The organism is Aquitalea palustris (assembly GCF_003693445.1).
In the GTDB taxonomy this organism is placed as follows: domain Bacteria; phylum Pseudomonadota; class Gammaproteobacteria; order Burkholderiales; family Chromobacteriaceae; genus Aquitalea; species Aquitalea palustris.
This window is the reverse complement of record NZ_RFAR01000028.1, coordinates 1-56,020: the sequence shown is the minus strand read 5'-3', so window position 1 is coordinate 56,020 and position 56,020 is coordinate 1. Positions and strand designations below refer to the sequence as shown.

Below are 56,020 nucleotides of genomic sequence, written 5' to 3'. Positions count from 1 at the left end.
CCGTAAAAGCAACGTACCCCTACCACTTCGTACGTTTCCTGGGTGGTACGCTGTACCTGAGCGGTATGCTGCTGATGGCCTACAACACCTTCCGCACCGTAGCTGGTGGCCGCGCTGTTGACGCCAAGATCCCGGCTGTTAACGCATCGGCTCACGCTTAAGCGGATAAAGGTAGAAGAACATGGAAAAGATCCAGAAACTGATTGAAGAACACGTAGGCTATCTCATCGTGTTCACGCTGATCGTGATCAGCTTTGCCGGCCTGGTGGAAATCCTGCCGCTGGCATTCCAGAAGTCCACGACCCAGCCGGTTGCAGGCGTCAAGCCTTATACCGCACTGCAGCTGGCTGGCCGTGACATCTACATCCGTGAAGGCTGCTACAACTGCCACTCCCAGATGATCCGTCCCTTCCGCGCCGAAACCGAGCGCTATGGTCACTACTCCGTTGCGGGCGAGTCGGTGTACGACCACCCCTTCCAGTGGGGCTCCAAGCGTACCGGTCCGGACCTGGCCCGTGTAGGCGGTCGCTATTCCGACGAATGGCACCGTGTTCACCTGACCAATCCGCGTGACGTGGTACCGGAATCCAACATGCCGGCTTTCCCGTGGCTGTCCAAGAACCTGGCTGACGCCGAAATCATGCCGAAGAAAATGGAAGCGCTGCGCAGCGTAGGCGTTCCGTATACCGACAAGGATATCGCCGAAGCCAAGGCTCAGGTCGAAGGCAAGTCGGAAATGGATGCCCTGATTGCATACCTGCAGGGCTTGGGTCTTGCACTGAAGAACGTTCGCTAAGTCATGGACTGGGTAACGATTGGGCGCTCTGCCTTTACCGTAATGTGCTTCACCTTCTTCATTCTGGTGTTGTTCATTGCCTACAGCAGGCGCTCAAAGAACCGGTACGATGAAGCGGCCAATGTGCCCTTTCTCGACGACGACAAGGTGCAGGAGGCCGATAACCATGAGTCGGCTTCTAACGGAGCAAAACAATGAGTGATTTCGTAAGCGATTTCTGGGGCATCTGGATCACGGCCATCGTGGTTGCAGGTTTTGTTGGCTTGTCCCTGCTGTTGTTCACCCAATCCAAGACCACGGTCAACAAGGGTGAGCAGGTCAAGACCATGGGTCATGTATGGGATGGCGACCTAGAGGAATACAACCATCCTCTGCCGCGCTGGTGGATGCTGATGTTCTACATCACGCTGATCTTCGGTGCCTGCTATCTGGTGCTCTACCCGGGCCTGGGCAAATGGCAAGGCATTCGTGGCTGGACTTCCGTAGGTCAGTACAAGGAAGAACGCGCACAGGCCGAAGCCAAGTATCAGCCGCTGTATGACAACTACCTGAAGCAGGACCTGAAGGTCGTTGCTGCTGATCCCAAGGCACAGGAAATGGGCAAGCGCCTGTTCCAGACCTACTGCGTACAGTGCCACGGCTCTGATGCACGCGGTGCCAAGGGCTTCCCTAACCTGGTAAACCACGACTGGCTGTATGGTGGCGATCCCAAGACCATCGAAACCACCATTCAGGGTGGTCGTCATGGCCAGATGCCGGCGTGGGGTTCGGTACTGGGTGAAGAGAAGGTCAAGGATGTAGCCAACTACGTGCTGTCGCTTTCGGTTCAGAAGAAGAAGTTTGATGCCGAGCGCGCCGCACGTGGCAAGGAAACCTTTGCCACCATCTGCGCGGCCTGCCATGGTCCGGAAGGCAAGGGCAACCAGCAACTGGGTGCACCGAACCTGACCCACCCGAGCGGAAGCTGGCTGTATGGTGGTACTGAAAAGACCATCATCGAGACCATCACCAATGGTCGCAACAACCAGATGCCGGCCTGGAAGGACTTCCTGGGCGATGCCAAGGTTCACCTGCTGGCAGCCTATGTATGGGGTCTGTCCAATAACGCCAAGGCGCAGTAAGCCTTAGCCGACATACTGCCCGCGCAAGCGGGCAGTATGCTTTATGACAATTAGTATATATTTTGATATAATGAAAACATCGGCAAGAGGCTTGCGCAAAGTCCATGTTAAGAGTGAACTTTGCGAAATCCTCTTCAGGAAAACACCATGTCTGATTCGCTTAAAGATATACCGGTCAAAGTAGAACACACTCCCCCCTCCCCCAAGGCCACACAGGAAACCGTGTCCTTGTACGAGGCACAAAAAAAGATCTACCCGCGTAGCGTCAAAGGGATCTTCAACAACTGGCGTATTCTTTTCGTACTCGGCACCCAGCTTGCCTTCCTCGGTCTGCCATGGCTCACCTGGAATGGCCGCCAGGCACTGTTCTTCGACATGGTGAACCGCAAGTTCTACATCTTCGGCCTGACCATCTGGCCGCAGGACTTCGTTTACCTCGCCGCCCTGCTCATGAGCTGTGCCTTTGGCTTGTTTGTGTGGACCACCATTGCCGGCCGCCTATGGTGCGGCTACTCCTGTCCGCAAACCGTCTACACCGAAATCATGCTGTGGATTGAGCAACTGGTAGAGGGGGACCGCAACAAGCGCATCAAGCTGGACAATGCCCCGATGAGCTTGCGCAAGATCAGGCTCAAATTCACCAAGCACGCATTGATGATCCTGTTCTGCCTGTGGACCGGCTTCTCGCTGGTGGGTTATTTCACCCCCATTCGCGATCTGGTCAAGGCCATGCCCACCTTCGACTATGGCCCGTGGGAAAGCTTCTGGATCTTCTTCTATGCCGGATTCACCTACCTGCTGGCCGGTTTCATGCGCGAGCAAGTATGCAAATACATGTGCCCCTACGCCCGCTTCCAGAGCGTGATGTTCGATGCCGACACCCTGATCATTTCCTATGACGAAGCCCGTGGCGAGCCGCGTGGCTCCCGCAAAAAAGGTGTCGACTTCAAGCAGCAGGGCCTGGGTTCCTGTGTCAATTGCGGCATCTGTGTCCAGGTCTGCCCGGTTGGCATCGACATCCGCAACGGTCTGCAATACGAGTGCATCGGCTGTGCCGCCTGTATCGATGCCTGTGATGAAGTGATGGACAAGGTTGGCTATCCGCGCGGCCTGATCCGCTACACCACGGAAAACGCACTGGAAGGCAAATACCCGGAAAAAGACATCGTCAAACACCTGCGCCGCCCGCGCGTGATCATGTACACGGTGGTGCTGCTGATCGTGCTGGGTGCCGCACTGGGTTCGCTGGCCATGCGCAAGCCCTTCAAGGTGGACATCCTGCGTGACCGTGCCTCGCTGGTGAAGGAGACCGATGCCGGCCTGCTGGAAAATGCCTACATTATCAAGATCATCAACACCACAGAACGCGATCAGGAGTTTAAAATCTCGGTAGACGGCATGCCCGACCTGAAGCTGGAAAGCGACAGCAAGCACCTGAAGGTGAAGGCAACTGAAACCGAAAGCTTCGGTGTACGCGTGCAGGCCGACCCCCAGGTTGCCACCAAGGGCAGCCACGAGATCCACTTCAAGGTAGAAACCGTCAGCAGTCCGGTTCTGCATGTGGAAGAAAAATCCAGCTTCATCGGAGAGTAAGTCATGCAACTGAGCAGTCCTGTTTCGCGCCCCTGGTATAAAGAACCCTGGGTGTGGTTTTTGATCAGCTTTCCGCTGGCTGCCGTCATCGTCGGTTCGCTTTACATCACCACCGCCATCAAGACCGATGACGGCCTGGTCACCGACGATTACTACAACAAGGGCAAGGCCATCAATATGGAACTGCGCCGCGATACGGCTGCTGCCGCCATGGGCATTACCGCCCAGGTCATGTTCAGCAGCGATGGCCGCAGCGTTACCGTCAACACCACCAGCAAACAGGTTCTGCCAGATGTGCTGACCCTGAAGCTGATTCACCCGGCCCAGGATGATTACGACGTGGCCGCCGACCTGCACAAGATTGCCGCCAATCAGTACAGCGGCAGCTTTGGCAAGGAACTGGTCAAGGCCAACCACTGGTATGCCCAGCTGGAAGACAAGAGCAATCAATGGCGGGTACAGTCGGAATGGAAGCCGGAGCAAGGCCCGGTAGTGATGCTGGGCAAGCCCAAGCTGGAGGCCGCGGAATGATGGGCCCCAGCACACGGCGTGGCTTGCTGGCAGCCGGCCTGCTGCTACTCTTGGCTGGCTGTGCCAGCAAGAGTTACCAGCCGCAGTATCTGAATGGCAAAGTCGCGCTGAAAGAACCCATGTCGCTACCGCTGGCCACCACGCTGGTACGGGTACGGCTGGTAGATGACAGCACCCCGGCCGATGCGCCAGCCCGCCTGCTGGCGGAGCAGACACTGGAAAAACCCAAGGCTTTCCCGCTGGACTTTTCCCTGTGCTACGACCAGCATGCCATCCAGACCGGCGGCAACTACAGCATACAGGCACAAGTGTTTGTGGATGGGGAGTTACGCTTGCAAACCCGGGGGCATATCAATGCCTTCTCCACTGCCACCCCTCAGCTGCAGGTTGAGCTGATCAAGTAAGCCCGCCATGGGAACAAAAAAATGGCTGCCACTGGCAGCCATTTTTTATTGCGACAGCGATCAGGCCAAAGGCTTCAGCCGTGCCATGAAATGACGCAGGATGGGCGGTTCATATTCAAAGGTCAGGCCACGCATGCTGGCCGCGCGCTGCTTGACCTCGATCAGGCAGTCGGCGATGTAATCCATATGGTCATTGGTATACACCCGGCGCGGAATGGTCAGCCGCAACAGCTCCAGCGGCGATGCCTCCTGCTCGCCGGTTTGCGGATTGCGCCCCAGCAGCAGCGAACCGATTTCCACCCCACGCACCCCACCTTCCAGATACAACTCACAAGCCAGCACATGCGCCGGAAACTGCCCGGCCGGAATATGCGGCAGCAGGCGCTTGGCATCGACAAACACCGCATGGCCACCAGTCGGATACTGGATGGGCACGCCGCCTGCACGCAGCCGTTCGCCCAGATACTCCACCTGGCTGATGCGATAGGTCAGATAAGCCGGATCCAGGCCCTCTTTCAAACCGATGGCCAGCGCCTCCATATCGCGGCCGGCCAGGCCACCATAAGTGACAAAGCCCTCCATCGGCACACAGCGCACCTGCACTGCACGGAAGAGATCGGCATCGTCCTTGAAGCAGCACAGGCCACCAATATTCACCAGCCCGTCCTTCTTGGCCGACATGGTCAGCATGTCGCCATAACTGAACATTTCCAGCACGATGGCTTCAATGGACTGGCAGGCATAGTCGGGATCGCGCTGGCGGATGAACCAGGCATTTTCAGCAAAACGGGCCGCATCAATGATCACCGGGATGCCATGTTGCCGTGCCAGCGCACTGGCAGCCCGCATATTCGGCATGGACACCGGCTGGCCACCAGCGCTATTGCAGGTCACCGTAATGATCAGCCCGGCAATGTTTTCAGCACCTTCGCTGGCAATGACCTCGGCCAGACGCGGCAAGTCGAAATCGCCTTTCCAGTCATAAGCGGTTTCGGTATCCAGCGCTTGAGGCGTCAGCACATTGATGGCACGGGCGCCGGCAATTTCGACATGCGCCTTGGTGGTATCAAAATGGTAATTGGAAATAAACACCGGCTGGCTGCCACGGCAGCGTTTGACCAACTCGGGGAACAGAATCTGCTCCGCACCACGGCCCTGATGGGTAGGAATGGTGTGCTGGTAGCCAAACAACTCCTTGACCGTGTCGGACAGATGGAAATAGTTGCGGCTGCCGGCATAGGCCTCGTCCCCCATCATCAGACCGGCCCATTGCCGGTCGGACATGGCACCGGTGCCGCTGTCGGTCAGCAGGTCGATATAGACATCTTCGCCACGCAACAGGAAAGGGTTCCAGCCGGCTTCAGCCAGCGCACTGCGGCGATATTCAGGGGTGGTTTGCTTGATCGGTTCCACCATCTTGATGCGGAACGGTTCAGGAATGCGTCGTGCCATGCGTGATACTCCCTGCCCTGGCGCAGGCATAGGCCACAGACGACTATCGCCAGGATAGGGAGTCTGGGCGCAACAAGGCCAAAGCTGTCAATTCAGAATGAAAGAATGAATGCAACAGAACGTAGCCGGCGCGGGGCCGCTACGTGGGGAGATCAACGACGGGGGAAGTCGTAGGCCAGCACGATATCGAGAGTAAACCAGTTTTTCGGCAGGCTGCCGTGGTTGGCAGCCGCCCGGTTCAAGCATGCCAACGTGTTCATGAAACAACACCTTAGTAAAAATCAGAGCCGGATGGCCGAGCCAGATTACTACCAGCCACTGTGGCCGGCAAGAAGATTGTCAACCGGCCATACCGGCAGGTTCATCATCGGGTGGTCGCCGGCAAGTGTTCAGCGCACGATTACCGTATCCGGCAGCTCGTTCACATGCGGACCGTGCGCTGGCGCATGCACGATGAGCAGGGCATGAATGCGCCACAAACCCTGCTGCAAGCCATCCATAAAATCACCCACGGCAAACGACTGCTGCATGCTGGCGCAAATGTCCTGCCAGGCTTGCGCTGGCACCCGACGGTCGATCCCCCGGTCAGCAATGATTTCGATGCGCCGCTCCGCCAGCAGCACATACACCAGCACGCCGCTATTGTGCTCGGTATCCCAGATACGCAGCTGGCCAAACCACTGCAAGGCACGCTCGCGCGCGGTCATGCCATGCAGGGCCTGCCGCCAGTCCAGTGCCGATTCCAGCACAAAGCGCAGCTGTCCGGCATGTTCGCGCTCGGACAAGGCAATCTGCTGCTCCAGCTGTTGCACACTGGCTTGCGGAAACAATCGCCGCGCCTGCCAGCCGGTGCTGCGCAGGTTATGCCATGCTTTTTTCCAATGCCTCATCACCAGTTCCCCGAAGCGCCGCCGCCACCAAAATCTCCACCGCCCCCCGACCAGCCGCCGCCACTGCGGCCACCACCACCGCCACCCCAGCCACCTCCACCACCGCCTCCCAGCACAATGCCATGGCTGCCCAGCAACAGCGCAAACACGGCGGCCAGCGCGCCGGCCAGCAAAGCCAGCAACACGCCGCCGCCCAGCCACAAGGTCAGCACAATGGCCACACAACCGGCAATAAAGCTCCCGACCAGCCGGCCAAACAGCCGGGTGAGCACACCTCCGCCAAACAAGGCAAAAAAGCCCAGTAAGGGCAGATTGTCCTCAATGCTGCCTGCAGCAGGGGCCGTGGATTTGGGCGCTGGCAGCGCTTCGCCCTTGATCAGGCCCTCGATCTGCCCGACTGCCTGCATGATGCCGTCCAGCCTTTGGCCTGCCTGCAATTTGGGCTTGAGCGTATCCTGCAGAATGCGCTTTGCCATAGCGTCCGGAATCGGCCCTTCCAGCCCGCGCCCCACCAGCAGCTGGGTCTGGTGTTCATTGGCCACGATCAGCAACAGCACACCATCGTCCACCCCCTTGCGCCCCAGCTTCCAGCTTTCCATCACGCGGGTACCGTAATCAAAGGGGGTTTCCGGCGCGATGCTCGGCACAATCAGCACCGCCAGCTGGCTACCCTGCTGCTGGTGAAAATCGAGCAGTTGCTGATTGAGCTGCTGCTGCTCGCTGGTACTCAGGAAACCCGCGGTGTCGATCAAGGGCGCACTGGGCGCTGGCAAGGGCTGCTGTGCCAAGACGAATGATCCCGGCACAAGCACGCCCAGCACCGCAGTACATAGCCATAGCAGCCGCCAGAACAGGAGGCGCATGTTTACTGCCCGGCCGAAGCAGGCTGACCAAAGCTCACGGTAGGCGCTGCAGCAATGGCTTTCTCGTTCTCCACGGTAAAGTTTGGCCGCGTTTTCAGGCCAAAGGCCATGGCGGTCAGGTTGCCGGGGAAGGTACGCACCGTGCTGTTATACGACTGGATGGCATCGATATAGCGTTTGCGCGCCAGGGCGATACGGTTTTCCGTGCCCTCCAGCTGCGCCTGCAAATCACGGAAAGCACCATCGGCTTTCAGTTGCGGATAGTTTTCCGACACCACCAGCAGGCGTGACAGTGCCGAACCCAGTTGCTGCTGGGCCGCTGCGTAATCATTCAGCTTTTGCGGATCGGTCGCGGTACTGGCATCCAGCTGGATGCTGCCCACCCGCGAACGCGCCGCCGTAACTTGGGTCAGCACGTCTTTTTCATGGCTGGCGTAGCCTTTCACCGTGTTGACCAGATTGGGAATCAGGTCGGCCCGGCGCTGATACTGGTTGACGACTTCCGACCAGGCCGCGTTGGCCGCCTCGTCCTGGGTCTGCATGGTGTTGTAGCCGCAGCCGGTGAGGCCGGACAGCAGCAACAGGATGATCAGCCACTTTTTCAACATGAAATTCCCTTTCAATTGAAATACTTGCCCAATATCAAACATGGAATATTCGAATAACCTTATAATCACCAACAAGCACGGCAATCCGCAAATAAATATTCCACAACTGCAGATTTAGTCGCTACTATCGCCGCCTGCCAGAAAAACTGGCAATAAAACACTACAACATGTCACCGCAGAGTGACTTCCCCAGCTGCACAAGGAAATCTTTATGACCACCAGATCCCACCCCAAAGGGCTATACCTGCTCTTTGTTACGGAGATGTGGGAGCGCTTCAGCTATTACGGCATGCGCGCCATCTTTGTCCTGTTCATGATCAAGGCCCTGATGTTCGACAAGGCACACGCCGCCGACATCTATGGTACCTATACCGGCTTGGTTTATCTTACACCGCTGATCGGCGGTTATATCGCCGACCGCTACTGGGGCAATCGCCGCTCCATACTGGCGGGCGGGGTGCTGATGGCCTGTGGCCAGTTCCTGCTGTTCTTCTCCGGCAACCTGCACGACAGCAATCTGCAGATGGCTTCCTGGCTGCTGTATGGCGGACTGGGCCTGCTGATTGCCGGCAATGGCCTGTTCAAGCCGAATATTTCCTCCATGGTGGGGCAGCTGTATGCCCCGGACGACAAGCGGGTGGATTCGGCCTTCACCATTTTCTACATGGGCATCAATGCCGGCTCGCTGATCGCACCGCTGATTTGCGGCACGCTGGGCGATACCGGCCATCCGGGTGACTTCAAATGGGGCTTCATGGCCGCTGGTTTCGGCATGCTGCTGAGCCTGCTGGTATTCAGCCTGTTCAAGAACAAATACCTGGTCACCCCCGAGGGCAAGCCCATCGGCATGGCTCCGGCCCGCCACCACGCCAGTGGCGAGAAGGTGGTGCATGCACCACTAACCCGCGTTGAAAAGGAAAGACTGGCGGTCATCCTGCTGGTATCTGCCTTCGTCATCTTCTTCTGGTCCGCCTTCGAACAGGCTGGTGCCTCGCTGACCTTCTTTGCCGAAGAACAGACCAATCGCAGCCTGCTGGGCTTTACCGTACCGGCCTCCTACTTCCAGTCGATCAACCCGATCTCGGTCGTCATCTTCGCCCCGCTGTTCGCCATGCTGTGGACCACGCTGGGCAAGCAGGGCCGCGAGCCGACCTCGCCGGTCAAGATGGCCTGCGGTCTGCTGTTCCTGGCGATCGGCTATCTGGTGATCGCCTTTGGCGTGGATGGGCTGGAGCCCGGCGTCAAGGTCAGCATGCTGTGGCTGGTCAGCCTCTATATGCTGCACACCTTTGGTGAGCTGTGCCTGTCGCCCATCGGCCTGTCGCTGGTGGTCAAGCTGTCGCCAGCCCGCTTTACCAGCCTGATGATGGGTATCTGGTTCCTGTCCAATGCCGCTGCCAACAAGCTGGCCGGCACCCTGTCCGAACTCTATCCGGACCCGGCCAAGCCTGCCCCGCACTTGCTGGGCTACAGCATCAACAATCTGCATGACTTTTTCATGGTGTTTGTCGCCATGGCGGGGGTCGGTTCGCTGATTCTGTTCCTGCTGTCGAGCAAGCTGAAGAAAATGATGCACGGCCTGCAGTAAAACCATGCAGGGCCAATCCGGCCTGCCATCTTGAAACGCCGCCGCAAGGCGGCGTTTTTACATGGGCACGCCCTGGCGCTTAAGACTAAAACAAGGCTGGCATGGTAAGCTGTGCGGGTTTTTTCCGACTCCCCCGGCCGCCCTGCGGCGTGCTGACTGGACTACATGAAACCGTCCTCCGATACCCGCTGGCAACGATTTGCCACCTATGCACTATTTGCCCTGTTGTTGATTCGCCTGCTGGCGATGTGGGCCATTCCGCTGACCGACACCACCGAAGCGCGCTACGCCGAAATCGCCCGCAAGATGCTGGAAACCGGCAACTGGGTGACCTTGTGGCACGACTACGGCGTACCGTTCTGGGCCAAGCCACCGCTATCCACCTGGACCTCGGCCGCCAGCATGGGGCTGTTTGGTGTCAACCCGCTAGCCGCCCGCCTGCCCGCATTGCTGCTGTCCCTAGCCGTGCTGTGGCTGGTAGCCGATGCCGCCAGGCAACGCCTCGGGCGTGATGCCGCGCTGGCCAGCACGCTCATTCTGGCCGGCAGCCTGCTGTTCTTCGGTGCAGCGGGCACGGTCATGACCGACCCGGCGCTGATGTTCTGCGTGGCACTGGCGCAACTGGCGTTCTGGCATGCCATGCAAGGGCGCGGCCGGCACTGGAACTACCTGTTTTTCGTCGGCCTGGGCCTGGGCCTGCTGGCCAAGGGACCGCTAGCCATTGTATTGGTCGGCATGCCGATCTTTGTCTGGACCTTGCTGCGCAACGAATGGAAAGCCCTGTGGCAGCGCCTGCCATGGATCAGCGGCAGCCTGCTGATGCTGGCCATTGCCCTGCCCTGGTATTTGCTGGCCGAATACCGCACACCGGGTTTTCTCAATTACTTCATCATGGGCGAGCATGTCAGCCGCTTTCTGGACCCGGGCTGGAAGGGCGACAAGTATGGCTATGCCCACGCCACGCCGCGCGGCATGATCTGGCTGTACTGGCTGGGGGCGATCTTTCCGTGGTCGCTGGCCATGCTGGTCTGGCTGGCAGGCCATGGCAAGCAGGCAGTCGGCCTGAGCAAGGATGGCGACGGCTGGCGGCTGTATATGCTGCTGTGGAGCCTGATGACACTGCTGTTCTTCACCATCTCCGGCAATATCATCTTCCCCTATCCGCTGCCCATGCTGCCGGGTTGTGCCCTGCTGTTTGCCACGCTGTGGCAAGCTGGACGCCAGCCCGGACAGGGCAGCAGCCTGCCCTGGCTGGCCCTGGTTTCCGGGCTGCTGCTGCTGATTGCTGTCGGCCTGCAATGGAGCCAGGGGCAACGTTACTTCCGCACCCAGCAGCAGGTCATCGCCGCCTGGCAACAGCAACCAGCTGTCGCGGGCAGCAAGCTGATCTACTGGGATAGCCGCCGCGAGTTTTCCGCCGAGTTCTACAGCGAGGGCAAGGTGATCACCACCAACAAGCCCGATCAACTGCTGCAGCTGCTGGCCGACCAACACAACCGCTTCATCGTCACCGAGCAGCGCGACCTGCCCAGCCTGCCGGCCGCCGTGGCCGCCCGCTTCCAGCCGCTGGCCAGCTTTGAAGTGATGAAAGACCACATGCTGCTGTTACGCGCCAAGGGCGCCGACAGCGCACCATGACAAGCAAGGAGACGCCGATGACCGCTACGCCACCCAGCGCCTTCGTACCACCCTATCTGCTGCAGCAACGCGCCGCAGACCGCCCGGCTGATCCGCTGGTCAGCTGCATCCTGCCGGCTTACAACGAGAGCGAAAACATCGTTCCCATGCTGCAAACCCTGCATGGCCTGCTGAGCGAGGCCGGTTTCCGCCATGAATTCATCGTGGTGGATGACGGTAGCCGCGACGATACCGTAGAGCAGGTGATGAGCCAGATCGAGCTGCTGCCGGTCACCCTGCTGCAGCTGTCGCGCAATTTCGGCAAGGAACTGGCGCTCACCGCCGGCATCGACCATGCCCATGGCGATGTGGCCGTGCTGATCGACAGCGACTTCCAGCATCCGCCGGAAATGGTGCCGGAATTCCTGCGCCAGTGGCGTGCCGGCTACGACATGGTCTATAGCGTGCGCTCCAGCCGGGACAATGAAACCCTGGGCAAGCGGCTGTTCACCCGCGTGTTCTACACCCTGCTCAACAGCGGGGCGCGCCACAAGATTCCGGAAAACACCCAGGACTTCCGTGTGATGGACCGCTGCGTACTGGAAGCCTTGCGCCAGATGCCGGAGCGCAACCGCTTCATGAAGGGCCTGTATAACTGGGTGGGCTTTACCCAGCTGCCAGTGGAAACGCATACCAAGGAACGGCGGGCGGGCAAGAGCAGCTTCAACTTCTTCAGCCTGCTCAATCTGGGGCTGACCGGGCTGACTGCCTTTTCCAATGTGCCGCTGCGCATGTGGACGCTGATTGGCAGCGCCATCTCGCTGGCCTCCATCCTGTATGCCAGCTGGGAGCTGATCCACACCCTGCTGTTCGGTAACGACCAGCCAGGCTGGCCCACGCTGGCGGTGGCCATTTCCTTTCTTGGCGGGGTACAGCTGCTGTCCATCGGTATTCTGGGCGAGTACATCGGCCGCATCTTCAGTGAAGTGAAACAGCGCCCCATCTATCTGCTCAGCCGCATCAGCCGCGCCGAACAGGACAAACCATGAAGCGTGAGCTGTTCTGGTTTGGCGTGGTGGGCGTCAGCGCCATGCTGGCGCACTTCCTGCTGGTGGCCTGCCTGCTGGTGCCGGCCGGCCTGCCGCCATTGCTGGCCAATATCGTCGCCTTTCTGCTGGCTTTCCAGATCAGCTACTGGGGACATCGCCACAAAACCTTCGAGGCCGGCCATGTGCCGCACCGCCAGGCATTGCCGCGCTTCTTCATGGTGTCCTGCCTCAGCTTTGCCCTGAACGAAGCCATGTATTTCCTGCTCTTGCACTTTACCGCGCTGGATTACCGCATCGCCTTGCTGATCGTGCTGGGCAGCGTGGCCGTGTTCACCTTTGTCCTGAGCAAGCTGTGGGCTTTCTCGGGCAAGGCACAGCCGGTATGAGCAGCCGCCGCCTCACCCTGTGTGCGGATGACTTTGCCCAGTCACCGGCCATCAGCCAGGGCATTCTCGATTTGCTGCAGGCAGGCCGCCTGTCCGCCACCAGCGTGATGACACAGTCGCCGCACTGGCCCGGCATGGCCGCGCCGCTGTCCGAGCTGCAACAGCAAGCCGACATCGGCCTACATTTCAATCTCACCCATGATTTCGCCAACGGGCCGCAGCTGATCAAGCCCTTGTCGCACTGGCTGCTGCTCAGCCAGTTACGCCAGCTGCCCTATCAGGCCTTGCTGGACAGCCTGCTGCGCCAGATCGACCTGTTCAGCCAGCATCTGGGCCGCCTGCCGGACTTTATCGACGGCCACCAGCATGTCCATGCGCTGCCAGTGGTGCGCGACGCCCTGTTCGCCGCCATTGCCCTGCGCTGGCCGGCCGGACAGCGGCCCTATCTGCGCGCGCCAGACCACTTGGGCCACCCGGGCGACAGCCGCCTGAAAGCGGTGGTATTGCAAGCGGTATGTCGCGGCTTTGCCCAGGCGGCCAGCCAGCACGGCCTGGTGTGCAATCGCTGGTTTGCCGGCCTGTATGCGCTACAAGCGGAAGCGGGCTTTGCCACGCTGATGCAGCAATGGCTACAAGCCTGCCCGGATGGTGGCCTGATGATGTGTCACCCCGGCCTGCCGGCAGACGATGCCAGCGATCCGATCGCCGCTGCCCGCGCCGTGGAATACGGTTATCTGGGCAGCACAGTCTTTGCGGATGCCTGCCGTGCGGCCGGCATCGAACTGGGGAAGTTCAGCAATTAAAGGCGGGGCCAGGCCAGCGCCCACGGGGTTGCGGCCTCACGGGCCATGCAGGCCTGCAAGGCCGGGCTGACAAACTGCTCGCCCTGATCCGGGGGACAGACAAAGGCGAAATCCTCGCCATCCAGACTGAAGCGCAAGGCATAGGCATGCAGATAGCCACGATCGGCCGCACTGCCGCCATACAGGGTATCGCCCAGAATCGGAGCTGATTGCGACTTCAGCGCCACGCGCAGCTGATGGGTCTTGCCACTATGTGGCCGCAACAAGAACAAGCGCAGGCCAGGCTGCACCGAAAAGCTGAAAAACTGGGTGATCGCCGGATTGGCCTGGCTACCCAGCAGGCGCCACGCTCCGCCCCGCCCCTTGTCCATATCGCCCTTGATCAGCCCCTGTTTTTTCTGCGGCTTGCGATCAGACAGCGCCAGATAGTATTTCTCCACCTGATGTGCGGCAAAGGCTGCGCCCAGCTGGCTGGCCACCTCGCTGGAACGCGCCAGCAGGATCAGCCCCGAGGTAATGCGATCCAGCCGGTGCACCGGCCACAGCGCCTCGTCCGCTAGCTCCGCCCGCACGCCATCCAGCAAGCCAGCCTCTGCGCCCTCGCGATGGAAACTCACACCGGCATGCTTGTTGATCAGGTAAAACCGTGGGTCGGTATGCAGCAGGGTAAACATGGCCAGAAACACCAGCAGGACAAAGCCGGCATTCTACCCGCTCAGCAGGGATCGCTGGTTTTTTGCTGGGCTTCCATGCGCAGTTTCTTGCGGATCTCGGCGTCGCGGAAACGCTTTTTCTGCTCGTCGGTGTCCAGGCTCAGGGGCGGCACCGCCACCGCCTTGCCATCCTCGAAGGCCACCATGGTGAAGTAGCAGCTATTGGTATGGCGCACACTACGCCGTTGGATATCCTCGGCCACCACCTTGATGCCGATTTCCATCGACGTCCGGCCTACATGGTTGACGCTGGCCATGAAGGTGACCAGTTCGCCCACATGGATGGGCTGCTTGAACAGCACCTGATCCACCGACAGTGTCACCACATAGCGTCCGGCATAGCGGCTGGCACAGGCATACGCCACCTGGTCCAGCAGCTTGAGCAATACCCCGCCGTGCACATTGCCGGAAAAATTGGCCATATCCGGCATCATCAATACTGACATCACCAGTTCACGCTGGTTTTCCTGTGCTGCCTGATCTTGCATATCCCTGCTTTCCTTAGCGTTATTGATTGCGCGGCTTGCTGCTCGGCCAGCCCGTGCCTGCTGTCCCGCCCGGACCTCGATAGCCTGTGCTGGCCGGATCCACCGCAGCAATGGCCGTCATTCTGCCGCAGCAAGCGCGCACTGTCGCGCACGCCATGCGGCTCATGCCCGGCACCGGCCAGAAATCACGGCCGCCCAGCAGCAGCCATGCAGGCATCACGCAGGCAGCATGAATTGATGCAGGCAAGCCACAAGCACCGGCAACATCCAGCTAATAATCTTTGTATTCAATGAATTGAGCCCGGCCATGCACTACACTGAAAATGTTCAGGATGGTGCAAATCATGAGCATTTCTTCCCTCTCCGCCAGTACTGGCTACTCGATTAGCAGTAGCTTGCAACACGGCCCGGCATGCAACTGCCCGGCGTGTACGGCTGCACGCATGGCCTCAATCGCCACCCCGGTCGCCGGCGTGACACCGCCCTCCCCTTCAGCCATTTACAGTGGCAAGCCGCTCAGCCCCGACCAGCAAAAGCAGCTGGACGAACTGCGTTCGCGCGATGCCGATGTGCGCCAGCACGAGCAAGCCCACATGGCGACTGGTGGTGCCCTGGTAAGCGGCGGGGCCAACTACAGCTATCAGGAAGGCCCGGATGGCAAGCAATATGCCATCGGTGGCGAAGTGAGCATCCGGCTGAGCAGCGGTCAGACGCCGCAGGAAACGCTGAGCAATGCCAAACAGGTGGTCGCCGCTGCGCTCGCCCCCACCGACCCTTCCGGCCAGGACCGGGCGGTGGCCGCAGAAGCCGAACAAATGGCGCAGCAGGCCCAGTCCGAAATCGACAAACAGCAGCAACAGCAAGTGCAGCAAGCCCAGCACAACCCCGCCATCGATACCGCCAAGGCGATTTTTGCCGCCATCGCCCACCCGCAGCCCAGCAGCAAGGGCAATGCGGTCGACACCTTTGCCTGATCACCTGCTTACGATCTACCCAGGCAACAATTCATCCCCGGACAGCGACCTCGTATTAGAATGCCTGCTTTGCACCATGCGGGCCTCTGCGGCCAGCATGGTGGTCCAGTTTCCGGAGATGTTTTGATGATGAATCGCCTGTCGCAGCCAGCCATGCTGTGTACGCTGGTGCTGGCTATCGCCACCAGTGCCTGCACCACCAACCCGCAAACCGGCCAGACCGAAATCAACAAGGCGGCACTGTACGGCATTGGCGGTGCGGTGACCTGCGGCCTGATTGGTGCGGCCACCCACGGCAGCGTTGGCGCCCGCAACTCGGCACTGGCCTGCGGCGCCATCGGTGCCGGCGTTGGTGCTTATATGGACAATCAGGAACAGAAACTGCGGGAAAAACTGGCCAATACCAGGATAGGAGTCGAGCGCGTAGGTAATCAGATCAAGCTGTCGCTGCCGGACAACGTCACCTTTGCCACCAACAGCTTCCAGCTGGGTAGCGCCGCGCAGCAGCCGCTGAGCGATATCGCTGCTGTGCTGGTGCAGTACGCCAACACCAGTATTACCGTGGCCGGGCATACCGACAGCACCGGGCCGGCTGCCTATAATCAGACCCTGTCGGAAAAGCGCGCCCAGGCCGTTACCGACCTGCTGGCGACCAAGGGCGTCAATACCGTACGTATCCGCACCATGGGCTTTGGCCCCAGCCAGCCGATCGCCAGCAATGCCACCGTAGAAGGCCGCAGCAAGAACCGCCGCGTGGAAGTGCTGATTGCGCCGGATCAGGCAGCACAGTAAAACGTGGATCGCCCCTCAAAGACCACACCCGGCCCTGCCGGGTGTTTTGCTGTAACGGGCGGACACCGCAAAAAAATGGGCTGACCGGATAGGGTCAGCCCGAACAACGCTCGTGTGGGAGTACAACAAGAGGAGAGACACCACACACCACTCCCGATGGCATGGGCTTACTACAGAGAAATCTTAGGTCTGGTCCGTATCACACAAACCAGGCAATCAGTGGGGCAGCAAATACCGTAGCAATGCCACCCAGCATCATGGTCAAGCTGGCGACCACACCCTCTTCCGCCCCCAGCTCATTGGCCTTGGCAGTGCCGGCACCATGTGCAGCAGCACCCAGCAAGGCCCCTTTGGCCAGACGCGACCGCAGTGGCAGCAGCATCAGCATCACTTCACCCAGCAGCATGCCAGCCACACCGGTGATCACCACGAATACCGCGGTCAGATCGGGCGAGGCACCGATGCTGGATGCCGTCGCCAGGGCAAACGGCGTGCTGATCGACCGTGGCGCCAGGCTTTTCTGCAGCAGCTCGGACAAACCGAAGGCCCGTGCCAGCCACACCGAACTCAATACCGCCACCGGCATGGCCACCAGTACACCGCAACTAAGCGACAAGGCATGTTTGCGGATCACCTGACGCTGCTCATAAATCGGGATGGCAAACGCCACCGTAGCCGGGCCAAGCAACCAGCTCAGCCAGTGCGTATCCTGAAAATAGGTGTGATAGGGAATATGCCCCACCACCACCGCGCCAATCACCAGCAAGGGCACCGCCAGCAAGGGCGCGCTCCACCAGTTGCCAGTACGCCGGTACTGCTTTTTTGCCAGCCAGTACAACAGCAGCGTCAGCACCAGACAGCCAAAAGCCAGCAGGTTTTCCATCTCAGGACACTCCATGCTGTCGCTTGCGCCGCTTCAGCAGGATTTCAAACTTGTAGCCGGCATCCACCACCAGCGAAGTCACCGTCATCACCAGCACAGTAGACAGCAAGATCACCAGCACGATGCGCAAGCCGATACTGCCCAGCAGCTGCGGATACTGCACCACGGCCACGGTGGCCGGAATGAAAAACAGCAGCATCTCGGCCAGCAGCCAGCGCGCCCCGCTCTTGCACCAGGACAGCGGCAACCAGCCCAGGGCCAGTGCAGCCAGCACCAGAAACATGCCCAGCACACCAGCGGGCACCGCTGGCAGCCAGTAATGGCTGAGGCGGCTGGCCAGCAACCACACCAGACTGAGCAGCACAACTTGCGACAGTGTGGACAGGCTTTGCTTGACGGCAATGTTCGGCAGGTTTTTCATGATCCGGTCACTCCGCAACCAGGAAACGTGAATCGAGTATAGTCGCCGCCATTTCATTCAAAAAATGAATTAAAATTATCAAACTCATTCTTGTATGGAATCAATCATGGATGTTCGGGCACTGCGCTACTTTGTCGAAGTGGTAAAACGGCACAGTTTCACCAAGGCAGCAGAAGCCTTGTTTGTCACCCAGCCCACCATCAGCAAGATGGTGAAGCAGCTGGAAGAAGAATTGGGCACCCCGCTCATCATTCGCGAGGGCCGCAGCTTCCGGCTCAGCGATGCCGGCAAGGTGGCGTTCGAGCGCGGGCTGGATGTGCTGTCGGCCATGAGCCAGCTCAAGAACGAGCTGAATGACCTGGCCGGGCTCTCCAGTGGCGAGCTGGTAGTCGGCCTGCCACCCATGGTGGGCGTGGCTTTTTTCGCGCCGGTGGTCAGCACCTTTCGCGAACGCTACCCCGGCATCGAGCTGAAAATGGTGGAAGACGGTGCGCTGGCCATCGAAAACAGCGTACGCAGTGGCGAACTGGAAATCGGCGTGGCGGTACTGCCGGTGGACAACAGCATTTTTCAGCAATTTGCCGTGGTGCGCGACCCGCTATGCCTGGTAGCCCCGGCCGGCTCGCCCTGGCATGGCCGTTCGATAGTCACCCTGCCCGATATCGCCGACCAGGACTTCGTGCTGTATCCGGAAGACTTCACCCTGTCCAGCCGCATCAGCCATGCCTTCCGCGAGATGGGCAAGCCGCTCAATATTGTCGGGCGCAGCGCACACTGGGACTTTATCGTTGAACTGGTCACCGCCCGGCTGGGGATTACCCTGCTGCCACGCTCGGTGGTGGAAAGGCTGGACCGGGAACTCTACGACGTGATTCCGGTATCCAACCCCTGGCTGATCTGGCATCTGGCGCTGATCTGGCAGCAGGGCAGCTATCTGTCGCATGCGGCACGCGCCTGGATCGCCGTTACCCAGGAAGTACTGGGTGGCCTGCAATAACCCTCAAGGAACGCACATGAAACACTGCCTTGCCCTGCTCGTTTGCCTGTGGCTGGCCGGCTGCAGCACGCTGGGCCTGCAAAAGCCGCAGGTCAGCCTGGTTGACATCCATCCAGCCGCATCCACCCTGCTGGAACAGAACTTCGATGTCACCCTGCGGCTGCAGAACCCCAACAGACTGCCACTGAGCGCCAGCGGACTGAGCTTTGATCTGGATGTCGCCGGCAACCGCCTGGCCAGCGGCCTCAGCAACCAGGCTATCGCCGTACCGGCACTGGGCGAAGCTGAAATCACCGTGCGGGTACATACCTCCACCCTGAGCTGGCTGAGGCAGCTGGGCAAGGCAGTGAATGGCCCGGGCAAGCTCGATTACCAGTTGCAGGGACGGCTGGAGGGCTTGCAAGGCGTGGCCAGCCTGCCCTTCAGCAGCAGCGGCGAATGGAAGCTGCCCTGAAGCGGTTTACTGACGGGGTACCGCCACGCAGTCATTGCCGTCAAAGCTGACGGACTCCACCAGCTGGGTTTTGCTGTTCACCACAAAATTGGTGGTGCAGCTGTAGTGCTGGATGCCGCCACCGCTGGTGCCGTCATAGACCCAGCGCCCCGGCGTTTCGATCACCCGGCTCTGGCCGTTTTCCGTCACGGTGAAGCGGCTGCCCGGTTCGAAGCGGCGGTTGTCAAAATACGGCTGCTGCTGGGTATAGGACTTGCTGTAGGTATACAGCGTATTGCCATTGGGCATGGTCATGCTCTTGTTGGGTGCACCCCATACTGCCAGCAATTCATTGGCATCCCGCCCCTGCCAGTAGTAAGCCTTCTGGGCATAGCCTTCCCGGCTGGGAAAACTGCCGCAGGCACTGGTGAGCAACACCAGCAGACAAAGCCATTTGCGCATGACAATCCTTTCTTTGCATCATGAAGTTGCGCTGATAGACCTGATGCAAACAGCGCAGTTCAGCCGGCACGGGTAGCAGGAAGCTGCATTCTAGCGCAAAAAGAAAACGCCACCCGAGGGTGGCGTTTTAGTGTACGGCTATCCGCTAAGGGATTAGATCATGCCCTTGCTTTTCAGCAGTTCGAACATGGTCTTGCCGATTTCGGCCGGGCTGCGGGTGTAGGCAATGCCTGCACGCTCGAAAGCCTTGAACTTCTCTTCGGCTGTACCCTTGCCGCCAGAGATGATGGCACCGGCGTGGCCCATGCGCTTGCCCTTGGGAGCAGTCACACCGGCGATGTAGCCGACTACCGGCTTGGTCACGTAGGCCTTGGCAAATTCAGCTGCTTCTTCTTCAGCGGTACCACCGATTTCACCGATCATCACGATGGCGTCGGTATCCGGATCGTCCTGGAACAGTTTCAGGGCGTCGATGTGGCTGGTACCCGGGATCGGGTCGCCGCCGATACCGATGCAGGTGGACTGACCCAGACCCAGGGCGGTGGTTTGTGCCACGGCTTCGTAGGTCAGGGTGCCGGAACGGGACACGATACCGATGCGGCCCGGATTGTGGATATGCCACGGCATGATGCCGATCTTGCACTCACCCGGGGTAATGATACCCGGGCAGTTCGGGCCGATCAGGCGGATGCCGGCTTCGTCCACGGCCTTTTTCACGTACAGCATGTCCAGGGTGGGCACGCCTTCGGTGATGCAGACAATCAGCTTCACGCCGCTGTCGATGGCTTCCAGGATGGAATCCTTGGCAAAAGCTGCCGGTACGTAGATGACCGAGGCATCAGCCTGGGTTTGACGCACGGCGTCCTTCATGGTGTTGAACACCGGCAGGCCCAGATGCTCGGAACCGCCCTTGCCCGGGGTCACGCCACCCACTACCTTGGTGCCAACCTTCAGTGCCTGTTCGGCGTGGAAGGTACCGTTCTTGCCGGTGAAACCTTGCACCAGCACTTTGGTGTCTTTGTTTACCAATACGCTCATTTTGAAATCCTTATGCGGTGCAGGTGATTAAAGCGCAGCAACGGCAGCAACGATCTTCTCGGCTGCGTCGTTCAGGCCCTGGGCGGAAACCAGCTTCAGGCCGGAGTCATCCAGAATCTTGGCGCCCAATTCGGCGTTGTTGCCTTCCAGGCGCACAACGACCGGCACGGTCACGTTTACTTCCTTCACCGCAGCGATGATGGCTTCGGCAATCATGTCGCAGCGAACGATGCCGCCGAAGATGTTGATCAGCACGCCCTTGACCGAATCATCGGCCAGGATCAGCTTGAAGGCTTCGATCACGCGGTCCTTGGTCGCACCACCACCCACGTCCAGGAAGTTGGCCGGCTGGCCACCCTTCAGCTTGATGATGTCCATGGTGGCCATGGCCAGGCCAGCACCGTTCACCATGCAGCCGATATTGCCTTCCAGGGCTACGTAGTTCAGGTCGAACTCGGAAGCTTTCACTTCGCGTTCGTTTTCCTGCGACTTGTCGCGCTGGGCCAGCAGGGCCGGGTGACGGTACAGGGCGTTGGAGTCCAGGTTGATCTTGCCATCAACGCAGGCCAGTTCGCCGTTTTCACGCAGCGCCAGCGGGTTTACTTCGAACAGGGCGAAATCGTTTTCCACGAAAGCCTGGTAAGCACCCAGCATCAGCTTGCTGAAAGCAGCAATCTGCGAACCGGACAGACCCAGGGCAAAAGCGGCATCACGCGCCTGGAAGGGCTGCATGCCCACCAGCGGGTTGATTTCGATCTTGATGATCTTTTCCGGGGTTTCTTCGGCTACTTTTTCGATTTCCACGCCGCCTTCGGTGGAGACCATGAACACAACGCGCTGGCTGCCACGGTCCACTACGGCGCCCAGGTACAGTTCACGCTGTACCGGGTACATGTCTTCGCACACCAACACGCTGTTGACCGGCTGGCCAGCGGCATCGGTCTGGTAGGTCACCAGATTGATACCGATCAGGCTCTTGGCAACTTCAGCGGCTTCTTCGCGGCTCTTCACCACTTTGACACCACCGGCCTTGCCACGGCCACCGGCATGCACCTGGGCCTTGACGACGGCAAACTTGCCGCCCAGTTTGTCATAAGCGGCAGCGGCTTCTTCCGGCGTAGTGGCCAGAATGCCCTGTTGTACCGGCAAGCCGTATTTGGCCAGCAGCTCTTTCGCTTGGTATTCGTGCAGGTTCATCTATGGTTTCCTTTCGGTGGAAATGATGGCGGGGCCCTGTCTGGCCAACGTCTCTATTCCTTGGTCGCTTCCTCAACCCTAATGTATCGGGGCGAACCTGTTCTCGCGGCAGGTCCTGCCCCATACCCTCTTTTGGGCCGTGTGAATTGTACACGGCCCCACGGCAATTAGCCGTGCAATGCGCGCTTGTCAGCAGCCAGCGCCGCTTCGTGTACCACTTCCGACAGGCTCGGATGGGCGTGCACGATGCGCGCCAGGTCTTCACTGGCGGCCTTGAATTCCATCGATACCACGCCTTCGGTCACCAGCTCGGACACCATCGGGCCGATCATGTGCAGGCCGAGGATGCGGTCGGTCTTGGCATCAGCCAGGATCTTCACCGTGCCCTGTGCCTGACCCAGACCCAGCGCGCGACCGTTGGCAGCAAAACCGGAAGTACCCTTCTTGTATTCGATGCCTTCAGCCTTGAGCTGCTCTTCGGTCTTGCCTACCCAGGCGATTTCCGGCGAGGTGTAGATCACCCACGGAATCACGCCGAAATCGACATGCGGCTTCTGGCCGGCGATACGCTCTGCCACGGCCACGCCTTCTTCGGAAGCCTTGTGCGCCAGCATCGGGCCACGTACCACGTCGCCAATCGCCCAGATACCCGGCAGATTGGTGTGGCAGTGGTCGTCCACGGCAACAAAACCACGCTCGTCCAGTTGCAGGCCAACAGCCTCGGCACCCAGACCGGCAGTGTTCGGCACGCGACCGATGGAAACGATCAGCTTATCAAACTCGGCAGCCACGGCTTCGCCGTTCAGCTCGTAGTGAACGGTAACGTGTTTCTTGGTGGCCTTGATTTCGCCAATCTTCACGCCCAGCTTGATATCCAGACCGGTGTCCTTGGTCAGGGTCTTGAAGGCTTCCTTGGCGATCTGCTGGTCGGCAGCGCCGAGGAAGGTCGGTGCGGCTTCCAGAATGGTCACTTCCGCGCCCAGACGCTTCCACACACTACCCATTTCCAGGCCGATCACACCAGCGCCGATCACACCCAGGCGCTTCGGTACGGCGGTCAGCGCCAGTGCGCCTTCGTTGTCCAGCACCATGTGGTTGTCGGTAGCCAGGCCCGGCAGCTGACGCGGGCTGGAACCGGTGGCGATGATGACGTTGGTCGCTTCCAGCGTGTCCACCACGGCACCATTGTCGGTGACTTCAATCAGCCACTTGTCGCCCTGACGGCCCTTGAGGGCGGCCAGGCCATGGATGTTGGCAACCTTGTTCTTCTTAAACAGGAAGCTGATACCCGCGGCGTTCTTGGTGATGATGCCGGTCTTGCGCTCCAGCATGGCGGCCACGTCCATCTTGGCACCGGACACGGTGATGCCGTGCTTGGCAAAGTCGTGCTGTACCGCGTGGAAGTTTTCCGAGGACTGCAGCAGTGCCTTGGACGGGATGCAACCCACGTTCAGGCAGGTGCCACCCAGCGAAGGCTTGCCTTCCGGGTTCTTGAAGGCATCCACGCAAGCGGTATTGAAACCCAGCTGGGCTGCACGAATGGCAGCCACATAACCGCCGGGGCCGCCGCCGATAACGACGACATCAAACTGTTGGCTCATTGATTTTCCTTGATCAGAACTTGCCGACCTTGAACAGCAAGATCCCGAAAGCAATCATGAACACGGCGATGATGAGCTTGCCCACCAGGCTGTAGCGGTCTTCGCGAATACCGCGCTGATGCTTCTTCCAGGTCAGTACCGCAATGGCCACACCAGCCAGGATGGAAGCTACCGCATACAGCCAATCAGGCAAAATCATCATTTCTCCGTTCACATTATTCAAAGTGGCCGCAAGCGCGCTTGCGGCCAACAGACATTACAGACCCGGTATTACAGGTCCAGGATCAGGCGAGCCGGATCTTCGATGGCGTCCTTGATGGCCACCAGGCTCAGTACCGCTTCGCGACCATCGATGATGCGGTGGTCGTACGACTGTGCAAGGTACATCATCGGGCGCACGACAACTTGACCATTCTCAACCACGGCACGCTCCTTGGTGGCGTGCATGCCCAGAATGGCCGATTGCGGCGGGTTGATGATGGGAGTGGACATCATGGAACCGAAAGTACCGCCATTGGAAATGGTGTAGGTACCGCCAGTCAGCTCTTCCACGGTCAGCTTGCCTTCCTGGGCGCGCTTGCCGAAGTCGGCGATCTGCTTTTCGATCTCGGCCAGGCTCAGCTGGTCGGCATTGCGGATGACCGGCACCACCAGACCACGCGGGCTGCCTACGGCCACGCCGATGTCGAAGTAACCGTGGTAGATGATGTTGTTGCCATCAACCGAAGCATTGACGATGGGGTATTTCTTCAGCGCGGCCACCACGGCCTTGACGAAGAAGCCCATGAAACCCAGCTTCACGCCGTGTTCCTTCTCGAAGCGATCCTTGTAGCGCGCGCGCAGGTCCATCAGCGGCTTCATGTTCACTTCGTTGAAGGTGGTGAGGATGGCGTTGGTCTGCTGGCTCATCACCAGACGCTCGGCCACGCGCTGACGCAGGCGGGACATCGGTACGCTCTGTTCCGGACGGTCACCCAGCACGGCAGACACGTTCACGGCAGCCGGGGTAGCAGCCAGTGCCACGCCGGCATTGCCAGCAGCAGCCAGTACCGGACCGGCTTGCGACGGTGCAGCGGCAGCAGCCTGTACGTCTTCCTTCAGCACACGACCGTCACGGCCGGTGCCGGCCACATTGGCCAGATTCACGCCGGTTTCGGCGGCCAGCTTGGCAGCGGACGGCATGGCAGCGCCACCCGGTGCAGCGGCCGGAGCAGCCTGAACCGGAGCCGGTGCGGCAGCAGCCGGGGCAGCAGCAACAGCTGCCGGGGCATCGCCAGCCTTGGCGGCGGTGTCGATACGGGCGATCAGCTGACCGGACACCACGGTGGCGCCGTCCTGCTCGATGATTTCAACAATCACACCAGCCTGCGGTGCCGGCAGTTCCAGCACCACCTTGTCGGTTTCCAGATCGATGACGTTTTCGTCGCGATTGACGAAATCGCCAGCTTTCTTGTGCCAGGTCATCAGCGTGGCTTCGGAAACGGACTCAGGCAGTTGGGGGACTTTGACTTCAATAATCATGTTCTTCTCCAGAGCGGGGCAGCTGCGGTGCTGCCCCCGTCATATCATTCGTTGTGATGGCGTGTACTTACTTGGCAATCGTCATAGCTTCTTCGACGAAGGACTTGAGCTGGGCAACGTGCTTGCTCATATAGCCTACGGCCGGGGAAGCAGAGGACGGACGACCAGCGAACGACAAGAACTGCTTGCCGCTCAGCAGACCTTCCAGGCGATGGCGAATCTGGTACCAGGCACCCTGGTTACGCGGCTCTTCCTGCACCCACATCACTTCCTTGGCTTGCGGGAAGCGTGCCAGTTCGGCGGCTACCTGCTCGGTCGGGAAGGGATACAACTGCTCGATACGCACGATGGCGATGTCGTCTTCCATACCCTTGTCCTTGCGGCCGGCGGCCAGGTCGTAATACACCTGACCGGCACACAGCACCACGCGCTTCACCTTCTTCGGATCCTGCACCACGGCATCGCCGATCACCGGGCGGAAGCTGCCGTTGGTAAAGGCTTCGATCGGGCTCATGGAGTCCTTGAAGCGCAGCAGACGCTTGGACAGGAAGATCACCAGCGGCTTGCGATACGGACGCAGCACCTGACGGCGCAGCATGTGGAACATCTGGCTGGCTTCGGACGGCATCACGATCTGCATATTGTGCTCGGCGCACAGTTGCAGCCAGCGTTCCAGACGGGCGGAGGAGTGTTCCGGACCCTGGCCATCGTAGCCGTGCGGCAGGATGGTGGTCAGGCCACACAGACGGCCCCACTTGGTTTCGCCAGAGGAGATGAACTGGTCAATCGCCACCTGGGCGCCGTTGGCGAAGTCGCCGAACTGGGCTTCCCAGATCACCAGCTGGTCCGGAGCGGAACAGGCGTAGCCATATTCGTAGGCCAGCACGGCTTCTTCGTTCAGGATGGAGTCGATCACCAGGAATTCGGCCTGGTTGTCCGACATATTGCGCAGCGGTACATAGGAACCCTGGTCCCAGCGCTCGCGGTTCTGGTCGTGCAGCACGGCATGGCGATGGGAGAAGGTGCCACGGCCGGAGTCTTCACCGGACAGGCGTACACCAAAACCATTGGTTACCAGCGAAGCGTAGGCCAGGGTCTCGGCCATGCCCCAGTCGGCATTCTGTTCACCGGCAGCCATCGCCTTGCGGGCGGCCAGCACCTTCTGCACGGTCGGGTGCAGCTTGAAGCCTTCCGGCAAGGTGGTGAACTTCTCGGTCAGGCGCTGGATGTCAGCGCGCGGCAGCGAGGTATCGGTGGGGTGTGCCCAGTGGGTGCCCAGATACTGGCTCCAGTCCAGAGCGTGTTCGCGCTTGTAGTTGGTGAGCGCGGTCTGTTCCACGTGCTCGCCCTTGTCCAGCGCGTCGCGGTAGGCCTGGATCATGCCTTCGGCTTCTTCGGCCTTCAGCACGCCTTCCTGTACCAGACGCTCGGCATACATGGCGCGCACGCCCTGATGCTTGGCAATCTTCTTGTACATCATCGGCTGGGTCAGGAAGGGATCATCACCTTCGTTGTGGCCCAGTTTGCGGTAGCAGACCAGGTCGATGACCACGTCCTTGTTGAACTGCATGCGGTAGTCCAGCGCGGCCTGCATCACGTAGCAGACGGCTTCCGGATCATCACCGTTGACGTGCAGGATGGGCGCTTCGACCATCTTGGCCACATCGGTACAGTACAGGGTGGAACGCATGTCGCGCGTGTCCGAGGTGGTGAAACCCACCTGGTTGTTGATGACGATGTGGATGGTACCGCCGGTACCGTAGCCACGGGTCTGCGACAGGTTGAAAGTACCCTGGTTGACACCCAGGCCGCCAAAGGCGGAGTCACCGTGGATCAGCACCGGCACGGCGCACTTGCGCTCGTTGTCCTTGCGACGATCCTGACGGGCGCGTACCGAACCTTCCACCACCGGGTTGACGATTTCCAGGTGGGACGGGTTGAACGCCAGCGACACGTGCATCGGGCCATTGGCCGTGGGGATGTCGGAGGAGAAACCCATGTGGTACTTCACGTCGCCGGAAGCCATTTGCTGGGCAGCCTTGCCTTCGAATTCGGCGAACAGGTCGCGCGGCTGCTTGCCCAGGGTGTTCACCAGCACGTTCAGACGGCCACGGTGGGCCATGCCGATGATCAGTTCCTGCACGCCGACCGAGGTGGCGTTGTGAATCAGGTGATCCAGCGCAGCGATGGTCGATTCGCCGCCTTCCAGCGAGAAGCGTTTCTGGCCAACGTATTTGGTATGCAGATAGCGTTCCAGGGTCTCGGCCGCCGTGATCTGCTTGAGAATGCGCAGTTTTTTGCCGGCGTCGTAGCGCGGGGTGGACAGATCGCCTTCAAAGCGCTTCTGTACCCAGTGCTTCTCGTCCGACTTGGTGATGTGCATGAACTCCAGGCCGATATTGCCGCAGTAGGTCTGCTTCAGGCGCGACAGGATGTCGGACAGCGGCAGCTTCTGCGGAGCCACCAGCGAGCCCACATTGAACTGCACCGCCATGTCGGCATCGGTCAGGCCATGCTTGACCGGATCCAGCTCGCGCAGGGTTTCCTGATCCATGCGCTTGAGCGGGTCGAGGTTGGCCTGACGGGAACCCAGTACGCGGTAGGCCGAAATCAGCTTCAGCACACCCACCTGCTTTTGCATGGTTTCCCATTCGCCGCCGCTGCTGTTGCGCGGGCCGCTGGCCGGTTTCTTGGCCAGTTGAATGAAGGATTCCTGGATGGGCATGTGTGGTACATCGCGCTCGGCTGCGCCCGGAGCCTGGGCCAGCTTGTCGAAGTATTCACGCCATTCGGCTGGAACCGAATTCGCATCAGCGAGGTACTGTTCGTACAGTTCCTCGATGAACGGTGCATTCCCACCGAACAGGTAGGAATGACTGTACATGGATTGCATCATTATTCGACCCTTTGTTATCTACGTACGTATCTACGTTTGGCTACATTGCTGCGTGGAGAAAGCGTTGTGGAAAAGACGCAAGAAGGGCCTTCGTAAGGAAGGGCAAATCCGTCTCCATTCTTTTCCGCAGCGCTCTGTCGGCGTCTGTCGTGAAACCGGCTACTGTATTCTGTTCAACAGGCTAAAAAGTTGGCCGAAACGTGTCCGGCCAACTTGTCACAGCTTGATCAGCGCTTGTCGATATCGACAATATCGCGGCGCGGTGCGCCGGTGTACAGCTGACGCGGACGACCGATCTTCATCGCCGGGTCACCGATCATTTCGCTCCAGTGCGCAATCCAGCCCACGGTACGGGCCAGGGCGAAGATCGGAGTGAACATCGATACCGGAATGCCGATGGCGGACAGCACGATACCCGAGTAGAAGTCCACGTTCGGGTACAGCTTGCGCTCGATGAAGTACGGGTCTTCCAGGGCGATCTTTTCCAGCGCCATGGCCAGCTTGAACTTCGGATCGTTGTGCAGGCCCAGTTCGTTCAGCACTTCGTCGCAAGTGGTCTTCATGATGGCGGCGCGCGGGTCCATGTTCTTGTACACGCGGTGGCCGAAGCCCATCAGTTTGTAACGCTTGTCCTTCACGCCTTGCATGAAGTCGGCCACGTTGTCCACGCTGCCGATTTCATCCAGCATCTTCAGCACGGCTTCGTTGGCACCACCGTGGGACGGGCCCCACAGGCAGGCGATACCGGCGGCGATACATGCGAACGGGTTGGCACCGGAGGAGCCGGCCAGACGCACGGTGGAGGTGGACGCGTTCTGCTCGTGGTCGGCGTGCAGGGTGAAGATGCGGTCCAGCGCGCGGGCCAGAACCGGGTTCACCTTGTACTCTTCACACGGGGTGGAGAACATCATGTGCAGGAAGTTTTCCGCATAGGTCAGGCCATTCTTCGGGTAGGAGAACGGCAGGCCCTTGTTGTAGCGGTAGGCTTGTGCAGCGATGGTCGGCAGCTTGGCCACCAGACGGTGGGCCGAAATGCGACGGTGTTCCGGATTGGTGATGTCCAGCGAGTCGTGGTAGAAGGCGGACAGCGCGCCAACCACACCCACCATGACGGCCATCGGGTGTGCGTCACGACGGAAGCCCTTGAACAGGCTCATCAGCTGGTCGTGCAGCATGTTGTGGCGCATCACGCCACGTTCGAATTCCTTGCGCTGTGCTGCAGTCGGCATTTCGCCGTTCAGCAACAGGTAGCACACTTCCAGGTAATCGCTCTTTTCAGCCAGCTGTTCGATCGGATAGCCGCGGTAGTAGAGCTGACCCAGATCACCGTCGATGAAGGTGATGGCAGACTCGCAGCTGGCGGTAGCCAGGAAGCCCGGGTCAAAGGTAAACATGCCGGTTTTGGAGAAGGCACGGATATCGACGACATCCGGACCCAGAGTGCCGGACAGAACCGGCATTTCCAGGTTGTCCTTGCCCTCGTTGTAAGTGAGCGTCACTTTGCGGTTGGTTTCCACAGCAATACTCCCAGTCAGTTTTGTGGTGTTGTAATAATCGTTTTGGGCCCTGCATCCTGCGGCTCAGACAGCCCGCAGGATCTCGATGATGGCGGCCTCTTCCGGATCGTCCAGGTCAGCCTTGCCGTTCACCACATCCAGAAAATCGGTGTCGGGCAAATCGAGAATACGCTTGTAGGCGTCGATCTCCGCCGGGGAGAGCGCATCGAAGCGCTGGGCAAAAAACCGCTCCAGCACCAGATCCAGCTCCAGCAACCCCCGGCGGGACCGCCAACGGATCCGTTTGAGTTCAATCGGATCGTAGGCGGTCATACTGCACGCTTGACCATCAGGTCCTTGATCTTGCCGATGGCCTTGGTCGGGTTCAGACCCTTGGGGCAGACATCAACACAATTCATGATGGTGTGACAACGGAACAGGCGGTACGGATCTTCCAGGTTGTCCAGACGCTCGTTGATGGCGGTATCGCGGGTATCGGCAATGAAGCGATACGCTGCGAGCAGGCCGGCCGGGCCAACGAATTTGTCCGGGTTCCACCAGAACGACGGGCAGGACGTGGAGCAGCAGGCGCACAGAATGCACTCGTACAGACCGTTCAGCTCTTCGCGGTCTTCCGGGCTTTGCAGGCGCTCGCGTTCCGGCGGCGGCGTGTCGTTGATCACATACGGCTTGATCGAGTGGTATTGCTTGAAAAACTGGGTCATGTCCACGATCAGGTCGCGCACCACCGGCAGGCCCGGCAGCGGGCGCAGTTCGATGGGTTGCTTCAGGTCGCGGAAATCGGTCAGACAGGCCAGGCCGTTCTTGCCGTTGATGTTCATGGCATCCGAGCCACATACGCCTTCACGGCAGGAGCGGCGGAAGGTGATGGTGTCGTCCTTCACCTTGAGCTTGGTCAGCGCATCCAGCAGTTTGCGGTCGGTGGAGTCCAGCTCGACGCTGATGTCCTGCATGTAGGGCTTGGCATCCTTGTCCGGATCGTAACGGTAGATGCGGAATTTGACGGTTTCAGTAGTCATCTTGTTCAAGCCCTTAGTAGGAACGGGTCTTCAGAGCGATGGTGTCGACAGTCAGCGGCTGCATGTTCACCGGCTTGTATTCCAGACGGTTGCCGTCGCGCGACCACAGGGTGTGCTTCAGCCAGTTGGCATCGTCACGACCGTTCGGCGTTTCGGCAGTATCCGGCGCATCGTCACGCACGTGGGCACCACGGGATTCGGTACGGGCATTGGCCGAGATCATGGTGGCCTTGGCCACTTCGATCAGGTTTTCCAGCTCCAGCGCCTCGATACGAGCCATGTTGAATACGCTGGACTTGTCGGAAATTTCGGTCTGTTGAACCATCTTTTCCACTTCCAGAATCTTCTCAACGCCTTGTGCCAGCATGTCCTTGAAGCGGAACACACCGCAGTGCGCCTGCATGGTGCGCTGCATGGCGGTACGGGCATCGTTCACGGCAACGCCATTGGTCTGCTTGTTCAGGCGCTCAACGCGAGCGACGGAACGCTCAACATCGGACGTAGCCAGTTCCGGCAGTTCCAGCGGCTGTTGCTTGATGAAGTCGATCATCGAGTTGGCCGAGCTCTTGCCGAACACCAGCAGGTCGAGCAGGGAGTTGGTACCCAGACGGTTGGCGCCGTGTACCGAGGCACAAGCGCATTCGCCAGCAGCGTAGAAACCGGTAACCGGCTTGCCACCCACCACCACTTCACCGTGGTAGTTGGTAGGGATGCCGCCCATCTGGTAGTGGCAGGTCGGTACCACCGGGATCGGTGCCTTGATCGGGTCAACGCCGGCAAACTTGATGGAGATTTCACGGATGCCCGGCAGCTTGGACATGATCACTTCGGGGTCGAGGTGAGTGATGTCCAGCAGCACGTGATCCTTGTTCGGGCCGCAACCGCGACCTTCGTTGATCTCGGTCACCATGGCGCGGGAAACCACGTCACGCGAAGCCAGATCCTTGGCATTCGGTGCATAGCGTTCCATGAAGCGTTCACCTGCGCTGTTGCGCAGAATGCCACCTTCACCGCGTACGCCTTCGGTAATCAGCACACCGGCACCGGCCACGCCAGTGGGGTGGAACTGCCAGAATTCCATGTCTTCCAGCGGGATGCCGGCACGTGCGGCCATACCCAGGCCATCACCGGTATTGATGAAGGCATTGGTGGAAGAAGCGTAGATACGACCAGCACCGCCGGTAGCAAACAGGGTGGCCTTGGCCTGGAACACCACGATTTCCGAGGTTTCCATTTCCATGGCGATCACGCCCTGCACATTGCCGTCGGCGTCGCGAATCAGGTCCAGCGCCATCCATTCCACAAAGAAATGGGTGTTGGCGCGCACATTGCGCTGATACAGCGCGTGCAGCATGGCATGACCGGTACGGTCGGCGGCAGCACAGGCGCGACGCACCGGCTTTTCACCGAAGTTGGACATGTGGCCGCCAAACGGACGCTGGTAGATGGTGCCATCAGCGTTACGGTCGAACGGCATGCCGAAGTGTTCCAGCTCGGTCACCACCTTCGGTGCCTCGCGGCACATGAATTCGATGGCATCCTGGTCGCCCAGCCAGTCCGACCCCTTGACGGTGTCGTACATATGCCAGTGCCAGTGATCTTCCTCGGAATTACCCAGCGAGGCGGATACACCGCCCTGTGCTGCCACGGTGTGGGAGCGGGTGGGGAATACCTTGGACAGTACGGCAGTCTTCAGGCCAGCTTCGGACAGCTGCAGGGCGGCACGCATGCCGGCACCACCTGCGCCAACGATTACTGCATCAAAATGACGAACAGGTACGCCCATTACAGCCCCCAGACAACTTTAACGGAATAGATGAAACAGGACACAAGCCACACGATGGTGAAGGCATGCAGCGCCAAGCGCAGGCCGGTGGGCTTGATGTAGTCCATCCACACATCGCGAATACCTACCCATACGTGCAGGAACACTGCCAGCAGGGTGGTCTGGGTCAGCACTTGCACCCAGGTTTGCGCGAAGAAGTCTTTCCAGCCTGCGTAGCTGGACGGCATGGTCAGCAGGAACAGCGCCAGAGCTACGGTATAGATCACCATGATGGTGGCCGTCACGCGCTGCATGACCCAGTCGCGCAAACCGTAGTGAGCGCCGATGACAGAGCGGTTTACCATAGAGCTACTCCCAGAATCAGAGTCAGGGCCAGGCTAACCACCACCACAGTCTTGGCGGTAGCACGGGCAGTTTGCAGTTCCAGACCCTTATGGATATCCAGGAACAGGAAACGAATACCGGCACAGAAGTGATGCATGTAGGCCCACAACAAACCGATGAGGATGATCTTCATCAGCGGATGCGCGACTACGGCACGGTAGGTTTCAAAAGACTCTGCTGAACTGAGCGAACCATGAAGGAGGTAGATCAACAGCGGGAGGGAAAAGAAGAGCGCCACACCACTGACCCGGTGCAGGATCGAGACAATACCCGGAATGGGCAGTCTGATCGTGGCCAGATCCAGGTGCTTCGGTCGTTGCTTCTGCATATGGCTTCCTTGGATGTATTTGAACCAAGTGGTTATCTCCGGGCCCCTGTCTGGAAGCCCGCCTGAAAGGTCCGCCCTTGTAAAAACCGGGTGGTCCCTCTCAATACTGAACATCATGTTGCCCGATGCTGCAGGGCAATATGATCTGGAAATTCTAGCAAAAATCACCCGCCTGCTGCCCGTTTTTTGCCGGACAAGCGACATTTCCATGCTGGCAGGCGACATCAACAGCCCTTTTGCAGCAGCGCCAGATCACGACTCAGGCAATAGCGCTGCCGCCATTCCACTCTCTCTCCAACTGACGAAAAGGTCAGTCTGAGCACACTCAATACCGGCTCTTCAAGTGCCGCGCCGGACAAACCCAGCAAACTCGCATCTTCGCGCGGCAACATGACAGCACGGTACTGCTCGCGACTTTCTACCACTCTTACACCAAAGCGCTGTTGCAAGGTGGCATACACTCCGGCAGCAGATCGAAACCAGCGCGCCTCCATGCCGTCAAAACGCTCGGCCGGCAAATAAGCTTCATCCAGCGCCACCGGCCTGCCCTGCCCACGCCACAACTGGCGCACCCGAAACATCGGCGCATGCCGCCGCAACTGCAACGCCACCGCCATGTCGTCACTGGCATTCATGCGCGAGATGGCCAGAAATTCACAACTGAGCCGATCCGGCATTTCATCGAACACACCGGGCGACTGCAGCAAGGATGTGCCCCAGTCGCTGAGCACGGCGGCGACAAAAGTACCCTTGCCCTGCTGACGGTATAGCAGGCCATCCGCCACCAACTCACTCAGCGCCTTGCGCACCGTTCCCTGACTCACCGACATCTCTGCCGCCAGGTCCCACTCGCTAGGCAGCGCATCATGTTCCAGCCACTCACCCTCGGCGATACGGCGCAGCAGAAACTGCTTGATTTGCACATAAAGCGGCTGACGGCGCGGAGCATTAGCAATCATGTAGTGGCTTTGTATCATCAAATAAATCAAGCGTAAAGGGATGTCTTATATAAGACATAAGATAACAAGCAGCTTATCAGAATTTCTGATGGGGAATCCAGTGCCACATGATCTACACTCCGTGATACACTCGCTTCACACTTATAGTGCAGAGCAACATCTGCAATTTGAGACAGTCTCGGATATCTAAAGGAGAGTCCACCGATGAAAGCTCCCGTTCGCGTTGCCGTTACCGGCGCTGCTGGTCAGATTGGCTACAGCCTGCTGTTCCGTATCGCCAGTGGTGAAATGCTGGGCAAAGACCAGCCGGTCATCCTGCAACTGCTCGACCTGCCGCAAGCCCAGACCGCCGTTAAAGGCGTGATGATGGAACTGGAAGACTGTGCCTTCCCGCTCTTGGCCGGCATGGTTGCCACCGACGACCCGAACGTCGCTTTCAAGGACGCTCAAGTTGCCCTGCTGGTGGGTGCACGCCCGCGTAGCAAGGGTATGGAACGCAAGGACCTGCTAGAAGCCAACGGCGCCATCTTCACCGTTCAGGGCAAGGCACTGAACGACCACGCCGACCGCAATGTCCGCGTTCTGGTAGTTGGCAACCCGGCCAACACCAACGCCTGGATCGCCATGAAGAGCGCTCCGGACCTGAATCCGAAAAATTTCACCGCCATGTTGCGTCTGGACCACAACCGCGCCCTGTCGCAGATCGCCGCCAAGACTGGCAAGCCGGTCGCTTCGATCAAGGACCTGGCTGTTTGGGGCAACCACTCGCCGACCATGTACGCCGACTACCGCTTCGCCAGCATCGATGGCCAATCGGTAAAAGCCATGATCAACGACGAAGCCTGGAACCGTGATGTATTCCTGCCGACCGTTGGCAAGCGTGGTGCCGCCATCATCGAAGCACGTGGCCTGTCCTCTGCTGCTTCCGCCGCCAATGCCGCCATCGACCACATCCACGACTGGGTGCTGGGCAGCAATGGCAAGTGGGTGACCATGGGCATTCCGTCCGACGGTTCCTACGGCATCCCGGAAGGCGTGATGTACGGCTTCCCGGTTGTATGCGAAAATGGCGAATACAAGATCGTCGAAGGTCTGGAAGTGGACGAGTTCAGCCGCGAACGCATGAACTTCACCCTGGCCGAGCTGGAAGAAGAGCGCGCAGCTGTCGCTCACCTGTTTGGCTAAGCATTAGCCAGATCAGCGAAAAGCGCACCAACTGGTGCGCTTTTTGTGTTTGATCAATACCAGCAAGAACATTTGAATTTACTAATACAGACTGCTACTGGAGCATGAACATGATTGAAGTCGAAGTCCTGAACCAGATTGCGGCCACGATTGAAAACCTGGCCGAGCGCGCCACCGATATTCGGGGGTATCTTTGACTACGACGGAAAAAAAGACCGTCTGGAAGAAGTAAGCCGCCTCACTGAAGATTCCGACATCTGGAACGACCCCAAGCGCGCCCAGGAACTGGGCCGCGAACGCAAGCAACTGGAAGATGTGGTCCTGGTGCTGGACAGCATCAATGCCAGCATCGCCGATGCGCGCGAACTGCTGGAAATGGGCAAGAGCGAAGAAGATGACGAAACCATCTTCGCCGTAAAAACCGACATGGAAGAAGTCGAAGCCAAAGTGGCCAAGATGGAATTCCGTCGTATGTTCCACGACCCGATGGACCCCAACAACTGCTTCCTGGACATCCAGGCCGGTGCTGGTGGTACCGAGGCACAGGACTGGGCCGGCATGCTGTTGCGCATGTATACCCGCTATGCCGAACGCAAGGGCTTCAAGGTAGATGTACTGGAAGTCTCCGAAGGTGAAGTGGCTGGCATCAGCAGCGCCACGCTGAAGATCGAAGGCGAATACGCCTACGGCCTGCTGCGTACCGAAGTGGGCGTACACCGCCTGGTGCGCGTATCGCCGTTCGACTCCAATGCCCGTCGCCATACCTCCTTCTCCTCGGTATTCGTGTACCCGGAAGTGGACGACAGCTTCGAGATCGACATCAACCCGGCCGATTTGCGCGTTGATACCTACCGCGCCTCCGGTGCCGGTGGTCAGCACATCAACAAGACCGACTCGGCCGTACGTATTACCCACTTGCCCACCAACACCGTGGTGCAGTGCCAGAATGACCGCTCGCAGCACCGCAACCGCGATGAAGCCATGCAGATGCTGCGCGCCAAGCTGTACGAACTGGAACTGAAAAAGCGCAACGAGGCCAAGCAGGCGCTGGAAGACACCAAGACCGATGTGGGTTGGGGTCACCAGATCCGCTCCTACGTGTTCGACCAGTCCCGCATCAAGGACCTGCGTACCAGCTATGAAGTGGGCAATATCAAGGGCGTCATGGATGGCGACCTGGACGGCTTCATCGAAGCCAGTCTGAAACAGGGCGTGTAAACGTCCGGGCTGGCTGCCACAGCCAGCCTGCATTACCGCAGCGTAATACCTTAATTGTTGGCCGATGAGGCCTGGCGGGGGAATGGCCCCCTGCCCTTACCGCAGTAGTCAACGGAGTCATCATGTCTGAACGTGAACAAGCATCATCCCTGAGTCAGGACGAAAACCAGATCATGGCGGAGCGCCGCCAGAAGCTGAAGAGCATCCGCGAAAAACGCGTGGCTTTCCCCAACGATTTCAAGCGCAGCCACTTTGCCAAGGATCTGCAGGAAAAACACGCGGGTAAAGACAAGGAAGCTCTGGAAGCCGAAAAGATCGAGGTTGCCGTTGCCGGCCGCATGATGTTGAAGCGCGTCATGGGCAAAGCCAGCTTTGCTACCTTGCAGGATGGCAGTGGCCGTATCCAGGCCTATATCGCCAACGATGGTGTCGGCGAAGCCGAACACGCCGAGTTCAAGCACTTCGACCTGGGTGACATCATCGCCATCCGCGGCGTGCTGTTCAAGACCAAGACCGGCGAACTGACGGTCCAGGCCAGCGAAGTACGCCTGCTGTCCAAGAACATCCGTCCGCTGCCGGAAAAATTCCACGGCATGACTGATCAGGAACAAAAGTACCGTCAGCGTTACGCCGACCTGATCATGAGCGAAGACAGCCGCAACACCTTCATCAAGCGTTCGCAGATCGTGCAGAAGATCCGTGACGTCATGGTGAGCGAAGGCTATCTGGAAGTGGAAACCCCGATGATGCACCCCATTCCGGGCGGTGCCACGGCCAAACCGTTTGTCACCCACCACAATGCGCTGGACATGCCGCTCTACCTGCGCATCGCGCCGGAACTGTACCTGAAGCGCCTGGTTGTTGGCGGCCTGGAACGCGTATTCGAGATCAACCGTAACTTCCGTAACGAGGGGATGAGCACACGCCACAACCCCGAGTTCACCATGATCGAGTTTTACGAAGCCTACAGCGACTACCAGCGCATGATGGAGATGACCGAAAACATCATCCGCCGCTGTGCCGAAACCGTCTGTGGCGGCACCACCATCAGCTACAACGGCAAGGAAGTGGAACTGGGCAAGCCGTTCGACCGCTTCACCATCGTTGGCGCCATCAAGCACTACAACCCGCAATATACCGATGAGCAACTGGGCGACGCTGCCTGGGTAGCCGCCGAGATCAAGCGCCTGGGTGGCAAACTGCCGCCGGCACCGGGTCTGGGCAGCCTGCAACTGGCCCTGTTCGAAGAATGTGCCGAAAGCCTGCTGTGGAACCCGACCTTCATCATCGACTACCCGGTGGAAGTTTCCCCGCTGGCGCGTGGTTCGGATGCTGATCCGGCCATCACCGAACGCTTCGAGCTGTTCATCGTCGGCCGTGAGCACGCCAACGGTTACTCCGAGTTGAACGACCCGGAAGACCAGGCCGCCCGCTTCCTGTCGCAAGTCGCCCAGAAAGACGCCGGCGACGACGAAGCCATGCACTATGACGCCGACTACATCCGCGCCATGGAATACGGCCTGCCGCCGACCGGCGGCTGCGGTATCGGCATCGACCGTCTGGTGATGCTGCTGACCGATGCCCCATCCATCCGCGACGTCATTCTCTTCCCGCAAATGCGTCCGGAATAAGCAGTCTTACCCCTGCAGAAAGTGCAAATGGCCTTGTTATCCGACAAGGCCATTTTTTATTTGTGCAAATTGGATCGTAACAATTGAATAGACCATGGCAATCAACATAAAATGCCATTGGTTTAAAAACCAATGTTATGCATGTCAATTCACAATAAAGCCTGACCAGAAACTGCTTTCTTGTGCATGTCATTGGTTTTTACAATGCCGATCCAGAAATCAAGCCAACTCCGAAAGTGAATCATCCGTATGCGCATTCTGCACACTACCCTTGCTGTCTGTTCTGCCGTCTGTCTGATCACCCCGGCATTTGCCGCCAAAAGTTCAACGGGCAATGCCGATATTCTCGCGGCCAATAACCAGTACAGCCTCTATCTGCAAAACACCAAAATGGACTATGCGGAAACCGGCGGCAGCCATGGCTCTGCTCCGGGACTGCTGGATACCGAAAACGGCAATATCCCCGGTTTTGGCCTGAGCGCCACATCCATGTCTGACTGGGCACTGGGCAATGACTACCTGCAGTTCGACTTCAATTACAGCAACGGCAACACCGATTACGTGGGTTCCTACATCAACAGCAATGCCGGTTACGGTTCGCTCAAATCAAGCAGCACGGCTCACATCTACAACTACAGCGCCCGCTACGGCAAGGGCTTCAACACATCCAAGCAGACCATGCTGACCCCCTATGTCGAACTGGGTCACCACCGCTGGGAACGTGGCCTGTCTGCCACCCAGGATGAAACCTACAGCCATAGCTATGGTGGCCTGGGCTTGCTGTTGCAGGTGGCACCGGTCAACAAGCTGGTCCTGAACGCGGATCTGTTTTATGGCCGTACCTTCCAGTCGAAAATCAGCACTAATAGCTACACGCTGCCAGAAACCACGCTGGGCAACTCCTCCTTCAAGCGTTACGGTGTCGGCGCCGATTATGCTTTCAGCCAGCGCTTCCATGGCAAGATCAGCTACAGCCACGAAAGCTACTCGTATGGCATCAGCGATCTGAGCAGCTATGGCTATTACGAGCCCAACAGTTCGACCAAGAACAACATCTATCGCGTAGGCATCGGCTACGCGTTCTAAGCTGTAAAAAAAACCGCAAGGTCAGCCTTGCGGTTTTTTTGATCTCCTGCGTGCCAGCCTCATTCAAGCGGCAGCAAGTTTCCCTTGGCCAGCAAGCCGGCAAACTCCTCGGGCGGCATCGGTTTGGCCAGCAGATAGCCCTGGATCAGGTCACAGCCTTCCTGCTTGAGGAAGCGCCACTGATCGATGGTTTCCACGCCTTCGGCCACCACCTGCATATTGAGGTTTTTCGCCATATTGATGATGGCCCGGGCAATGGCGGAGTCGTCTGGATCATTGGGGATGTCACGCACGAAGGAACGGTCGATCTTCAGTTTGTCCGCCTTGAAGCGCTTGAGGTAGGACAGGCTGGAATAGCCGGTGCCGAAGTCATCAATGGATAGCTGCAGCCCCATGCCCTTGATGCTGTCAATCGCCTGCAAGGTGCTGGTTACGTCTTCCATGATCACGCTTTCCGTCACTTCCACGTCCAGCATGTCGGCAGACAGACCGTGGCTGCGCAGCGCGGTTTCCAGCACCTCGGCCAGGTCTTGCTGGCGGAACTGCAAGGCCGACAGATTAACGGCCAGCGACATCTTGGGCAGCCCCTGGCCATGCCACAAGGCCAGCTGGCGGCAGGCTTCGCGGATCACCCAGTTGCCAATCTGCACAATGAAGCCGCGCTCCTCGGCCACTTCGATAAAGCGCGCCGGCCCCAGAATGCCCAGTGAGGGGTGATTCCAGCGGATCAGCGCCTCGGCCCCGGTAATGCGCCCGTCGGCCATGGCCACTTGTGGCTGGTAATGCAGGATGAATTCATTGCGTTCCAGGGCAAAGCGCAGCTGGCTTTCGATGGCCAGAATCTCACGCGCCCGCGCATTGAGGTCGGCCGTGTAGAACTTGTAGCTGTTACGACCCGACGACTTGGCGTGATACATGGCGGCATCGGCATTGCGCACCAGGGTTTCAAAGTCGCGACCATCATCCGGGTACACACTGATGCCGATGGACGGGGTAATGGTGATGGTGTGATTGTGTAGCTCAATCGAGGCACCAAATGATTCACGGATGCGCTCGGCAGCCAGTGCCGCTTCGCTTGGATCGGAAATTGCCGGCAGCAGGATGATGAATTCGTCGCCACCTTGCCGCGCCACGGTTTCGCCGGCAGCCAGCGAGGACTTGATGCGGTCGGCCGCCACCTGCAGCAGGATGTCGCCGGCGGAGTGCCCCAGCGACTCGTTCACCGTTTTGAAGCGGTCCAGGTCGAGCAACAGCAGCGCCATCTGTTCGTTGTCGCGGCAGGCATTGTGAATCGCCAGCTCGACGCGGTCGTGCATGTGGGCGCGGTTGGGCAGACTGGTCAGCACGTCGAAGTGCGCCAGGAACTGGATGCGCTCGTCGGCAGCCTTGCGCTCGGTCAGATCGCTGAAGATGGCCACGTAATGGGTGATTTCAGACAGCGGGTTACGTACCGCGTTAATGGCCAGCCATTCGGGGTAGATTTCGCCATTCTTGCGGCGGTTCCAGATTTCGCCCTGCCAGGAGCCCTGACTATCAATGGCCAGCCACATATTGCCGTAGAAGGCTTCATCGTGGCGGCCGGACGACAGGATGCTGGTTTTCTGCCCCAATACTTCCTGCTGCGAATAGCCGGTAATTTCAGTGAATGCCTTGTTGACGCTGCGAATGCGCTTGTCGCTGTCGGTGATCATGATGCCTTCGACAGTGTTCTCGAACACCTTGGCCGCCAGTTGCACCCGTTCTTCTGCCGCACGTTTTTCCGAAATGTCGCGCACCATGCGCCATACCGCATTGATGCGGCCAAAGGCATCGCGCATGGCGACGGTCTTGACGCTGACCGGCACCTGATTGCTGAAGCGGTTCATGTACACCGCCTCGAATTCGTCGCAATAACCGAAGCGCAGCACCTTGTTGTCCAGGTTGAAACGTTCCAGCGCCTCACTCTCCTGCCCCACCAGCGACCAGAAATTCTGCTGCTTGAGCTGGTCGAGGTTGTAGCACATCAGGTTGAGAAAGGCCGGGTTGGCATCCATCACCTGGCCGTCCAGCGAACTGATGACAATACCATCCAGATTGGACCAGAACAGTTCGCGGTATTTGTTTTCCGAGCGGCGCAGCGCATCTTCCACCTCGCGGCGGCGGGAAATATCTGCCTCCAGCGCCAGGGTCTTGGCACGCAGCTCGTCAATCAGCCGCTTCAGTTCGGAGCGGGTCCATTCCAGATGCTTGCCCAGCTTGCCGATTTCATCACGCCGCGCCCAGTAGAACGGCGACTCCAGCTTGAGTTCGGCCAACTGGGTGGCCTGCTCGGTGAGGCTGTGCATGGGTCGCAGGAAACGCGAATGCAGAATGCTCATGATCAGCAAAATGGACAACACCAGCTGCGCCACCAGAATCAGCAGGATGTTTTTCACCTGATTGTGCAGGGCATTGGCCAGATGCTCGGTATCAAACTCCAGCGTGACCTGGCCAATTTCCTCGCCACGGTAAATCACTGGTTTTTGTACGAAGGAAACACCACCCACGCGCCGCTCGCTACGCAAGGCCGACAGGAAGACCTGATTGGACTGGGTGTCGGTCACCCGGATCGACACCACGCGGGCATCTTCCATCACCGAGGAAATCAGCGGGCTGCCAGCCTGACGGCTGAGGTTCCACAATGGCTCCTGCATGCCCAGCGCCACAATGTCCAGCAAGCGCTTTTCGTCGGTTTCCAGCTGGGCAGTGAGGTTGTCCCGTTGGATATTGATACTGAGATAACTGATGATGGAGGCAGGAATCAGCAAGCCGAGTACCACGGCGATCGTGAAGACCGTGCGCAAGGAAAGGCTGGAAGTAACTGGGTTCTTTTCTTCTTGGGATGCCATCATTATCAATTATCAAAAAGCGTTCATGGCGCGGAAAACCCGCTATCAATATTTAGCTGCATAATTGCAGCCCATCTACTGTCAATCAGATTGATCGCATAATAAGTCAGACCTTTGTCAGTTATAAGCGATTTTTTCTTTACACGACAGTTTCTGCAACGGGATCTGGTCGAGCTTGGCCAATTTGCCATGCCCATGGCAGCAGCCTACAATCCACCCCATTCCGCATCCCGCAGGACATTAATCCATGTCGCAGACACAGTATGACACCCTTGTTTCAGCTCGCTGGATCATTACGGTAGAGCAGGACGGCGAGGTATTGGAAAACCATGCCATCGCCATCAAGGATGGTCAGATCGCCGCCATCATTCCCGCCAACCAGTGCGCGGCCATCAGCGCCAATGAAAAACTGGAACTGGGTAATCATGTACTGATGCCCGGACTGATCAACCTGCACGGCCACTCTGCCATGACCTTGCTGCGCGGCCTGGCCGACGACAAGGCGCTGATGGACTGGCTGAACAATCATATCTGGCCGGCCGAAGGCAAGCACGTACAAGACGACTTCGTGTTCGATGGCTCCTGCCTGGCCATGGCGGAAATGATCCGCGGTGGCACCACCACCATCAATGACATGTATTTCTACCATGCCGCCATGGGCCGTGCCGGTCTGGCATCCGGCATGCGCACCTTTGTCGGCTGTTCCATCCTGGAGTTCCCTACCAATTACGCCAGCAATGCCGATGAATACATCAGCAAGGGCATGGCCGAGCGTAGCGAATTCCTGGGCGAAGAGCTGATTACCTTCACCCTGGCGCCGCACGCGCCCTACACCGTGTCGGATGCCACCTTCCGCAAGGTGGTTGATCTGGCCGAGCGCGAAGACATGCGCATTCACTGCCACATCCACGAAACTGCGGATGAGGTGAACAACAGCGTCAAGGAACTGCAACAACGCCCGCTGGCGCGCCTGCAACAGCTGGGCTTGCTGTCGCCACGGCTGATTGCCGCCCACATGGTGCATCTGAACGCTGAAGAGATCGACATCGTCGCCCGCCATGGCGTGGCAGTCGCGCACAACCCGGCATCCAATATGAAGCTGGCTTCCGGCATCGCCCCTGTACAGCAACTGCTGGCTGCCGGCGTGGCTGTCGGCATCGGTACCGATGGTGCTGCGTCCAACAACAAGCTGGACATGATGGCAGAAACCCGTCTGGCCGCCCTGCTGGCCAAGGTGGGCACGCTGGACCCGACCGCCGTGCCGGCAGCCACCGCCATCCGCATGGCCACGCTGAACGGCGCCCGCGCCCTGGGCATTGCCGACAAGGTGGGTTCGGTCAAGGTGGGCAAACAGGCCGACCTGATCGCCATCGACCTGTCAGCGCTGGAAACCGCCCCGGCTTTCGATCCGGTATCGCATGTGGTGTACGCCGCTGGCCGCGAACAGGTGAGCCATGTCTGGGTCAAGGGTCGCTGCCTGCTGAACGCACGCCAGCTGCAGACCATGGACGAAGTTGCACTGAAAGCGCGCGGTGAAGACTGGCGCAACCGCATTCTGGCGAGGTAAGCAATGAGTAATGTAGACGAACTGGAAATCGACAAATTCAGCCAGCTGGCCCACAAGTGGTGGGACAAGGACAGCGAATTCAAGCCGCTGCACGAAATCAACCCGTTGCGGCTGGACTATATCGACGACTTTGCCGGCATCAAGGACCTGAAAGTACTGGATGTGGGCTGTGGTGGCGGGATTCTGGCCGAGAGCATGGCCCTGCGTGGCGCGCAGGTCACCGGCATTGATCTGGCCAAGAAATCATTAAAAGTGGCTCAGTTGCACAGCCTGGAATCGGGCATGGCCGTGGAATACCGCTGCATCGCGGTGGAAGAACTGGCCGACGAAGCACCAGGCAGCTTTGATGTGGTGACCTGCATGGAAATGCTGGAGCATGTGCCGGACCCGGAAAGCGTGGTACGCAGCTGCGCGCGCCTGGTCAAGCCCGGTGGCTGGGTATTCTTCTCCACCCTCAACCGCAATGCCAAGGCCTATCTGCTGGCGGTGGTGGGCGCCGAATACGTGCTTAACATGCTGCCGCGCGGTACGCATGAATATGCCCGCTTCCTCAAGCCGTCCGAACTGTCGCGAATGGCACGCAATGCCGGGCTGGAAATCGGCAACGTCAGCGGCATGAGCTACAACCCGCTGACCCGCATCTATGCGCTGGGCGACGACACCCAGGTCAACTACCTGATGGCCACCCGCCGCGCAGCGCTGTAAACACAGCACACCAGCGCCAGACCCCTGCCCTGCTCCAAGCCGGCCAGGGGTTTTCTTTTTTCCGCAGCATCGATACCGATAAAAAAAGGCCTTCGCCGCAGCGAAGGCCCCAATCATCCCCCGGTCCAGGACCGGTAAACAACCCGCTAGATTGTGAGAAAACACACCGCACCCTCAGGTGCACTGCTTGCCTCAGGCAAGTTTGTATAGCCCCATTCCTCGTGTCAGCCATTTCAAACAAGCGTTTTAATCCTAAAGCCTATTCCGAATACAGACAAGGGATTTCCCTAACAAAGCCTAGAAATATCGTCAAAATGCAACAGGCTTTGCCTAAGCTCATCCCCTTGCCCGACAGCCCAATTGCCAGACAATTCCACATTCCAATTGCCGTGCAGGCCAATATATATGAAAATAATAATATTCGATAATGGAGACGCCGATGACGTTCAAGGCCAACGACTCGCTGACGGAACAGATAGCCCAATACCTTGGCAAAAAGATCATCCAGGGAGAAATGGCACCGGGCGAGCGGATACAGGAACTGCGCATTGCCGCCGAACTTGAGGTCAGCCGGGGGTCGGTACGGGAAGCCTTGCTGATTCTGCAGCGGCGTCATCTGGTGGAAATCTTTCCGCGCCGTGGTGCCGTGGTATCCAGCATCTCCGGCCAGGATGTAGGCGACTTCTTCGAGCTGTGGTTCATGCTGCTGGACCGGGTGGTCAGCAATCTGGCCAGCAACTGGAAAAACGACGATCTGGCACGCTTTTTCGAGCTGATGACGCAGCTGGCCGAATGCCATCGCCAGGATGACATGCCCGGCTATTTTGATAGCGGCGTGGAATTCCTGCGGGCCTTGTACGATTTCTCCAGCAACCGCTACATGAGCGCGGCCTTGCAAGACCTGCTGCCGCTGACCCAGCGTTGCCTCTACGCCATCCTGCGTGCCGGTAGATCGCAAATGGATCGTACCCAGGAATTTCTGGAAGACCTGCTGAAAACCATCATCGCCCGCGATACCACGCGCTTGCGCATCATGGTGGCCGAGTTTGGCCAGGACTATAGCAAGCTGGCACAGAAATCTGCCGAGGCTCTGGCGGGCAGCCAGCACTGAGTAGCTAGCCATATGAAAAAAGCCGCGAAATCATTCGCAGCTTTTTTCATGGTCGGATCAGCTTCTGCCTAGCTGGCATGGCGTCGCCGGTAATCGACGAAAGCGTAAGCCAGCCCCTGTTCGCTGCAATGCTCGCTGCGCGACTCCTCCTGCCAGACCTGCCGATCAAACGCTGGGAAATGCGCATCACCATCGAAGGGCTGGGCAATCTCCGTCAGCCGCAGGCAATCGGCTGCAGCAATGGCTTGCCGGTACAGCTCGGCCCCACCGATCAGGCAGACCTCGGCCACGTCGGCCGCCATCTCCAGCGCCTGCTCCAGTGAGTGCGCCACTTCCACACCGGCAGCCTGCCAGTCGGCTTGACGGGTAATCACGATATTGCGCCGGCCCGGCAGCGGGCGGCCAATCGAATCATAGGTTTTGCGCCCCATCAGCACCGGCTTGCCCAGCGTGACCGCCTTGAAATGCTTCAGGTCTTCAGGCAAATGCCAGGGCAGGGTGTTGTTGATGCCGATCACCCGATTGCTGGCCATGGCGGCCACCAGCGTCAGTACAGGCTTGCTCATACCGCCACCGCTCCCTTGATATGTGGATGGGGGTCGTAGCCTTCCAGCGTGAAGTCGTCAAAAGTGAAGGCAAACAGATCGGTCACCGCCGGGTTGATCTTCATCTGCGGCAGCGGACGCGGTTCACGGCTCAGCTGCAGGCGGGTCTGTTCCAGATGATTGATGTACAGGTGGGCATCACCCAGCGTGTGCACGAAATCGCCGGGCTTGAGGCCACACACTTGCGCCACCATCATGGTGAGCAAGGCATAAGATGCGATATTGAAAGGCACCCCCAGGAAGATGTCGGCCGAACGCTGATACAGCTGGCAGGACAGCTTGCCATCCGCCACATAGAACTGGAACAGGCTGTGGCACGGCGGCAGCGCCATTTCATCCACCAGCGCCGGGTTCCAGGCAGAAACGATCAAACGGCGCGAATCGGGATTGCGCTTGATCATCTCCACCACATTGCTGATCTGGTCGATATGGCGACCATCCGGTGCCGGCCAGCTGCGCCACTGGTAGCCGTACACCGGGCCCAGGTCGCCATTTTCATCGGCCCACTCATCCCAGATTGATACCCCGTTTTCCTTCAGATAGCGGATATTGGTGTCGCCAGTGAGAAACCACAGCAGTTCGTGAATGATGGAGCGCAGATGGCATTTCTTGGTCGTAATCAGCGGGAAACCCTGCTGCAGGTCGAAACGCATCTGGTAGCCGAATACCGAGCGGGTGCCGGTGCCGGTGCGGTCGGACTTGTCATGGCCATGTTCCAGCACATGGCGCATCAGGTCGAGGTACTGTTGCATGCTGCCATCCATCCATAAGAATCCGCCGATTGTACCGCAGGCAGCCACAGGCCGTCGCCCCTGCCGCCCGAGCTGTATAAACAGCAGGGGCAATAACCATGATGCCAAATCGGACTGGCCGGCCGCCCCCGGCATACGCTACCATCCGCTTTAAAATACAACGTCAGAAAACTGGGGCTCAATGGCAGAAGATTCCGATCTCGAACGGACCGAACCCGCGTCAGCCAAACGGCTGCAAACCGCGCGGGACGACGGCAATATCCCGCGCTCGCGGGAATTGTCCACGTTCGCTATCACCATGACCGGAGTCGCACTGCTGATGACACTGGGCGGCAAGCTGGCCGGTGCCATCATGCTGATGATGAAGCAGCTGCTGATTTTTGATCAGCACACGGTACAGCAGGCCGAGCCGGCCATCGTCCGCTTCAAGGAAGCGCTGTTCTCCATGCTGTGGCAGCTGATGCCCATATTCGGCGGGCTGGCGCTGGTGGCGGTGGCCACTCCCATCCTGATCGGCGGCTGGAACTTCACGCTGGCCCCACTGGAACCCAAGCTGACCAAGCTGAACCCGGCCAGCGGCATCAAGCGCATTTTCTCGCTCAACTCCGCCACCGAAGGGCTGAAAGCCATTCTCAAGAGCATGCTGATTGGCGGCGTGGCGGTATGGATCATCTGGCGCGAGCGCACCGACATTCTGGGCCTGCTGTCCATGCCACTGGAAACGGGCATCATCAAGATGACCGACATGCTGATCACCACCTTCTTCACCGTCACCGCCGCCATGCTGATGCTGGTGGTGATCGACGTGCCTTTCCAGCTGTGGAACTACCACAAGCAACTGCGCATGACCAAGGAAGAGATCAAGCAGGAATACAAGGAAATGGAAGGCTCGCCCGAGGTCAAGGGCCGTATCCGCCAGTTGCAACGGGAAGCGGCGCGCAAGCGCATGATGGCAGAAATCCCCAAGGCCAATGTGATTGTGACCAACCCGACCCACTATGCGGTGGCACTGAAATACGAAGAAGGCATGCAGGCACCGCAGATTGTCGCCATGGGTACGTTGAAGCTGGCCGAAAAGATCATCGAAAGCGGCAAGGAACACAAGGTTACCGTGATGCGTTCGCCCAGTTTTGCCCGGGCGCTGTATTTCCATGGCGAATTGGGCCGGGAAATCCCCGCCAGGCTGTATACTGCGGCAGCGCAGATTCTGGCTTATGTCTACCAGTTGAAAGCCTATGAATACAGCGGCGGCCTGGCCCCGGTCTACCCGGACCAGCTGGATGTCCCCGCCGACCTTGACCCGGAAAGCAAACGCCAGCAAGATGCGGCCCCGAAAGCGAGACAGTAATCCCGCATGGATAATTTCCTCACCCAGCTGAAGCAGTTCAACGTCACCAAACTGGCCGGCCCCATCCTCATCATCCTCATTTTGTCGATGATGGTATTGCCGTTGCCGCCAGTACTGCTCGACGTGTTCTTTACCTTCAATATTGCGGTGTCGGTGATTGTTCTCCTGGTGGGCATCAATGTCCGCAAGCCGCTGGACTTCTCGTCCTTCCCCTCGGTCCTGCTGGTCACCACCCTGCTGCGCCTGTCGCTGAACGTAGCTTCCAGCCGGGTGATCCTGCTGGAAGGCCATAGCGGCCCGGATGCCGCCGGCAAGGTGATCGAATCCTTTGCCCACTTCCTGATCGGCGACAACGTCGCCATTGGTATCGTGGTGTTCGTCATCATCACCATCATCAACTTCGTGGTGATCACCAAGGGTGCCGGCCGTATCGCCGAAGTATCCGCCCGCTTCACCCTGGATGCCATGCCCGGCAAGCAGATGGCGATTGACGCCGACCTCAACGCCGGCCTGATCGGTGAAGACGAAGCCCGCAAGCGCCGCTCCACCATTTCCGAAGAAGCCAACTTCTTCGGCTCGATGGACGGTGCCTCCAAATTCGTGCGCGGCGATGCCATGGCCGGCATCATGATCATCGTCATCAATATCGTCGGCGGCCTGATCGTCGGCGTGGTGCAACATGACCTCGACGCCGGCACCGCCGCCAAGACCTATACCCTGCTCACCATCGGCGATGGCCTGGTGGCCCAGATCCCCGCGCTGATCATCTCCACCGCCGCCGGTATCGTGGTGTCGCGTGTGGGTACCGACAAGGACATGTCGGAGCAGTTTTTCGGCCAGCTGTTTGCCAAGCCGCAGGTGCTGTACATCACGGCAGCCGTCATCGGCATGATCGGCCTCATCCCCAATATGCCGCACTTCTCCTTCCTGTTGATTGCCAGTCTGCTGGCTTTTCTGGGCTGGACCATGGACAAGAAGGAGCAGGCAGCTGCCGCCAAGGTGGTCCAGCAGGAAGCACTGGCCGCCGCCCCACCCGACCAGCCCATGGCCGAAGTCAGCTGGAATGATGTGCAGCACGTGGATGCGCTGGGACTGGAAGTGGGTTATCGCCTGATCCCACTGGTAGACCGCAGCCAGGATGGCGAGCTCTTGCGGCGCATTCGCGGCATCCGCAAGAAAATCGCCCAGGAACTGGGCTTTCTGGTTCCGGCTGTCCACATTCGCGACAATCTGGAAATCAAGCCCAATGCCTACCGCATTTTGCTCAAGGGCGTGGAAATCGGTCAGGGCGAGGCTTATATCGGGCAATACCTGGCTATCAATCCCGGCCGGGTGAATGGCAATATGCCCGGCACGCCCACCACCGACCCGGCCTTTGGCCTGCCGGCGGTGTGGATCGACGCCGCCAAGCGCGAAGAGGCCCAGCAAATGGGCTATACCGTGGTCGATTCCAGCACCGTGGTGGCCACCCATATTTCCAATCTGCTGCAAACCCACGCGGCAGAACTGCTGGGCCGCGAAGAAGTGCAGGCGCTGATCGACCATCAGGCCAAGGAATCGCCCAAACTGGTGGAAGACCTGGTGCCCAAGATTGTGCCCATCGGCATTCTGCAGAAGGTATTGCAACAGCTGCTGACCGATGGCATCCATATCCGCGACTTCCGCACCATTCTGGAAACGCTGGCCGACCACATCGGCACCACCCAGGACGTGGACGACCTCACCTCCTCGGTACGGACTGCGCTGGCGCGGGTGATCGTGCAGCAGCTGTTCCCCGGCGAGACCGAACTGCCGCTGATGACACTGGATCCGGCACTGGAAAACGTGCTGTCACAGGCGGTCAATTCCAAGACTGGTGGCGGGCTGGAGCCCGGTCTGGCCGAAAACCTGCTGTCCAGCGCTGCACAACAAGCCGAACAAGTGGAGATTCAAGGTTACAATCCGGTATTGCTGACGCCACCGGGCTTGCGACCACTACTGGCACGATTCTTGAGAAGGGCTCTCCCACAACTGCGTGTGATCTCGCATAATGAAGTACCTGACAATAAATCCATTCGTATAATTGCGGTAATCGGGGGAAGCAAGGGCTGATAAACAATGGTGGTAAAAAAATTCTTCGGAAAAACCACACGTGATGCACTCAGACAGGTCCGCGAGGAACTGGGTGCCGACGCCCTCATCTTGTCCAATCGCCCGACAATGGGGGGCGGCGTAGAGATCATGGCCGTGGCGGATGCAGATGTCGCCAACCTGGCCACCAATCTGTCCACATCTGGCAGCAAGCACCCGGCCCGTAACGCGCCGGCTGTCAGCCGTCCGGCGCCACCGGCGCCGGTAGCGCCCAGCGCTGCCACCAACCGTGCCATTGCCCGCACCTATGCCATGCCGGTGGAGCCGCTGGAAAGCCCGGCACCACCGCGCATCGACAGCCCTGCCCCACGTCCACAGCAGCGTATCGAACCATCACTGGCCGAAACCCCCGCCGTCAATTTCAACGTCAGCCCGCAAACGCCGCCTCCGGCACGGCCAGCGCCCGCCAGCATGGTGCCGGAATCGCTGGTGAAGATGCAGACGGTGGCGGCCGGCCCGGCGGTCAACGGCAATACGCCGCGACCTGGCAAGGCGACTCCCGCAGCGGAAGATGAAGAGCCAGAGGTGATGGCGCAGGAACTCAAGCAGATCGGCGATGAGATCAAGCTGCTGCGCAGCCTGCTGCAAAGCCAGCTGGCCAGCTTTGCCTGGTCGGACATGGAGGGCAAGACCCCCAATCGCATCGAACTGTTCAAGCATCTGCTGGGCATGGGTTTTTCTGCCAACCTGATTCGCCAGTTGATCGAAAAAATGCCGGCCCAGTACGAGGGCGACATCGCCATCAAATGGGCACGCTCGGCACTGATGCACAATCTGAAATGCGCGGACGCCAACCACGACATCATGGACAAGGGCGGCGTGTATGCCTTGGTCGGCCCCACCGGCGTGGGCAAGACCACCACGGTGGCCAAGCTGGCGGCCCATGCCACCATGCGCTTTGGCGCCCAGCATGTGGCGCTGATCACCACCGACAGCTACCGGATTGGCGCACAGGACCAGTTGCGCATCTACGGCAAGATTCTCGGCATTCCGGTGTTTTCCATCCAGAACGAAGGCGATCTGCAACTGACCCTGGCCGATCTGTCCAACCGCCATCTGGTGTTCATCGACACCGTCGGCATGAGCCAGCGCGATGCCCGCGTCACCGGCCAGATCGAAATGTTCCGCGGCGCAGGCCGCCAGGTGGAACGCCTGCTGTTGCTGGCCGCCAATGCCGACGGCCATACTCTGGAAGACGTGGTGCGCCACTACCGTGGCAATGGCCTGGCCGGCTGCATCCTGTCCAAGATCGACGAAGCTGTCAGCATGGGCCCCAGCATGGATGTGATCATCCGCAACCGGCTCAAGCTGTTTTACATCACCAATGGCCAGCGCGTACCGGAAGACCTGCACTCGGCCAACGCAGCCTTCCTGGTCGACCGTGCGCTGCGCGCGCCGCAACCGGGCTCTCCCTTCAGCCTGCAAGGTGATGAACTGACCATCATGAACTCCGCTCAGGCCAGCTGGTTATGAGCAGCAATATGCAAGACCAGGCCGCCAGTCTGCGCCGTCTTTCCGCCCAGGCCAGCCGTGCGCCCAGCTTTGCATTCATCGGTTCGGACAAGGCCGGTGCCAGCACACTGGTCACCGAGTTGTCTCTGGGCCTGGCCTATGCCGGCCATCGGCCATTGGTCGTCGACTGCAGCCTGGGTCAGGTTCAGGCACGCCGCCTGGGTACCCCCACCACGGCCACGCTGGAAAGCCAGATGGTCAGCGTCGGCGGGCTGGATGAAATGATGACCACCTCGCGTCAGGGCATCCAGCTGATCAACCTGTATGCCCGCCCGGAAGAACGCGCCCTGTTCTCAGCCCAGCTATGGTTAAGACTGGGCAGTGAATTTGCCGCACTGGAACGTGACAGCACGGTACTGATGATCGATGTCCCGGCCACCGCCACCGACCCGGTGCCCGCCAGTGTGGCGGACAACCTGATCCTGGTGCTCAGCCCCGCCGCCGACTCCATGACCAGCGCCTACGCCAACATCAAACGCCTGTCCGCCGGTTTTGGCCGCCAGCGTTTCAATGTGCTGATCAACCGCGCCCGTCATCTGGAAGAAGCACGCGAGCTGTTCAACCGGCTGGCTGCCGTCACCAGCGAATTTCTCAGCGTCTCACTGCGCTGGGTCGGCTTTGTACCGGCCGACAATGCAGTGCGTCGCAGCCAGGCCCTGCGCCGCCCACTGATGGAAGCCTTTCCCGATAGCGAAGCCGCTACTGCCTTCGCCCAGCTGGCAGCAGTACTGCCACAGTGGGACAGCCCGGAAACCGAACGCCACGACACCGGCTTCATGGACATGCTGATAGCCACCTCGCGCGACTGGGCCGAGGCCGATGGAGCAAAACGCCGATGACACTGCCGTCCCTACGCCGCAAAGGCTATGCGGGTGCGGTCACCGCCCCGGAAATCGATGTACAGAACCACCTGCCGCTAGTGAAAAAGCTGGCCGGCATGCTGATGGCCCGTCTGCCGGCCTCGGTGGAAATGGACGATCTGGTTCAGGTCGGCATCATCGGCCTGATTGATGCCGCCCGCCAGTTCGACCCCGGCCAGGGCGTGCAGTTTGAGACTTTTGCCAGCCAGCGCATCCGTGGCGCCATGCTGGACGAGCTGCGCCGCGAGGACTGGCTGCCGCGCCAGGCGCGCCGCCAGGCACGGCAGATCGAAGACAACATCAACAAGCTGGAACAAAAGCTGGGTCGCGCACCGCTGGAATCGGAAATCGCAGCCGCGCTGGGGGTGGAGCTGGACGATTACCAGGGCATGCTGGGCGATTGCAAAGGGCTGAGCCTGGTGCATTTTGAAGATTTTTCCGATGGCGAAGGCGAAAGCCTGAATGACGCCATCGCCAATATCGAAGACAGCAACGCCCCCAACCCGCTGCAGGTGCTGGCCGACGGCGACTTCCGCCAGGCCCTGGTGGATGCCATCAAGACTCTGCCCGAGCGTGATCAGCTGGTGATGGCGTTGTACTACGAGCAGGAACTGAACCTGAAAGAAATCGGCGCGGTACTGGAAGTATCGGAATCCCGCGTCTGCCAGTTGCATACCCAGGCTATTGCCCGTATTCGGGCCAAAATGAAGGAATGGATCTAGCGCGTGTTGCCGGTCTGGTGCATCGCTGCTCGCACAAACCCGCCTGCTCCGTCCTCCGGAACAGGCCAGGCCAAGCGAGCGCCGTACCGGAACATCCGATAGCGGCACATCGGAAACCGCCAAAGAAACCATCCGCTTGCTCAGATAAAGATAACGGAATTCAGCGTGGACAAGATCAGCATCATCGCCATCGTCATGGGTCTGACGGCCATCATCGCGGGCCAGGCTATCGAGGGAGGCAATATTGGCTCCCTATTGCAACTGACCGCTTTCATGATCGTGATTGGCGGCACCATGAGTGCCGTCATGCTGCAAAGCACGCCCAAGCAGTTTGTCGCTGGCATGCGCATGATCAAGTGGATTTTCCAGCCGCCACCGCAGGACCACGAAAAACTGATCCGCGAAGTGGTGAACTGGAGCCAGACCGCCCGCCGTGGCGGCCTGTTGTCTCTGGAAGGCTATGTGGGCCAGCAGAAAGATCCGTTCACCCGGAAAGCCCTGCAAATGGTGGTGGATGGTGCCGAACCTGATGTACTGCGCGGGGTGATGGAAGTGGAAATCGGCATGTTCGAACATGCGCGCAAGCAGGCGGCACGGGTGTGGGAGTCGGCTGGCGGCTATGCCCCCACCATGGGTATTCTCGGCGCGGTCCTGGGGCTGATCCACGTCATGGAAAACCTGTCGGACCCATCCAAGCTGGGGGCTGGCATCGCCGTGGCCTTTGTCGCCACCGTGTATGGTGTCGGCTCCGCCAACCTGTTTTTCCTGCCGGTGGCCAACAAGCTCAAGCACCTGGTCGCCGCCGAAATCGCCCTGAAGGAAATGGTGGTGGAAGGCCTGGTTGCCATCGCCAATGGCGAAAATCCGCGCATCATCGAAAGCCGCCTGCGCAGCTTCCAGGCCATGCACGAATAAGCGCTAGCCCAGCAACCTGAGACTGCTACCCTCTGCCGGCTTTTTCAGGTAGGCATCCAGCAATTTGTAGGTATCGATGTCAAAGCTCGGTGTGCCAGCCAGCGCCTGTTCGCCTGTGGCACGCGAACCCAGATAGCACCAGCGGTCGAAAACATGCTCGACCGCCACGCCGGTGACCTCGTCGGTTTCCACCACAGCCACCGGAGCCGGAAACGGCCAGGGTTTGACCTTGATACGCGCTAGCGCCTGCATCAGCCGCATATTGTGCTGCGGAGCCCCTTCCTTGCCAATGCAAGCTCCACGGCAACGCCCGCTGCTGATTCCCGCACAGCCCACGCCCTTGCGGCTGGTCAGTGCCTCCACCCCCAGTACCGACTGACACAAGCCGTTGCCATTGGCGATTTCGGCCAATACCTTGCGCGCCTCTTTCGGGCTGCGAAACAGCCCATACAGATCAGCCGTGCGGCTGAAGTCCAGCTGGTCGGCATAGACAATGGCCGGCCGCATGAACTCACCCTGGCCATGATCCAGCTGAATCGAACACAAATCGTTCGCCAACCGGCTGCGGTGATTGTAGAAGGGCTGCAGTTCACGCAGCAGACGCTGCTCCAGCAGATGGGCCCCCAGATCGCCCACGGTTTCCTGACACTCGATACGACGGATAGGCCGCTGTATCGACGGGTCCTTGCCGTATTTGCCATCCTGCGCCAGTTGCGACACCACCTTGCCACGCACATTGCTGGCGCGCCCCACATATAGCGCAGCGCCCTCTTCACCCCAAATGGTATAGACGCCGGGCAGATCAGGCAGATCATCTACCAGCGCGGCATCCACCCCCGGCGGCAGGTCTGGCTGCGCCAGCACCTGACTGATCGCCAGCTGTACCGCCTCTTCGCCCAGTTCGGCCATGGCCGATTGCAAAAACAGTAACAAGGCTTCGGCATCGGCCATCGCCCGGTGCCGGTCTGGCAATTGCAGGCCATGGCGCTGGATGATGCTGTCCAGATTGTGTTTGAAATGCTGCGGGTACAGGCGGCGCGACAGCTTGACCGTACACAGCGTGGCCGATTGCAGACGCAGACCGACACGACGGAACTCGTTACGCAGGAAACCGTAATCAAACCGCACATTGTGTGCCAGCAACAAACGCCCTTGCAGCATGGGCAGCAGCTCGGCCGCGATATCGGCAAAGGGCGGCTGCGCCTGCACCATCTCGTTGCTGATGCCGGTCATGTTTTCGATGAAGGGCGGAATCGGCTGCAAGGGATTGACCAGGGTCTGATAGCGCCGTAGCTGATCGCCATCCAGCATGATCAGACCGATTTCAGTGATGCGGTCGCGACCGATATGGCCGCCAGTGGTTTCCAGGTCGACAATGGCCCAGGGGATATCAAACAGCATGCAGTCTCGTCGGGCAAAAAAATGGGCCGGTACAACCGGCAGGGGATGGATTCAGCACCAAGGCTGATCCGCAGCGCCATCTTACACGGCCAGCCAACATTTGCCGAACCCGCCCGCCAAGGCGCACTGCGGCTGGCGCAACAGCCCTGCCCCGCGTTTCGACTGGCAAAGCAAAAAAATATTTGTCGCAGTGTTGACACGAAAAAAGTGAATCTGTATAGTTCGCCCTCTCGAAAGACAAAACGTTTTCGAGACAGTGCACCCGTAGCTCAGTTGGATAGAGTATTTGGCTACG

General features: G+C 59.3%; 56 protein-coding genes (1 of these 56 cut by a window edge). 30 read left to right on the top strand and 26 right to left on the bottom strand.

The features are described from left to right. The 7 genes from ccoN to EAY64_RS08290 all read left to right on the top strand — a co-directional run. Nucleotides 1–161: the final stretch of a cytochrome-c oxidase, cbb3-type subunit I gene (gene ccoN / locus EAY64_RS08320; protein WP_103524302.1), read on the top strand. It extends 1,267 nt beyond the left edge of the window; the window shows 161 of its 1,428 coding nt (coding positions 1,268–1,428); its start codon lies beyond the left edge, outside the window; its stop codon occupies nucleotides 159–161. Between the two features lie 20 nt (nucleotides 162–181). Then, complete coding sequence (ccoO, locus tag EAY64_RS08315; protein WP_059285217.1) at nucleotides 182–796, top strand: cytochrome-c oxidase, cbb3-type subunit II; 615 nt, start codon at nucleotides 182–184, stop codon at nucleotides 794–796. Nucleotides 797–799: 3 nt separating this feature from the next. Next, nucleotides 800–994, top strand: a complete 195-nt coding sequence (locus EAY64_RS08310) for a cbb3-type cytochrome oxidase subunit 3 (RefSeq protein WP_045845631.1) — start codon at nucleotides 800–802, stop codon at nucleotides 992–994. Then, nucleotides 991–1,917 carry a cytochrome-c oxidase, cbb3-type subunit III gene (gene ccoP / locus EAY64_RS08305; protein WP_103524301.1) on the top strand — a complete coding sequence of 309 codons (927 nt, stop codon included), beginning with the start codon at nucleotides 991–993 and terminating at the stop codon, nucleotides 1,915–1,917. The genes EAY64_RS08310 and ccoP overlap by 4 nt, the downstream gene beginning before the upstream one ends. A 147-nt stretch (nucleotides 1,918–2,064) precedes the next feature. Next, a complete protein-coding gene (gene ccoG, locus EAY64_RS08300) occupies nucleotides 2,065–3,510 on the top strand; it encodes a cytochrome c oxidase accessory protein CcoG (protein ID WP_103524300.1) in 1,446 nt (481 codons plus the stop codon). A 3-nt stretch (nucleotides 3,511–3,513) separates the two neighbouring features. Beyond that, nucleotides 3,514–4,041: a FixH family protein gene (locus tag EAY64_RS08295; protein ID WP_103524299.1), complete on the top strand. Its 528-nt coding sequence runs from the start codon at nucleotides 3,514–3,516 to the stop codon at nucleotides 4,039–4,041. After that, on the top strand, nucleotides 4,038–4,445 hold the full coding sequence (locus EAY64_RS08290) for a YbaY family lipoprotein (protein WP_158604641.1): 408 nt from the start codon (nucleotides 4,038–4,040) through the stop codon (nucleotides 4,443–4,445). Before EAY64_RS08295 ends, EAY64_RS08290 begins: the two co-directional genes overlap by 4 nt. A 60-nt stretch (nucleotides 4,446–4,505) precedes the next feature. Here the strand turns inward: EAY64_RS08290 and EAY64_RS08285 are convergent, their stop codons facing one another. The 4 genes from EAY64_RS08285 to EAY64_RS08270 all read right to left on the bottom strand — a co-directional run bounded on the left by EAY64_RS08285 (nucleotide 4,506) and on the right by EAY64_RS08270 (nucleotide 8,258). Then, nucleotides 4,506–5,897: a tryptophanase gene (locus EAY64_RS08285; protein ID WP_103524297.1), complete on the bottom strand. Its 1,392-nt coding sequence runs from the start codon at nucleotides 5,895–5,897 to the stop codon at nucleotides 4,506–4,508. A gap of 389 nt (nucleotides 5,898–6,286) precedes the next feature. Continuing rightward, entirely contained in the window at nucleotides 6,287–6,787 is a 501-nt protein-coding gene (locus EAY64_RS08280) for a TPM domain-containing protein (protein WP_103524296.1), read from the bottom strand. Next, on the bottom strand, nucleotides 6,787–7,650 hold the full coding sequence (locus EAY64_RS08275; RefSeq protein WP_103524295.1) for a TPM domain-containing protein: 864 nt from the start codon (nucleotides 7,648–7,650) through the stop codon (nucleotides 6,787–6,789). Before EAY64_RS08275 ends, EAY64_RS08280 begins: the two co-directional genes overlap by 1 nt. A gap of 2 nt (nucleotides 7,651–7,652) precedes the next feature. Continuing rightward, nucleotides 7,653–8,258, bottom strand: a complete 606-nt coding sequence (locus EAY64_RS08270; protein WP_103524294.1) for a LemA family protein — start codon at nucleotides 8,256–8,258, stop codon at nucleotides 7,653–7,655. Nucleotides 8,259–8,469: 211 nt separating this feature from the next. Here EAY64_RS08270 and EAY64_RS08265 point away from each other — a divergent pair, with 211 nt between their 5' ends. The 5 genes from EAY64_RS08265 (at nucleotide 8,470) to EAY64_RS08245 (ending at nucleotide 13,701) form a co-directional block, all read left to right on the top strand. Next, nucleotides 8,470–9,846: a peptide MFS transporter gene (locus EAY64_RS08265; protein WP_103524293.1), complete on the top strand. Its 1,377-nt coding sequence runs from the start codon at nucleotides 8,470–8,472 to the stop codon at nucleotides 9,844–9,846. Between the two features lie 165 nt (nucleotides 9,847–10,011). Then, complete coding sequence (locus EAY64_RS08260) at nucleotides 10,012–11,484, top strand: ArnT family glycosyltransferase (RefSeq protein WP_103524292.1); 1,473 nt, start codon at nucleotides 10,012–10,014, stop codon at nucleotides 11,482–11,484. Nucleotides 11,485–11,501: 17 nt separating this feature from the next. Next, nucleotides 11,502–12,512: a glycosyltransferase family 2 protein gene (locus tag EAY64_RS08255; protein WP_103524291.1), complete on the top strand. Its 1,011-nt coding sequence runs from the start codon at nucleotides 11,502–11,504 to the stop codon at nucleotides 12,510–12,512. Beyond that, nucleotides 12,509–12,898 (top strand): GtrA family protein, encoded by a 390-nt coding sequence (locus tag EAY64_RS08250; RefSeq protein WP_103524290.1) that lies wholly within the window; start codon nucleotides 12,509–12,511, stop codon nucleotides 12,896–12,898. The genes EAY64_RS08255 and EAY64_RS08250 overlap by 4 nt, the downstream gene beginning before the upstream one ends. Beyond that, nucleotides 12,895–13,701: a ChbG/HpnK family deacetylase gene (locus EAY64_RS08245; protein ID WP_103524289.1), complete on the top strand. Its 807-nt coding sequence runs from the start codon at nucleotides 12,895–12,897 to the stop codon at nucleotides 13,699–13,701. Before EAY64_RS08250 ends, EAY64_RS08245 begins: the two co-directional genes overlap by 4 nt. Here the strand turns inward: EAY64_RS08245 and EAY64_RS08240 are convergent. Both EAY64_RS08240 and EAY64_RS08235 read right to left on the bottom strand, forming a co-directional pair. Next, nucleotides 13,698–14,375: a TIGR01621 family pseudouridine synthase gene (locus EAY64_RS08240; protein ID WP_103524325.1), complete on the bottom strand. Its 678-nt coding sequence runs from the start codon at nucleotides 14,373–14,375 to the stop codon at nucleotides 13,698–13,700. The genes EAY64_RS08245 and EAY64_RS08240 overlap by 4 nt on opposite strands. Before the next feature lie 41 nt (nucleotides 14,376–14,416). Next, nucleotides 14,417–14,902 (bottom strand): acyl-CoA thioesterase, encoded by a 486-nt coding sequence (locus EAY64_RS08235; protein WP_059287108.1) that lies wholly within the window; start codon nucleotides 14,900–14,902, stop codon nucleotides 14,417–14,419. A 344-nt stretch (nucleotides 14,903–15,246) separates the two neighbouring features. Between EAY64_RS08235 and EAY64_RS08230 the strand changes: the two genes are divergently transcribed. Both EAY64_RS08230 and EAY64_RS08225 read left to right on the top strand, forming a co-directional pair. After that, entirely contained in the window at nucleotides 15,247–15,876 is a 630-nt protein-coding gene (locus EAY64_RS08230) for a putative metalloprotease CJM1_0395 family protein (RefSeq protein WP_158604640.1), read from the top strand. 129 nt (nucleotides 15,877–16,005) lie between these two features. Next, nucleotides 16,006–16,668, top strand: a complete 663-nt coding sequence (locus EAY64_RS08225) for a YiaD family glycine zipper/OmpA-like lipoprotein (RefSeq protein ID WP_199105093.1) — start codon at nucleotides 16,006–16,008, stop codon at nucleotides 16,666–16,668. Nucleotides 16,669–16,867: 199 nt separating this feature from the next. On the opposite strand, the gene EAY64_RS08220 is transcribed toward EAY64_RS08225, so the two are convergent. Both EAY64_RS08220 and EAY64_RS08215 read right to left on the bottom strand, forming a co-directional pair. Continuing rightward, nucleotides 16,868–17,551, bottom strand: a complete 684-nt coding sequence (locus EAY64_RS08220) for an LrgB family protein (RefSeq protein ID WP_103524287.1) — start codon at nucleotides 17,549–17,551, stop codon at nucleotides 16,868–16,870. Between the two features lies 1 nt (nucleotide 17,552). Continuing rightward, nucleotides 17,553–17,972, bottom strand: coding sequence for a CidA/LrgA family protein (locus EAY64_RS08215; protein WP_103524286.1), 420 nt, complete (start codon nucleotides 17,970–17,972; stop codon nucleotides 17,553–17,555). 106 nt (nucleotides 17,973–18,078) lie between these two features. Between EAY64_RS08215 and EAY64_RS08210 the strand changes: the two genes are divergently transcribed. Continuing rightward, nucleotides 18,079–18,969: a LysR family transcriptional regulator gene (locus EAY64_RS08210; protein ID WP_103524285.1), complete on the top strand. Its 891-nt coding sequence runs from the start codon at nucleotides 18,079–18,081 to the stop codon at nucleotides 18,967–18,969. 16 nt (nucleotides 18,970–18,985) lie between these two features. Then, a complete protein-coding gene (locus EAY64_RS08205) occupies nucleotides 18,986–19,423 on the top strand; it encodes an LEA/WHy family protein (RefSeq protein WP_103524284.1) in 438 nt (145 codons plus the stop codon). Between the two features lie 6 nt (nucleotides 19,424–19,429). Here EAY64_RS08205 and EAY64_RS08200 read toward each other — a convergent pair whose 3' ends face one another. The 14 genes from EAY64_RS08200 to EAY64_RS08135 form a co-directional block, all read right to left on the bottom strand. Then, the gene (locus EAY64_RS08200; protein WP_103524283.1) at nucleotides 19,430–19,864 is read right to left on the bottom strand and encodes a hypothetical protein; all 435 of its coding nucleotides are present in this window, start codon (nucleotides 19,862–19,864) and stop codon (nucleotides 19,430–19,432) included. 153 nt (nucleotides 19,865–20,017) lie between these two features. After that, nucleotides 20,018–20,902, bottom strand: coding sequence for a succinate--CoA ligase subunit alpha (gene sucD, locus EAY64_RS08195; protein WP_103524282.1), 885 nt, complete (start codon nucleotides 20,900–20,902; stop codon nucleotides 20,018–20,020). A gap of 27 nt (nucleotides 20,903–20,929) precedes the next feature. After that, nucleotides 20,930–22,099 (bottom strand): ADP-forming succinate--CoA ligase subunit beta, encoded by a 1,170-nt coding sequence (gene sucC, locus EAY64_RS08190; protein ID WP_103524281.1) that lies wholly within the window; start codon nucleotides 22,097–22,099, stop codon nucleotides 20,930–20,932. A gap of 167 nt (nucleotides 22,100–22,266) precedes the next feature. Further along, a complete protein-coding gene (lpdA, locus tag EAY64_RS08185) occupies nucleotides 22,267–23,700 on the bottom strand; it encodes a dihydrolipoyl dehydrogenase (protein ID WP_103524280.1) in 1,434 nt (477 codons plus the stop codon). 13 nt (nucleotides 23,701–23,713) lie between these two features. Continuing rightward, nucleotides 23,714–23,899, bottom strand: coding sequence for a hypothetical protein (locus tag EAY64_RS08180; RefSeq protein WP_103524279.1), 186 nt, complete (start codon nucleotides 23,897–23,899; stop codon nucleotides 23,714–23,716). 71 nt (nucleotides 23,900–23,970) lie between these two features. Next, entirely contained in the window at nucleotides 23,971–25,221 is a 1,251-nt protein-coding gene (gene odhB, locus EAY64_RS08175) for a 2-oxoglutarate dehydrogenase complex dihydrolipoyllysine-residue succinyltransferase (RefSeq protein WP_103524278.1), read from the bottom strand. A 67-nt stretch (nucleotides 25,222–25,288) separates the two neighbouring features. Then, a complete protein-coding gene (locus EAY64_RS08170; protein WP_103524277.1) occupies nucleotides 25,289–28,117 on the bottom strand; it encodes a 2-oxoglutarate dehydrogenase E1 component in 2,829 nt (942 codons plus the stop codon). Nucleotides 28,118–28,344: 227 nt separating this feature from the next. Beyond that, nucleotides 28,345–29,634, bottom strand: a complete 1,290-nt coding sequence (gene gltA, locus EAY64_RS08165; RefSeq protein WP_103524276.1) for a citrate synthase — start codon at nucleotides 29,632–29,634, stop codon at nucleotides 28,345–28,347. 63 nt (nucleotides 29,635–29,697) lie between these two features. After that, a complete protein-coding gene (locus EAY64_RS08160; protein ID WP_103524275.1) occupies nucleotides 29,698–29,946 on the bottom strand; it encodes an FAD assembly factor SdhE in 249 nt (82 codons plus the stop codon). Further along, nucleotides 29,943–30,653: a succinate dehydrogenase iron-sulfur subunit gene (locus tag EAY64_RS08155; RefSeq protein WP_045845610.1), complete on the bottom strand. Its 711-nt coding sequence runs from the start codon at nucleotides 30,651–30,653 to the stop codon at nucleotides 29,943–29,945. The genes EAY64_RS08160 and EAY64_RS08155 overlap by 4 nt, the downstream gene beginning before the upstream one ends. A gap of 13 nt (nucleotides 30,654–30,666) precedes the next feature. Further along, the gene (gene sdhA, locus EAY64_RS08150; protein ID WP_103524274.1) at nucleotides 30,667–32,439 is read right to left on the bottom strand and encodes a succinate dehydrogenase flavoprotein subunit; all 1,773 of its coding nucleotides are present in this window, start codon (nucleotides 32,437–32,439) and stop codon (nucleotides 30,667–30,669) included. Beyond that, complete coding sequence (gene sdhD / locus EAY64_RS08145; protein ID WP_045845608.1) at nucleotides 32,439–32,783, bottom strand: succinate dehydrogenase, hydrophobic membrane anchor protein; 345 nt, start codon at nucleotides 32,781–32,783, stop codon at nucleotides 32,439–32,441. The genes sdhA and sdhD overlap by 1 nt, the downstream gene beginning before the upstream one ends. Then, a complete protein-coding gene (gene sdhC / locus EAY64_RS08140; protein WP_045845607.1) occupies nucleotides 32,777–33,151 on the bottom strand; it encodes a succinate dehydrogenase, cytochrome b556 subunit in 375 nt (124 codons plus the stop codon). Before sdhC ends, sdhD begins: the two co-directional genes overlap by 7 nt. Before the next feature lie 224 nt (nucleotides 33,152–33,375). Further along, nucleotides 33,376–34,110, bottom strand: a complete 735-nt coding sequence (locus EAY64_RS08135) for a GntR family transcriptional regulator (protein WP_103524323.1) — start codon at nucleotides 34,108–34,110, stop codon at nucleotides 33,376–33,378. A gap of 204 nt (nucleotides 34,111–34,314) precedes the next feature. On the opposite strand from EAY64_RS08135, the gene EAY64_RS08130 reads away from it, so the two are divergent. From EAY64_RS08130 to EAY64_RS08115, 4 genes are all read left to right on the top strand, one after another. Beyond that, entirely contained in the window at nucleotides 34,315–35,295 is a 981-nt protein-coding gene (locus EAY64_RS08130; RefSeq protein ID WP_103524273.1) for a malate dehydrogenase, read from the top strand. A 150-nt stretch (nucleotides 35,296–35,445) separates the two neighbouring features. Next, on the top strand, nucleotides 35,446–36,513 hold the full coding sequence (gene prfB / locus EAY64_RS08125) for a peptide chain release factor 2 (RefSeq protein ID WP_158604639.1): 1,068 nt from the start codon (nucleotides 35,446–35,448) through the stop codon (nucleotides 36,511–36,513). Between the two features lie 122 nt (nucleotides 36,514–36,635). Then, nucleotides 36,636–38,144 carry a lysine--tRNA ligase gene (gene lysS, locus EAY64_RS08120; protein ID WP_103524271.1) on the top strand — a complete coding sequence of 503 codons (1,509 nt, stop codon included), beginning with the start codon at nucleotides 36,636–36,638 and terminating at the stop codon, nucleotides 38,142–38,144. A 249-nt stretch (nucleotides 38,145–38,393) separates the two neighbouring features. Beyond that, on the top strand, nucleotides 38,394–39,230 hold the full coding sequence (locus EAY64_RS08115; RefSeq protein WP_103524270.1) for a hypothetical protein: 837 nt from the start codon (nucleotides 38,394–38,396) through the stop codon (nucleotides 39,228–39,230). A 59-nt stretch (nucleotides 39,231–39,289) separates the two neighbouring features. Here EAY64_RS08115 and EAY64_RS08110 read toward each other — a convergent pair whose 3' ends face one another. Further along, the gene (locus EAY64_RS08110; protein WP_103524269.1) at nucleotides 39,290–42,100 is read right to left on the bottom strand and encodes a bifunctional diguanylate cyclase/phosphodiesterase; all 2,811 of its coding nucleotides are present in this window, start codon (nucleotides 42,098–42,100) and stop codon (nucleotides 39,290–39,292) included. Between the two features lie 244 nt (nucleotides 42,101–42,344). On the opposite strand from EAY64_RS08110, the gene EAY64_RS08105 reads away from it, so the two are divergent. The 3 genes from EAY64_RS08105 to EAY64_RS08095 all read left to right on the top strand — a co-directional run bounded on the left by EAY64_RS08105 (nucleotide 42,345) and on the right by EAY64_RS08095 (nucleotide 45,480). Further along, on the top strand, nucleotides 42,345–43,664 hold the full coding sequence (locus tag EAY64_RS08105) for a TRZ/ATZ family hydrolase (RefSeq protein WP_103524268.1): 1,320 nt from the start codon (nucleotides 42,345–42,347) through the stop codon (nucleotides 43,662–43,664). 3 nt (nucleotides 43,665–43,667) lie between these two features. Next, nucleotides 43,668–44,369 (top strand): bifunctional 2-polyprenyl-6-hydroxyphenol methylase/3-demethylubiquinol 3-O-methyltransferase UbiG, encoded by a 702-nt coding sequence (gene ubiG, locus EAY64_RS08100; protein WP_103524267.1) that lies wholly within the window; start codon nucleotides 43,668–43,670, stop codon nucleotides 44,367–44,369. A gap of 439 nt (nucleotides 44,370–44,808) precedes the next feature. Beyond that, nucleotides 44,809–45,480: a GntR family transcriptional regulator gene (locus EAY64_RS08095; protein ID WP_103524266.1), complete on the top strand. Its 672-nt coding sequence runs from the start codon at nucleotides 44,809–44,811 to the stop codon at nucleotides 45,478–45,480. 68 nt (nucleotides 45,481–45,548) lie between these two features. On the opposite strand, the gene EAY64_RS08090 is transcribed toward EAY64_RS08095, so the two are convergent. Together EAY64_RS08090 and EAY64_RS08085 are read right to left on the bottom strand one after the other, a co-directional pair. Next, entirely contained in the window at nucleotides 45,549–46,046 is a 498-nt protein-coding gene (locus EAY64_RS08090) for a dihydrofolate reductase (protein ID WP_103524265.1), read from the bottom strand. Then, on the bottom strand, nucleotides 46,043–46,837 hold the full coding sequence (locus EAY64_RS08085; RefSeq protein WP_103524322.1) for a thymidylate synthase: 795 nt from the start codon (nucleotides 46,835–46,837) through the stop codon (nucleotides 46,043–46,045). Before EAY64_RS08085 ends, EAY64_RS08090 begins: the two co-directional genes overlap by 4 nt. Nucleotides 46,838–47,018: 181 nt before the next feature. Between EAY64_RS08085 and flhB the strand changes: the two genes are divergently transcribed. From flhB to EAY64_RS08055, 6 genes are all read left to right on the top strand, one after another. Next, nucleotides 47,019–48,185, top strand: a complete 1,167-nt coding sequence (gene flhB, locus EAY64_RS08080; protein WP_103524264.1) for a flagellar biosynthesis protein FlhB — start codon at nucleotides 47,019–47,021, stop codon at nucleotides 48,183–48,185. A gap of 6 nt (nucleotides 48,186–48,191) precedes the next feature. Beyond that, nucleotides 48,192–50,276 (top strand): flagellar biosynthesis protein FlhA, encoded by a 2,085-nt coding sequence (gene flhA, locus EAY64_RS08075; RefSeq protein WP_103524263.1) that lies wholly within the window; start codon nucleotides 48,192–48,194, stop codon nucleotides 50,274–50,276. Nucleotides 50,277–50,282: 6 nt separating this feature from the next. Next, nucleotides 50,283–51,788: a flagellar biosynthesis GTPase FlhF gene (flhF, locus tag EAY64_RS08070; protein WP_103524262.1), complete on the top strand. Its 1,506-nt coding sequence runs from the start codon at nucleotides 50,283–50,285 to the stop codon at nucleotides 51,786–51,788. Next, entirely contained in the window at nucleotides 51,785–52,666 is an 882-nt protein-coding gene (locus tag EAY64_RS08065) for a MinD/ParA family ATP-binding protein (RefSeq protein WP_226034201.1), read from the top strand. Before flhF ends, EAY64_RS08065 begins: the two co-directional genes overlap by 4 nt. Further along, complete coding sequence (locus EAY64_RS08060; RefSeq protein ID WP_103524261.1) at nucleotides 52,663–53,409, top strand: RNA polymerase sigma factor FliA; 747 nt, start codon at nucleotides 52,663–52,665, stop codon at nucleotides 53,407–53,409. The genes EAY64_RS08065 and EAY64_RS08060 overlap by 4 nt, the downstream gene beginning before the upstream one ends. Before the next feature lie 165 nt (nucleotides 53,410–53,574). After that, a complete protein-coding gene (locus EAY64_RS08055; RefSeq protein ID WP_103524260.1) occupies nucleotides 53,575–54,324 on the top strand; it encodes a flagellar motor protein in 750 nt (249 codons plus the stop codon). A 3-nt stretch (nucleotides 54,325–54,327) separates the two neighbouring features. On the opposite strand, the gene EAY64_RS08050 is transcribed toward EAY64_RS08055, so the two are convergent. After that, nucleotides 54,328–55,725: a 3'-5' exonuclease family protein gene (locus EAY64_RS08050; RefSeq protein WP_103524259.1), complete on the bottom strand. Its 1,398-nt coding sequence runs from the start codon at nucleotides 55,723–55,725 to the stop codon at nucleotides 54,328–54,330. 21 nt (nucleotides 55,726–55,746) lie between these two features. Here EAY64_RS08050 and EAY64_RS20580 point away from each other — a divergent pair. Then, the coding region (locus EAY64_RS20580) for a hypothetical protein (RefSeq protein ID WP_233566476.1) at nucleotides 55,747–56,020 on the top strand (274 nt) is incomplete at its 3' end.

What these genes read in the sequence shown, in the direction of transcription:
- ccoO (WP_059285217.1), top strand. Translation starts at nt 182, where the DNA reads ATGGAAAAGATCCAGAAACTGATTGAAGAACACGTAGGCTATCTCATC.
- EAY64_RS08310 (WP_045845631.1), top strand. Translation starts at nt 800, where the DNA reads ATGGACTGGGTAACGATTGGGCGCTCTGCCTTTACCGTAATGTGCTTC.
- ccoP (WP_103524301.1), top strand. Translation starts at nt 991, where the DNA reads ATGAGTGATTTCGTAAGCGATTTCTGGGGCATCTGGATCACGGCCATC.
- ccoG (WP_103524300.1), top strand. Translation starts at nt 2,065, where the DNA reads ATGTCTGATTCGCTTAAAGATATACCGGTCAAAGTAGAACACACTCCC.
- EAY64_RS08295 (WP_103524299.1), top strand. Translation starts at nt 3,514, where the DNA reads ATGCAACTGAGCAGTCCTGTTTCGCGCCCCTGGTATAAAGAACCCTGG.
- EAY64_RS08290 (WP_158604641.1), top strand. Translation starts at nt 4,038, where the DNA reads ATGATGGGCCCCAGCACACGGCGTGGCTTGCTGGCAGCCGGCCTGCTG.
- EAY64_RS08285 (WP_103524297.1), bottom strand. Translation starts at nt 5,897, where the DNA reads ATGGCACGACGCATTCCTGAACCGTTCCGCATCAAGATGGTGGAACCG.
- EAY64_RS08280 (WP_103524296.1), bottom strand. Translation starts at nt 6,787, where the DNA reads ATGAGGCATTGGAAAAAAGCATGGCATAACCTGCGCAGCACCGGCTGG.
- EAY64_RS08275 (WP_103524295.1), bottom strand. Translation starts at nt 7,650, where the DNA reads ATGCGCCTCCTGTTCTGGCGGCTGCTATGGCTATGTACTGCGGTGCTG.
- EAY64_RS08270 (WP_103524294.1), bottom strand. Translation starts at nt 8,258, where the DNA reads ATGTTGAAAAAGTGGCTGATCATCCTGTTGCTGCTGTCCGGCCTCACC.
- EAY64_RS08265 (WP_103524293.1), top strand. Translation starts at nt 8,470, where the DNA reads ATGACCACCAGATCCCACCCCAAAGGGCTATACCTGCTCTTTGTTACG.
- EAY64_RS08260 (WP_103524292.1), top strand. Translation starts at nt 10,012, where the DNA reads ATGAAACCGTCCTCCGATACCCGCTGGCAACGATTTGCCACCTATGCA.
- EAY64_RS08255 (WP_103524291.1), top strand. Translation starts at nt 11,502, where the DNA reads ATGACCGCTACGCCACCCAGCGCCTTCGTACCACCCTATCTGCTGCAG.
- EAY64_RS08250 (WP_103524290.1), top strand. Translation starts at nt 12,509, where the DNA reads ATGAAGCGTGAGCTGTTCTGGTTTGGCGTGGTGGGCGTCAGCGCCATG.
- EAY64_RS08245 (WP_103524289.1), top strand. Translation starts at nt 12,895, where the DNA reads ATGAGCAGCCGCCGCCTCACCCTGTGTGCGGATGACTTTGCCCAGTCA.
- EAY64_RS08240 (WP_103524325.1), bottom strand. Translation starts at nt 14,375, where the DNA reads ATGTTTACCCTGCTGCATACCGACCCACGGTTTTACCTGATCAACAAG.
- EAY64_RS08235 (WP_059287108.1), bottom strand. Translation starts at nt 14,902, where the DNA reads ATGCAAGATCAGGCAGCACAGGAAAACCAGCGTGAACTGGTGATGTCA.
- EAY64_RS08230 (WP_158604640.1), top strand. Translation starts at nt 15,247, where the DNA reads ATGAGCATTTCTTCCCTCTCCGCCAGTACTGGCTACTCGATTAGCAGT.
- EAY64_RS08225 (WP_199105093.1), top strand. Translation starts at nt 16,006, where the DNA reads ATGAATCGCCTGTCGCAGCCAGCCATGCTGTGTACGCTGGTGCTGGCT.
- EAY64_RS08220 (WP_103524287.1), bottom strand. Translation starts at nt 17,551, where the DNA reads ATGGAAAACCTGCTGGCTTTTGGCTGTCTGGTGCTGACGCTGCTGTTG.
- EAY64_RS08215 (WP_103524286.1), bottom strand. Translation starts at nt 17,972, where the DNA reads ATGAAAAACCTGCCGAACATTGCCGTCAAGCAAAGCCTGTCCACACTG.
- EAY64_RS08210 (WP_103524285.1), top strand. Translation starts at nt 18,079, where the DNA reads ATGGATGTTCGGGCACTGCGCTACTTTGTCGAAGTGGTAAAACGGCAC.
- EAY64_RS08205 (WP_103524284.1), top strand. Translation starts at nt 18,986, where the DNA reads ATGAAACACTGCCTTGCCCTGCTCGTTTGCCTGTGGCTGGCCGGCTGC.
- EAY64_RS08200 (WP_103524283.1), bottom strand. Translation starts at nt 19,864, where the DNA reads ATGCGCAAATGGCTTTGTCTGCTGGTGTTGCTCACCAGTGCCTGCGGC.
- sucD (WP_103524282.1), bottom strand. Translation starts at nt 20,902, where the DNA reads ATGAGCGTATTGGTAAACAAAGACACCAAAGTGCTGGTGCAAGGTTTC.
- sucC (WP_103524281.1), bottom strand. Translation starts at nt 22,099, where the DNA reads ATGAACCTGCACGAATACCAAGCGAAAGAGCTGCTGGCCAAATACGGC.
- lpdA (WP_103524280.1), bottom strand. Translation starts at nt 23,700, where the DNA reads ATGAGCCAACAGTTTGATGTCGTCGTTATCGGCGGCGGCCCCGGCGGT.
- EAY64_RS08180 (WP_103524279.1), bottom strand. Translation starts at nt 23,899, where the DNA reads ATGATTTTGCCTGATTGGCTGTATGCGGTAGCTTCCATCCTGGCTGGT.
- odhB (WP_103524278.1), bottom strand. Translation starts at nt 25,221, where the DNA reads ATGATTATTGAAGTCAAAGTCCCCCAACTGCCTGAGTCCGTTTCCGAA.
- EAY64_RS08170 (WP_103524277.1), bottom strand. Translation starts at nt 28,117, where the DNA reads ATGATGCAATCCATGTACAGTCATTCCTACCTGTTCGGTGGGAATGCA.
- EAY64_RS08160 (WP_103524275.1), bottom strand. Translation starts at nt 29,946, where the DNA reads ATGACCGCCTACGATCCGATTGAACTCAAACGGATCCGTTGGCGGTCC.
- EAY64_RS08155 (WP_045845610.1), bottom strand. Translation starts at nt 30,653, where the DNA reads ATGACTACTGAAACCGTCAAATTCCGCATCTACCGTTACGATCCGGAC.
- sdhA (WP_103524274.1), bottom strand. Translation starts at nt 32,439, where the DNA reads ATGGGCGTACCTGTTCGTCATTTTGATGCAGTAATCGTTGGCGCAGGT.
- sdhD (WP_045845608.1), bottom strand. Translation starts at nt 32,783, where the DNA reads ATGGTAAACCGCTCTGTCATCGGCGCTCACTACGGTTTGCGCGACTGG.
- sdhC (WP_045845607.1), bottom strand. Translation starts at nt 33,151, where the DNA reads ATGCAGAAGCAACGACCGAAGCACCTGGATCTGGCCACGATCAGACTG.
- EAY64_RS08135 (WP_103524323.1), bottom strand. Translation starts at nt 34,110, where the DNA reads ATGATTGCTAATGCTCCGCGCCGTCAGCCGCTTTATGTGCAAATCAAG.
- EAY64_RS08130 (WP_103524273.1), top strand. Translation starts at nt 34,315, where the DNA reads ATGAAAGCTCCCGTTCGCGTTGCCGTTACCGGCGCTGCTGGTCAGATT.
- lysS (WP_103524271.1), top strand. Translation starts at nt 36,636, where the DNA reads ATGTCTGAACGTGAACAAGCATCATCCCTGAGTCAGGACGAAAACCAG.
- EAY64_RS08115 (WP_103524270.1), top strand. Translation starts at nt 38,394, where the DNA reads ATGCGCATTCTGCACACTACCCTTGCTGTCTGTTCTGCCGTCTGTCTG.
- EAY64_RS08110 (WP_103524269.1), bottom strand. Translation starts at nt 42,100, where the DNA reads ATGATGGCATCCCAAGAAGAAAAGAACCCAGTTACTTCCAGCCTTTCC.
- EAY64_RS08105 (WP_103524268.1), top strand. Translation starts at nt 42,345, where the DNA reads ATGTCGCAGACACAGTATGACACCCTTGTTTCAGCTCGCTGGATCATT.
- ubiG (WP_103524267.1), top strand. Translation starts at nt 43,668, where the DNA reads ATGAGTAATGTAGACGAACTGGAAATCGACAAATTCAGCCAGCTGGCC.
- EAY64_RS08095 (WP_103524266.1), top strand. Translation starts at nt 44,809, where the DNA reads ATGACGTTCAAGGCCAACGACTCGCTGACGGAACAGATAGCCCAATAC.
- EAY64_RS08090 (WP_103524265.1), bottom strand. Translation starts at nt 46,046, where the DNA reads ATGAGCAAGCCTGTACTGACGCTGGTGGCCGCCATGGCCAGCAATCGG.
- EAY64_RS08085 (WP_103524322.1), bottom strand. Translation starts at nt 46,837, where the DNA reads ATGCAACAGTACCTCGACCTGATGCGCCATGTGCTGGAACATGGCCAT.
- flhB (WP_103524264.1), top strand. Translation starts at nt 47,019, where the DNA reads ATGGCAGAAGATTCCGATCTCGAACGGACCGAACCCGCGTCAGCCAAA.
- flhA (WP_103524263.1), top strand. Translation starts at nt 48,192, where the DNA reads ATGGATAATTTCCTCACCCAGCTGAAGCAGTTCAACGTCACCAAACTG.
- flhF (WP_103524262.1), top strand. Translation starts at nt 50,283, where the DNA reads ATGGTGGTAAAAAAATTCTTCGGAAAAACCACACGTGATGCACTCAGA.
- EAY64_RS08065 (WP_226034201.1), top strand. Translation starts at nt 51,785, where the DNA reads ATGAGCAGCAATATGCAAGACCAGGCCGCCAGTCTGCGCCGTCTTTCC.
- EAY64_RS08060 (WP_103524261.1), top strand. Translation starts at nt 52,663, where the DNA reads ATGACACTGCCGTCCCTACGCCGCAAAGGCTATGCGGGTGCGGTCACC.
- EAY64_RS08050 (WP_103524259.1), bottom strand. Translation starts at nt 55,725, where the DNA reads ATGCTGTTTGATATCCCCTGGGCCATTGTCGACCTGGAAACCACTGGC.